The sequence below is a fragment of the Viridibacillus soli genome (assembly GCF_016612995.1).
Lineage (GTDB): Bacteria > Bacillota > Bacilli > Bacillales_A > Planococcaceae > Viridibacillus > Viridibacillus soli.
The window spans coordinates 173,015-230,120 of record NZ_JAEOAH010000006.1 but is presented as its reverse complement, the minus strand read 5'-3'; the positions used below and the strand labels follow the sequence as shown (position 1 = coordinate 230,120).

At 35.1% G+C, this 57,106-nt stretch carries 67 protein-coding genes, 1 pseudogene and 2 riboswitches (2 of these 70 cut by a window edge); of the genes and pseudogenes, 47 read left to right on the top strand and 21 right to left on the bottom strand.

Annotated elements, in window-relative coordinates:
• From JFL43_RS07695 to JFL43_RS07670, 6 genes are all read left to right on the top strand, one after another.
• Positions 1–342, top strand: partial view of an SDR family NAD(P)-dependent oxidoreductase gene (locus tag JFL43_RS07695; RefSeq protein ID WP_200748540.1) — the 3' portion only. The gene continues 4,476 nt to the left of window position 1, outside the view; the window shows 342 of its 4,818 coding nt (coding positions 4,477–4,818); its start codon lies off the left edge, out of view; its stop codon occupies positions 340–342.
• A gap of 13 nt (positions 343–355) precedes the next feature.
• The gene (locus tag JFL43_RS07690) at positions 356–2,233 is read left to right on the top strand and encodes a beta-ketoacyl synthase N-terminal-like domain-containing protein (protein ID WP_200748539.1); all 1,878 of its coding nucleotides are present in this window, start codon (positions 356–358) and stop codon (positions 2,231–2,233) included.
• Between the two features lie 123 nt (positions 2,234–2,356).
• The gene (locus JFL43_RS07685; protein WP_200748538.1) at positions 2,357–3,292 is read left to right on the top strand and encodes an ABC transporter ATP-binding protein; all 936 of its coding nucleotides are present in this window, start codon (positions 2,357–2,359) and stop codon (positions 3,290–3,292) included.
• 12 nt (positions 3,293–3,304) lie between these two features.
• Complete coding sequence (locus JFL43_RS07680; protein ID WP_200748537.1) at positions 3,305–4,429, top strand: ABC transporter permease; 1,125 nt, start codon at positions 3,305–3,307, stop codon at positions 4,427–4,429.
• A complete protein-coding gene (locus tag JFL43_RS07675; RefSeq protein ID WP_200748536.1) occupies positions 4,426–5,532 on the top strand; it encodes an ABC transporter permease in 1,107 nt (368 codons plus the stop codon). The genes JFL43_RS07680 and JFL43_RS07675 overlap by 4 nt, the downstream gene beginning before the upstream one ends.
• Before the next feature lie 71 nt (positions 5,533–5,603).
• On the top strand, positions 5,604–6,317 hold the full coding sequence (locus JFL43_RS07670; RefSeq protein ID WP_200748535.1) for a 4'-phosphopantetheinyl transferase family protein: 714 nt from the start codon (positions 5,604–5,606) through the stop codon (positions 6,315–6,317).
• A gap of 277 nt (positions 6,318–6,594) precedes the next feature.
• Here JFL43_RS07670 and JFL43_RS23430 read toward each other — a convergent pair.
• Positions 6,595–7,431: pseudogene (locus JFL43_RS23430) on the bottom strand (transposase); the annotation flags it as partial.
• Between the two features lie 125 nt (positions 7,432–7,556).
• Here JFL43_RS23430 and JFL43_RS07650 point away from each other — a divergent pair.
• The 11 genes from JFL43_RS07650 (at position 7,557) to JFL43_RS07600 (ending at position 15,709) form a co-directional block, all read left to right on the top strand.
• Entirely contained in the window at positions 7,557–8,291 is a 735-nt protein-coding gene (locus tag JFL43_RS07650; RefSeq protein WP_234447648.1) for a polysaccharide deacetylase family protein, read from the top strand.
• Between the two features lie 118 nt (positions 8,292–8,409).
• Positions 8,410–8,553, top strand: coding sequence for a hypothetical protein (locus tag JFL43_RS07645; RefSeq protein ID WP_200748534.1), 144 nt, complete (start codon positions 8,410–8,412; stop codon positions 8,551–8,553).
• A 237-nt stretch (positions 8,554–8,790) separates the two neighbouring features.
• Entirely contained in the window at positions 8,791–9,348 is a 558-nt protein-coding gene (locus tag JFL43_RS07640; RefSeq protein ID WP_200748533.1) for a cysteine hydrolase family protein, read from the top strand.
• A gap of 301 nt (positions 9,349–9,649) precedes the next feature.
• Positions 9,650–10,084, top strand: coding sequence for a DUF5391 family protein (locus JFL43_RS07635; RefSeq protein WP_200748532.1), 435 nt, complete (start codon positions 9,650–9,652; stop codon positions 10,082–10,084).
• A 63-nt stretch (positions 10,085–10,147) separates the two neighbouring features.
• Entirely contained in the window at positions 10,148–10,690 is a 543-nt protein-coding gene (locus tag JFL43_RS07630; protein ID WP_200748531.1) for a GNAT family N-acetyltransferase, read from the top strand.
• A gap of 212 nt (positions 10,691–10,902) precedes the next feature.
• Positions 10,903–11,622, top strand: a complete 720-nt coding sequence (locus JFL43_RS07625) for an MBL fold metallo-hydrolase (protein ID WP_100795504.1) — start codon at positions 10,903–10,905, stop codon at positions 11,620–11,622.
• 7 nt (positions 11,623–11,629) lie between these two features.
• Positions 11,630–12,226, top strand: coding sequence for a TetR/AcrR family transcriptional regulator (locus JFL43_RS07620; protein ID WP_200748530.1), 597 nt, complete (start codon positions 11,630–11,632; stop codon positions 12,224–12,226).
• Positions 12,227–12,228: 2 nt separating this feature from the next.
• Positions 12,229–12,579 (top strand): YrdB family protein, encoded by a 351-nt coding sequence (locus tag JFL43_RS07615; protein ID WP_234447647.1) that lies wholly within the window; start codon positions 12,229–12,231, stop codon positions 12,577–12,579.
• A gap of 148 nt (positions 12,580–12,727) precedes the next feature.
• Entirely contained in the window at positions 12,728–13,858 is a 1,131-nt protein-coding gene (gene dnaN, locus JFL43_RS07610) for a DNA polymerase III subunit beta (protein ID WP_200748529.1), read from the top strand.
• Between the two features lie 176 nt (positions 13,859–14,034).
• Positions 14,035–14,628, top strand: a complete 594-nt coding sequence (locus tag JFL43_RS07605; protein WP_200748528.1) for a TetR/AcrR family transcriptional regulator — start codon at positions 14,035–14,037, stop codon at positions 14,626–14,628.
• Entirely contained in the window at positions 14,621–15,709 is a 1,089-nt protein-coding gene (locus JFL43_RS07600; protein WP_200748527.1) for a DUF418 domain-containing protein, read from the top strand. The genes JFL43_RS07605 and JFL43_RS07600 overlap by 8 nt, the downstream gene beginning before the upstream one ends.
• A 208-nt stretch (positions 15,710–15,917) precedes the next feature.
• Here JFL43_RS07600 and JFL43_RS07595 read toward each other — a convergent pair whose 3' ends face one another.
• A complete protein-coding gene (locus JFL43_RS07595) occupies positions 15,918–17,657 on the bottom strand; it encodes a methyl-accepting chemotaxis protein (protein WP_200748526.1) in 1,740 nt (579 codons plus the stop codon).
• A 342-nt stretch (positions 17,658–17,999) separates the two neighbouring features.
• Here JFL43_RS07595 and JFL43_RS07590 point away from each other — a divergent pair, with 342 nt between their 5' ends.
• The 3 genes from JFL43_RS07590 (at position 18,000) to JFL43_RS07580 (ending at position 20,325) form a co-directional block, all read left to right on the top strand.
• A complete protein-coding gene (locus tag JFL43_RS07590) occupies positions 18,000–18,518 on the top strand; it encodes a YhcN/YlaJ family sporulation lipoprotein (protein WP_100795508.1) in 519 nt (172 codons plus the stop codon).
• A 321-nt stretch (positions 18,519–18,839) separates the two neighbouring features.
• Positions 18,840–19,274: a MarR family winged helix-turn-helix transcriptional regulator gene (locus tag JFL43_RS07585; protein WP_200748525.1), complete on the top strand. Its 435-nt coding sequence runs from the start codon at positions 18,840–18,842 to the stop codon at positions 19,272–19,274.
• A 73-nt stretch (positions 19,275–19,347) separates the two neighbouring features.
• A complete protein-coding gene (locus JFL43_RS07580) occupies positions 19,348–20,325 on the top strand; it encodes a ring-cleaving dioxygenase (RefSeq protein ID WP_200748524.1) in 978 nt (325 codons plus the stop codon).
• 47 nt (positions 20,326–20,372) lie between these two features.
• On the opposite strand, the gene yidC is transcribed toward JFL43_RS07580, so the two are convergent.
• Together yidC and JFL43_RS07570 are read right to left on the bottom strand one after the other, a co-directional pair.
• Positions 20,373–21,131 carry a membrane protein insertase YidC gene (gene yidC, locus JFL43_RS07575; protein WP_200748523.1) on the bottom strand — a complete coding sequence of 253 codons (759 nt, stop codon included), beginning with the start codon at positions 21,129–21,131 and terminating at the stop codon, positions 20,373–20,375.
• A gap of 37 nt (positions 21,132–21,168) precedes the next feature.
• Positions 21,169–21,447 (bottom strand): hypothetical protein, encoded by a 279-nt coding sequence (locus JFL43_RS07570; protein WP_200748522.1) that lies wholly within the window; start codon positions 21,445–21,447, stop codon positions 21,169–21,171.
• Between the two features lie 205 nt (positions 21,448–21,652).
• Here JFL43_RS07570 and JFL43_RS07565 point away from each other — a divergent pair, with 205 nt between their 5' ends.
• From JFL43_RS07565 to JFL43_RS07535, 7 genes are all read left to right on the top strand, one after another.
• Positions 21,653–22,816, top strand: a complete 1,164-nt coding sequence (locus tag JFL43_RS07565) for an iron-containing alcohol dehydrogenase (RefSeq protein ID WP_200748521.1) — start codon at positions 21,653–21,655, stop codon at positions 22,814–22,816.
• Positions 22,817–23,164: 348 nt separating this feature from the next.
• Positions 23,165–23,458, top strand: coding sequence for a hypothetical protein (locus JFL43_RS07560; RefSeq protein ID WP_100795512.1), 294 nt, complete (start codon positions 23,165–23,167; stop codon positions 23,456–23,458).
• A 295-nt stretch (positions 23,459–23,753) separates the two neighbouring features.
• Positions 23,754–24,179 (top strand): DMT family transporter, encoded by a 426-nt coding sequence (locus tag JFL43_RS07555; protein ID WP_100795513.1) that lies wholly within the window; start codon positions 23,754–23,756, stop codon positions 24,177–24,179.
• 49 nt (positions 24,180–24,228) lie between these two features.
• On the top strand, positions 24,229–24,927 hold the full coding sequence (locus JFL43_RS07550; protein ID WP_200748520.1) for a Crp/Fnr family transcriptional regulator: 699 nt from the start codon (positions 24,229–24,231) through the stop codon (positions 24,925–24,927).
• Between the two features lie 26 nt (positions 24,928–24,953).
• Entirely contained in the window at positions 24,954–25,415 is a 462-nt protein-coding gene (locus tag JFL43_RS07545; RefSeq protein ID WP_200748560.1) for a DMT family transporter, read from the top strand.
• On the top strand, positions 25,412–26,101 hold the full coding sequence (locus JFL43_RS07540; protein WP_200748519.1) for a YjjG family noncanonical pyrimidine nucleotidase: 690 nt from the start codon (positions 25,412–25,414) through the stop codon (positions 26,099–26,101). Before JFL43_RS07545 ends, JFL43_RS07540 begins: the two co-directional genes overlap by 4 nt.
• Positions 26,102–26,399: 298 nt before the next feature.
• Positions 26,400–26,735: a zinc ribbon domain-containing protein YjdM gene (locus tag JFL43_RS07535; protein ID WP_200748518.1), complete on the top strand. Its 336-nt coding sequence runs from the start codon at positions 26,400–26,402 to the stop codon at positions 26,733–26,735.
• 450 nt (positions 26,736–27,185) lie between these two features.
• Here JFL43_RS07535 and JFL43_RS07530 read toward each other — a convergent pair whose 3' ends face one another.
• The 5 genes from JFL43_RS07530 to JFL43_RS07510 form a co-directional block, all read right to left on the bottom strand.
• Entirely contained in the window at positions 27,186–27,509 is a 324-nt protein-coding gene (locus tag JFL43_RS07530; protein ID WP_200748517.1) for a hypothetical protein, read from the bottom strand.
• 406 nt (positions 27,510–27,915) lie between these two features.
• Positions 27,916–28,137: a helix-turn-helix domain-containing protein gene (locus tag JFL43_RS07525; protein ID WP_234447646.1), complete on the bottom strand. Its 222-nt coding sequence runs from the start codon at positions 28,135–28,137 to the stop codon at positions 27,916–27,918.
• Positions 28,138–28,215: 78 nt separating this feature from the next.
• Positions 28,216–28,812, bottom strand: coding sequence for a sigma-70 family RNA polymerase sigma factor (locus JFL43_RS07520; RefSeq protein ID WP_200748516.1), 597 nt, complete (start codon positions 28,810–28,812; stop codon positions 28,216–28,218).
• A gap of 358 nt (positions 28,813–29,170) precedes the next feature.
• Entirely contained in the window at positions 29,171–29,329 is a 159-nt protein-coding gene (locus JFL43_RS07515; RefSeq protein WP_100795520.1) for a YvrJ family protein, read from the bottom strand.
• Positions 29,330–29,339: 10 nt separating this feature from the next.
• Positions 29,340–30,257 carry a S8 family peptidase gene (locus JFL43_RS07510; RefSeq protein ID WP_200748515.1) on the bottom strand — a complete coding sequence of 306 codons (918 nt, stop codon included), beginning with the start codon at positions 30,255–30,257 and terminating at the stop codon, positions 29,340–29,342.
• A 518-nt stretch (positions 30,258–30,775) separates the two neighbouring features.
• On the opposite strand from JFL43_RS07510, the gene JFL43_RS07505 reads away from it, so the two are divergent.
• The 8 genes from JFL43_RS07505 (at position 30,776) to JFL43_RS07470 (ending at position 35,995) form a co-directional block, all read left to right on the top strand.
• Positions 30,776–31,225, top strand: coding sequence for a LytTR family DNA-binding domain-containing protein (locus JFL43_RS07505; RefSeq protein WP_100795522.1), 450 nt, complete (start codon positions 30,776–30,778; stop codon positions 31,223–31,225).
• A complete protein-coding gene (locus tag JFL43_RS07500) occupies positions 31,222–31,677 on the top strand; it encodes a DUF3021 domain-containing protein (protein WP_234447645.1) in 456 nt (151 codons plus the stop codon). Before JFL43_RS07505 ends, JFL43_RS07500 begins: the two co-directional genes overlap by 4 nt.
• 64 nt (positions 31,678–31,741) lie before the next feature.
• A complete protein-coding gene (locus JFL43_RS07495) occupies positions 31,742–32,674 on the top strand; it encodes an ABC transporter ATP-binding protein (protein WP_200748514.1) in 933 nt (310 codons plus the stop codon).
• The gene (locus JFL43_RS07490; protein ID WP_200748558.1) at positions 32,674–33,549 is read left to right on the top strand and encodes an ABC transporter permease; all 876 of its coding nucleotides are present in this window, start codon (positions 32,674–32,676) and stop codon (positions 33,547–33,549) included. The genes JFL43_RS07495 and JFL43_RS07490 overlap by 1 nt, the downstream gene beginning before the upstream one ends.
• Before the next feature lie 180 nt (positions 33,550–33,729).
• On the top strand, positions 33,730–34,347 hold the full coding sequence (locus JFL43_RS07485) for an NUDIX hydrolase (protein ID WP_200748513.1): 618 nt from the start codon (positions 33,730–33,732) through the stop codon (positions 34,345–34,347).
• Positions 34,348–34,436: 89 nt separating this feature from the next.
• Entirely contained in the window at positions 34,437–34,931 is a 495-nt protein-coding gene (locus JFL43_RS07480; RefSeq protein WP_200748512.1) for a GNAT family N-acetyltransferase, read from the top strand.
• Positions 34,932–35,053: 122 nt separating this feature from the next.
• A complete protein-coding gene (locus JFL43_RS07475) occupies positions 35,054–35,530 on the top strand; it encodes a GNAT family N-acetyltransferase (protein WP_234447643.1) in 477 nt (158 codons plus the stop codon).
• A 105-nt stretch (positions 35,531–35,635) separates the two neighbouring features.
• On the top strand, positions 35,636–35,995 hold the full coding sequence (locus JFL43_RS07470) for an MmcQ/YjbR family DNA-binding protein (RefSeq protein WP_200748511.1): 360 nt from the start codon (positions 35,636–35,638) through the stop codon (positions 35,993–35,995).
• A gap of 228 nt (positions 35,996–36,223) precedes the next feature.
• Here the strand turns inward: JFL43_RS07470 and JFL43_RS07465 are convergent, their stop codons facing one another.
• On the bottom strand, positions 36,224–36,817 hold the full coding sequence (locus JFL43_RS07465; RefSeq protein WP_200748510.1) for a hypothetical protein: 594 nt from the start codon (positions 36,815–36,817) through the stop codon (positions 36,224–36,226).
• Positions 36,818–37,038: 221 nt separating this feature from the next.
• Positions 37,039–37,183, top strand: a riboswitch (cyclic di-AMP (ydaO/yuaA leader).
• A 109-nt stretch (positions 37,184–37,292) separates the two neighbouring features.
• Here JFL43_RS07465 and JFL43_RS07460 point away from each other — a divergent pair.
• The 6 genes from JFL43_RS07460 to JFL43_RS07435 all read left to right on the top strand — a co-directional run bounded on the left by JFL43_RS07460 (position 37,293) and on the right by JFL43_RS07435 (position 42,743).
• Positions 37,293–39,119, top strand: coding sequence for an APC family permease (locus JFL43_RS07460; RefSeq protein WP_100795528.1), 1,827 nt, complete (start codon positions 37,293–37,295; stop codon positions 39,117–39,119).
• Between the two features lie 152 nt (positions 39,120–39,271).
• Positions 39,272–39,796 (top strand): AAA family ATPase, encoded by a 525-nt coding sequence (locus tag JFL43_RS07455; protein ID WP_200748509.1) that lies wholly within the window; start codon positions 39,272–39,274, stop codon positions 39,794–39,796.
• A 34-nt stretch (positions 39,797–39,830) separates the two neighbouring features.
• A complete protein-coding gene (gene fosM, locus JFL43_RS07450) occupies positions 39,831–40,250 on the top strand; it encodes a FosM family fosfomycin resistance protein (protein WP_200748508.1) in 420 nt (139 codons plus the stop codon).
• A gap of 41 nt (positions 40,251–40,291) precedes the next feature.
• Entirely contained in the window at positions 40,292–40,855 is a 564-nt protein-coding gene (locus tag JFL43_RS07445) for a histidine phosphatase family protein (RefSeq protein ID WP_200748507.1), read from the top strand.
• A 163-nt stretch (positions 40,856–41,018) separates the two neighbouring features.
• On the top strand, positions 41,019–41,747 hold the full coding sequence (locus tag JFL43_RS07440) for a hypothetical protein (protein ID WP_200748506.1): 729 nt from the start codon (positions 41,019–41,021) through the stop codon (positions 41,745–41,747).
• Between the two features lie 156 nt (positions 41,748–41,903).
• Positions 41,904–42,743 (top strand): DUF2785 domain-containing protein, encoded by an 840-nt coding sequence (locus tag JFL43_RS07435; protein WP_200748505.1) that lies wholly within the window; start codon positions 41,904–41,906, stop codon positions 42,741–42,743.
• A 285-nt stretch (positions 42,744–43,028) separates the two neighbouring features.
• On the opposite strand, the gene JFL43_RS07430 is transcribed toward JFL43_RS07435, so the two are convergent.
• Positions 43,029–43,199 carry a hypothetical protein gene (locus JFL43_RS07430; protein WP_200748504.1) on the bottom strand — a complete coding sequence of 57 codons (171 nt, stop codon included), beginning with the start codon at positions 43,197–43,199 and terminating at the stop codon, positions 43,029–43,031.
• A 396-nt stretch (positions 43,200–43,595) separates the two neighbouring features.
• Here JFL43_RS07430 and JFL43_RS07425 point away from each other — a divergent pair, with 396 nt between their 5' ends.
• The 3 genes from JFL43_RS07425 to JFL43_RS07415 are packed head-to-tail and all read left to right on the top strand — an operon-like array spanning position 43,596 to position 44,818.
• A complete protein-coding gene (locus tag JFL43_RS07425) occupies positions 43,596–44,030 on the top strand; it encodes an SRPBCC family protein (protein WP_200748503.1) in 435 nt (144 codons plus the stop codon).
• Positions 44,030–44,368, top strand: coding sequence for an ArsR/SmtB family transcription factor (locus JFL43_RS07420; RefSeq protein ID WP_200748556.1), 339 nt, complete (start codon positions 44,030–44,032; stop codon positions 44,366–44,368). The genes JFL43_RS07425 and JFL43_RS07420 overlap by 1 nt, the downstream gene beginning before the upstream one ends.
• A 57-nt stretch (positions 44,369–44,425) precedes the next feature.
• The gene (locus JFL43_RS07415) at positions 44,426–44,818 is read left to right on the top strand and encodes a VOC family protein (protein ID WP_200748502.1); all 393 of its coding nucleotides are present in this window, start codon (positions 44,426–44,428) and stop codon (positions 44,816–44,818) included.
• A gap of 105 nt (positions 44,819–44,923) precedes the next feature.
• On the opposite strand, the gene JFL43_RS07410 is transcribed toward JFL43_RS07415, so the two are convergent.
• Positions 44,924–46,609, bottom strand: coding sequence for a methyl-accepting chemotaxis protein (locus JFL43_RS07410; protein ID WP_200748501.1), 1,686 nt, complete (start codon positions 46,607–46,609; stop codon positions 44,924–44,926).
• A 319-nt stretch (positions 46,610–46,928) separates the two neighbouring features.
• Between JFL43_RS07410 and JFL43_RS07405 the strand changes: the two genes are divergently transcribed.
• A complete protein-coding gene (locus tag JFL43_RS07405) occupies positions 46,929–47,711 on the top strand; it encodes a tyrosine-protein phosphatase (protein WP_200748500.1) in 783 nt (260 codons plus the stop codon).
• 70 nt (positions 47,712–47,781) lie between these two features.
• On the opposite strand, the gene JFL43_RS07400 is transcribed toward JFL43_RS07405, so the two are convergent.
• Together JFL43_RS07400 and JFL43_RS07395 are read right to left on the bottom strand one after the other, a co-directional pair.
• The gene (locus JFL43_RS07400) at positions 47,782–49,479 is read right to left on the bottom strand and encodes a methyl-accepting chemotaxis protein (RefSeq protein WP_200748499.1); all 1,698 of its coding nucleotides are present in this window, start codon (positions 49,477–49,479) and stop codon (positions 47,782–47,784) included.
• Positions 49,463–51,106: a pyridoxal phosphate-dependent decarboxylase family protein gene (locus JFL43_RS07395; protein WP_200748498.1), complete on the bottom strand. Its 1,644-nt coding sequence runs from the start codon at positions 51,104–51,106 to the stop codon at positions 49,463–49,465. The genes JFL43_RS07400 and JFL43_RS07395 overlap by 17 nt, the downstream gene beginning before the upstream one ends.
• A gap of 242 nt (positions 51,107–51,348) precedes the next feature.
• Here JFL43_RS07395 and JFL43_RS07390 point away from each other — a divergent pair, with 242 nt between their 5' ends.
• A complete protein-coding gene (locus tag JFL43_RS07390; protein WP_200748497.1) occupies positions 51,349–52,233 on the top strand; it encodes a DMT family transporter in 885 nt (294 codons plus the stop codon).
• Positions 52,234–52,272: 39 nt separating this feature from the next.
• Here JFL43_RS07390 and JFL43_RS07385 read toward each other — a convergent pair whose 3' ends face one another.
• The 6 genes from JFL43_RS07385 to JFL43_RS07360 form a co-directional block, all read right to left on the bottom strand.
• Complete coding sequence (locus JFL43_RS07385; RefSeq protein WP_200748496.1) at positions 52,273–52,707, bottom strand: GNAT family N-acetyltransferase; 435 nt, start codon at positions 52,705–52,707, stop codon at positions 52,273–52,275.
• Between the two features lie 170 nt (positions 52,708–52,877).
• Positions 52,878–53,381 (bottom strand): GNAT family N-acetyltransferase, encoded by a 504-nt coding sequence (locus JFL43_RS07380; RefSeq protein WP_200748495.1) that lies wholly within the window; start codon positions 53,379–53,381, stop codon positions 52,878–52,880.
• 88 nt (positions 53,382–53,469) lie between these two features.
• Positions 53,470–53,784: a DMT family transporter gene (locus tag JFL43_RS07375; protein WP_200748494.1), complete on the bottom strand. Its 315-nt coding sequence runs from the start codon at positions 53,782–53,784 to the stop codon at positions 53,470–53,472.
• Positions 53,784–54,119, bottom strand: coding sequence for a DMT family transporter (locus tag JFL43_RS07370; RefSeq protein WP_200748493.1), 336 nt, complete (start codon positions 54,117–54,119; stop codon positions 53,784–53,786). Before JFL43_RS07370 ends, JFL43_RS07375 begins: the two co-directional genes overlap by 1 nt.
• Positions 54,120–54,177: 58 nt before the next feature.
• Positions 54,178–54,278, bottom strand: a riboswitch (guanidine-I (ykkC/yxkD leader).
• Between the two features lie 54 nt (positions 54,279–54,332).
• Positions 54,333–54,680: a GIY-YIG nuclease family protein gene (locus tag JFL43_RS07365; protein ID WP_100795547.1), complete on the bottom strand. Its 348-nt coding sequence runs from the start codon at positions 54,678–54,680 to the stop codon at positions 54,333–54,335.
• 19 nt (positions 54,681–54,699) lie between these two features.
• On the bottom strand, positions 54,700–55,455 hold the full coding sequence (locus JFL43_RS07360; RefSeq protein ID WP_200748492.1) for a DUF2087 domain-containing protein: 756 nt from the start codon (positions 55,453–55,455) through the stop codon (positions 54,700–54,702).
• Positions 55,456–55,602: 147 nt separating this feature from the next.
• Here JFL43_RS07360 and JFL43_RS07355 point away from each other — a divergent pair, with 147 nt between their 5' ends.
• Positions 55,603–56,037 (top strand): hypothetical protein, encoded by a 435-nt coding sequence (locus JFL43_RS07355; protein WP_200748491.1) that lies wholly within the window; start codon positions 55,603–55,605, stop codon positions 56,035–56,037.
• Positions 56,038–56,068: 31 nt separating this feature from the next.
• Here the strand turns inward: JFL43_RS07355 and asnB are convergent, their stop codons facing one another.
• Positions 56,069–57,106: the 3' portion of an asparagine synthase (glutamine-hydrolyzing) gene (gene asnB / locus JFL43_RS07350; RefSeq protein WP_200748490.1), read on the bottom strand. The gene runs 798 nt beyond the window's last position; the window shows 1,038 of its 1,836 coding nt (coding positions 799–1,836); its start codon lies beyond the right edge, outside the window; it ends in the stop codon at positions 56,069–56,071.

Genomic DNA, 57,106 nt, shown 5'->3' with positions numbered 1-57,106 from the left:
ACCAAAACCGAAACAACTTTGGCCCGAATCTATGCATACGGTTTAGATATTGAAGAAATCGATATCTATGAGAACTTTAATACACTGGGCGGGGATTCGATTTTAGCAACCGAAGTGCTCAAAGAAATTGAAAAAGAGTATGAAGGATTAGTAGATTTAACAGATATGTTCTCTTATCCGACGGTGTCTGAAATGGCTCAATTTATTGATGAAAAATCAGGTGTTGCTGAAGCAGCGTCAACAACAGAGAATGAAGAAGATCAAGAACTGCTTGATTTATTGGATAACTTAGAAAGCGGGGAAGAGGATATTTCAAGTTTAATGGCAAAAATGACGGAATAAAAGGAAGGAACTCATGAAACAGACTGAAAAACTAAATCGCTCCATTTTGGAACTTTATCAAAAAGGAGAAATCGATAAATCCACAGCGTTCGATTTATTAAAGATGCTAAATAAAGCTGATGATGACATAGCCGTCATCGGCATCGCCGTCAAGTTGCCAGGGGCTGACAATGTACAGACCTTCTGGAATCAAGCAGTCCATGGTGTCAATGTCCAAAAGTCGTTTACAGGAAACCGAAAGAAAGATGTGGATGCCCTTTTTCAAAAAAAAGGGCATCCGCCTCAACAATATTTCAATGGCGGTTTTTTAGAAAACATCGACCAGTTTGACGCAGACTATTTCGGGATCTCTGAGGAGGAAGCCCAGATTATGGACCCGTATCACCGCTTGTTTTTGGAAACGGCATATGAAGCCATTGAAGATGCTGGGTATGCGGGGGGCACTATAAATGGCACACGTACCGGTGTATATATTGGGAATGACCATACAAATAAACTCTTAGCATCTTACCTAGGGATTCTCCAAGCGAAGGATTTCAAAACGATGATCGGCTCCTGGACAAGTGTCCTGGCCAGCCGAGTCTCACATGCTTTTAATTTGACTGGACCGAGCATGGTTATTGATACCGGATGCTCATCGGCGCTGGTAGCTGTTCACACTGCTTGTAAAGCATTGAATAATAAAGACTGCTCAATGGCCGTGGCAGGAGGCATCAATGTATTTCTTATTCCTTCAAGTCCGGATGTAAAAGGAGTAGGAATGGAAGAAAATACACCCGAAATTAAAACCCGTGTATTTGACCGTAATCCCGGCGGTACATCATTCGGCGAAGGAGTCGTTTCTCTGCTGCTCAAACCGTTGAAAAAGGCATTGAAAGATCAGGATAATATTCACGCAGTCATCAAAGGTAGCGCGGTAAACAATAACGGAAGCCGAAGCCAGCTGTCCGAAATGAGTTCAAAAGCACTGGAAGAAGTAGTGACAGAAGCTTGGAAAGATGCAGACGTTGATCCTGAAACCATTGACTATATCGAAGTACACGGAATTGCAGCTAGTATCGGAGATGCAATGGAAATCAGCGGCATTCAGTCGGCTTTTCGTAAAAGAACACCCAAAAAACAATTTTGTGCTTTGGGCTCTTCTAAAGGCAATACCGGTCACTTAGTTGCCGCATCCGGGATAACTTCCCTTGTCAAAGTCATTTCGGCTTTAAAGGAACAGACCATTCCGCCAAGTATTAATTTTTCAGAACCCAATAAGATGGCAAATTTAACACAATCCGCTTTATATATCAGCGACCGGGCCAAACCTTGGAGAAAGAAAGAGACACCAAGAAGGGCAGGTGTAAACTCTTACGGATTCAGCGGAACCAACTGCCATGTAATTGTAGAAGAAGCACCAAAACAGCTAAAACAGCGTGATGGCGGGCAGTCTGCTTATGTTTTCACATTGTCAGCTAACAATCTTTACTCGTTCGCTCGTTTGATTCAGGCGTATATTAGTTTCTTGAAAATGAACGAAGAAGAGGTTGATTTAGAAGATGTTTGCTATACAGCTGCTACGGGACGAACTCACCATCAGATACGGCTGGCTTTAGAAGTCAAAACTGCAGGAGAAATTCGAGAAAAGCTGGAGAAATTCCGCTATGGACAAGAGAGCGGACCAGGGATTTACTCCAGTCTTCATGAGCAAAATATGGAGAATTATAGAAACTGGGAGACCTCTGCGGGTATGGGGGGCACTTCTTCGCTTAGTGATACAAAAAATCTCTGCTACAGCTATGTTCACGGAGAGGAGATAAACTGGCAGACCCTGTACGAAAATCATTCCTGCCGAAAAATCAGCCTGCCAGTCTACCCATTTGCCCCAACGCGCTACTGGATAGATTGACGACGCAGTGGTCAGTATAATTTTGGGAAAACTATTTACATACTGTATACAAAATAGTATAATTTGATATATCAACCTGTTTTATACACAGTATATAGAAACGATTTCAAAGGAGAGATTAGAATGGTCGTTGAAATAGAGAATTTGGTAAAAGAATTCAAAGAACGAAAAGCCGTTAATAATGTCAATATATCCATCAAAGAAGGTGAAATTTTTGGCTTTTTAGGACCGAATGGAGCAGGAAAAACCACCACCATTAATGCGCTGGTCGGCTTAACTTCCCCGAATAGCGGAAGTATACGGATATTAGGCGATAGTACAGCTAAGCATCGTAAAAAAGTCAATAAAAATATCGGCCTCGTACCCCAGGATATTGCGATATTTGAAGATTTAAAAGCTAAGGAGAACGTTGAATTTTTCGGAAGGCTTTACGGGTTGCGGGGAACCGAATTAAAAGAGCGCGTTCAAGCTGCTCTTGAATTTACCGGATTGTGGGATCGAAGAAAAGAGTATCCGAAGAAATTTTCCGGCGGCATGAAAAGAAGGCTCAACATTGCTTGTGCGATTGTTCACCAGCCAAAGCTGATCATCATGGATGAACCGACAGTGGGGGTAGATCCTCAGTCAAGAAATCATATTCTTCGGTCTATTGTAGAGTTAAATAAGCGTGGCTCGACTATTATTTACACGTCCCACTACATGGAAGAAGTAGAAGAAGTGTGTGGGAATATCGCCATTATGGATAATGGCGAAGTAATTGCCCAGGGAACTAGCGATGAATTAAAAAAATTAATTTCTTCGGAAAAACGGATGGATATCACACTTAAAAAAGTCACTCAGTATCTAATTGACGAACTGAACCAAATAGACGGGATTAAATCTTGTACAGTAGAAAATCAAATTATGACCATTCTCTATGAACAAAAAAATGATTTATTCCTGAGCCTCGTTATTGAAACCATTACCAAATACAACGCTGAGATCATTGCCATTGATGTGGAAAATCCTTCGCTCGAAGATGTATTCCTGACGTTGACCGGTAAAAAGCTACGGGATTAGGGGGAGGGCACAATGAATTTCTTTTCAGTCGCATACTGTACACTTATTCGAAATGTAAGGGATAAAAAATCCTTTATTAACAAACTGCTGATGCCGATCGTCTTAATCGTCATTTTAGGTACTGCTTTGAGCAACGTATTTGCTACCGACGAACTCGACCAGACAAAAGTAGCTTATCTCAATACAGATCAAGGAGAAGTTTCTCAAAACTTTACTGCCTTTTTGGACCAAAAAGAAGTAAAGGAACTGCTGGATGTAAAAATCGTAAAATCCTTACATAAAGGGAAAGAGCTGGTTGAAAAAGGAGATGTCACGTCGCTTATTTACATCGATCCAACCTATTCAGCAGCTATCGTTGAAAATAAAGACAAACCCATTCAGGTCTATAGCTCAAACGACGGCGATTACCATATTACGGTCGTGAATAACATCGTCGATAGTTTCATTCAAGGTGCAAATACCGTACAGGCCGTCACAGCTATGGGAGAAAAAACGGTGGGCTTAAAAAGCTTTGATTTAGTGGAAGATAAAACAATAACCGCTTCAGGAAACAGGCCGAGGGCCATTGATTACTATGCCGTAACCATGCTGATCCTTTGTGTGATGTATGGAGCTATTTACTCCAGTGAAAGCATGTCAGAATATTATCACGGTAAGCTGGGAGAACGGATTAAAATATCGCCTGTTTCTGACTGGCAGTTGATCGCCGGCCAGATGTTTGGAATTCTGATTACCAATCTGCTACAGATTACGATTGTCTTCCTCATCTCAAAGCTCGTATTTAATGCCAATTGGGGATCCAACTACTTGGCTATATTCGGCATTGTATTTTCCCTTTCATTTATGGCTACTTCCATTGGAGCACTCGTCGCTATTCTGACAAAAGACTCCATGCGCGCATCTGGGATTCTCGCTATTACTATTCCGATCATGACCTTCATTGCCGGCGGGTATGTGAAGCTCGATTTGGAAGAATTGATGTATCTGTCTCCAAACTACTTAGCACAGACAGCAATTTTCAATAATATTTACGGCGGATCTGCCTTGCAGAGCCAAGTATGTTTATCAGTGATATGGGCCATCACAGCATGTGTTATTATCAGTGCATTTTTTGCAAGTAGGAGGCGGTTTGTATGACAGTTTTTCGAAATAATATAAAACGAATTTTCCGCAAAAAAAGAAACCTAATCTTTATGTTGATTCTCCCTATTGTCTTCGCATTAATGGTAATCGGCGGCACACAGGGCGAAAGCAAGTACAAAGTTGGCTATGTAGATAAAGACAATACAGAGTTCACAAGAATTTTCAAAAAGTCAATGAAAGAAAAAGCTGAACTGATTCCAATGAAAAAAAGTGAGATTCAAGATAAGCTGATCAATTCAAAAATTGATTATGCCTTGGTCATTGACAAAGGATTTACCGATAAAATTATTCAGAATGAAGATGTGAAGATGAAAGCCTATAGCATAAAGGAGTCAAATGAATCACGGCCTTTTGAATTATACTCCAAGAGCTTTCTTAATGCCTCAAAAAATATTGCAGCCTACTCAAAAGGGGACAGCACAGCATTTTATAACGGACTGGCCCAATATCAAAAAGGAAATTTTAGTGCAGAATATAAAGGATTAGACAGCAGCCAGCAAGATAAAGAAAAGACCCTTAGCACTTTAGGATTTCTTGCTATGAGCATGGTGTTTTTAATGACTTCAGCTTCTACCCTTATCTTAGAAGATAAAAAATCCGGTGTCTTTACCAGGTACTTCTCTACTCCTTTGACCAAAAGAAGCTATATGGTCCAGAATATTGCCAGCTTTATTGTTTTATCTGCCATCCAGATCATTATCATCTTCCGGATCCTAGTCAGAGGATTTAAAGTCGATCTAGTTTCATCTTCTACGATGTTCGCAGCCTTCTTCGTTTTCTCTATTGTCTGTGTATCGTTAGGAGTCGGTATCAGTATGATCTGTCAGAATGTCAAACAAGCCAACGCGATGTCAGCATTGCTGATTGTACCGATGTGTATGCTTGGCGGTGTCTTCTGGCCGCGGAATGTCATGCCTGAATTTCTGCAGACCATCAGCAACTTCGTACCAACCACATGGTTCCTTCGGGCTGTCAAAGAAGTCCTGAACGGCGGAACGCTGGCATCTATTAATATAGATATTCTCGTCATGCTTGCCTTTGCACTGTTGTTCTTCTTGATCATTGGTTTTAAACGGGTCGACGTCGCCAAAGGATAAAATAATAAAGGAACCAGCAGTATATCAAGTTCTTTAAATGATTGGGAAATAAGAGAAAGGAGAAACCGAAAATGATCGAATTATATGCATTCCGTATTCCTGATCAAATAGATTATCATTCGTATACAGACTTATTGCAGCTGGTTTCCACAGAAAAACAGAGGAAAATTGAGCGGTTTTATAAACCGGAAGATGCCTATAGAACCTTATTTGCTGATCTTCTGGTCAGACACCTCTTAATGGATAAATATCAGGTTTCAAACGAAGATATTAAATTTTTCAATAACCCATATGGAAAGCCGTATGTTCACGGCTTTCCCAAATTTTCTTTTAATATTTCCCATGCAGGAAATTGGATTGTCTGTGCAGTCGACGAAATTCCTTTGGGAATTGATATCGAATTGATTAAGCCTATAGACTTTACGATCGCTAAAAACTTCTTTTCAGAAGAAGAAAATGAAGACTTGCGGAAAATAGATGCCTCCAGAAAGCTAGAGTATTTCTTTGAATTATGGACGATAAAAGAAAGTTACGTCAAAGCATTGGGAACAGGGCTTTCAGTCAATTTGAATGCCTTTACCGTTAAGAAAGCCGGAAAAGATCAAATCCACATAATCAGGCAAGATCATCTTTCACCCAATTTAGTGAAACAATATGATATCGATCCTCTATATAAGTGCTCCTTATGTTCGATTAATCCCAATTTCCCTGAGAAACCGGTACTCATCGAATATAAGGAATTAGAAGCGCTGCTGTGCAAAGTGGATAGTGTAATGAAGAGTTAAATTCAATCATTGAAGAATAATTAAAGCCGAATGCCGGAACCTTACATCCGTCGTTCGGTTTTTATTATTAATTCTCCAAAATCGAGAATGTTAACAGACATTGGAACAATGAATGAAAAAGGGAGAATGAATAAACCTCGCGTTAAACACAAATTTAATGAATATTTATGTAGACCATTATAAGGTGTATTTATTATTATAAGAATCAATTTTATAATTCCGTATTTTAAAGAAACACAGACCTGCAGAATTTCGATTCATTAAAAATTTTTCAAGTTTATGCAGCTTGATGTTGATTTAACATAACATTGATACGATTGGCAGCTAGTTTTGATGCATTATAAACTAAAGTAACGAGGTCAAAATGAACTTTGGCGCGTTTCCCAGTACGATAACGAACATTGTTTAATTGGAAATATTCTTTGAGATAAGCATTCGCACGTTCTACAGCTATACGGCGTTTAAATATTATTTTCCAAACTTTGGGGCCCCGAGCTGATGCTGTGTATCGTCTTGTAATTGCTTATAATAAGCGCAATGAGCCTGAACCGATAGGTTTTGATAAACAACATTTCGCCCCTACTTGTTTCCGTGAACATTCGTATCATTACGATAGCTTTGATAAAAAGTACGAAACTCTCAAATATACACGACCAAAGGAATGTAAAGATAGCCCTTTGGCGAATGAAGGTCTCTGTCAAAAGAAATACAAAGTGAAAATTACGATAGATTTAAAGATTGATTGCCCATGCGATGAATTTGCATATAAATAGGCTCGTAACCGTATACTGTATCCATTGCTTCAAGGAACAAAGTAGGCAAAGATACACGCTCTTGAATGCCCTTTAATAAAGGAATCGCCGCTGTTCCATTCTTCAAACTGCCAGAAGAAAAGACAGATTGAAGGATATATTGGCTTGTAGTGCCAACTGCTAAGTGAGCCTTATAGCCATACCAAAAAATGTTTCTTCCTTCACTATTTTTCTGCACCCCATGCCGGATCTTGTGGGATTTTAGCACGAAGTTCGGATAAAGGAACATCTAATTGCACTTCAATCTTCTTTTCAAAGATGTGAAGATTGGCTTCGTGTTCGGCTTGTTCAATTAACCATTTAATGTTTAATCAATGTAACCTGGTCAGTATATATATAATCTTTTGACAGTATAATTTATTGCATTCGGTAAATATTAAGACAACGGTGTTCTTTGTAATAATTATTAAGCTTGGTAGGTGATGTATTGACACGTAACAATATTTTATTTCTAACTGCTTGCGTTTTAATCATCTCAATATTTTACGTTGGCTTTAGTAATGCTGCTGACAAGGGAAGGCCATATTATGAAGAAACAGGGCAAATGCTTTGGGATATTAAAACTGAGGAGAAGATTATCGCCATTACATTTGACGATGGCCCGCATCCAAAATACACAGGAGAAATTTTAGATATCTTGGCTAAATATGATGCTAAAGCTACTTTCTTTGTTATAGGAGAAAATGCAGAAAAACATCCGGAGCTTGTTCTAAGGGAATATAGTGAAGGACATGAATTAGCAAATCATACTTATACACATCCATTTAAGACATCAGTAAAGAAATTGGAAAAAGAATTAAAAAAGACGAATAATATTATTTATAGTATTACAGGTTTTTATCCAGTATTATATCGGCCTGTAGGCGGCCAATATAATGACAACATGATAAATGCTGCTGCGAAAAATGGCTATAAAGTAGTAATGTGGTCTTGGCATCAAGATACGGAAGATTGGAAAAGGCCTGGTGTCAAAAGGATTGTAAATAAGGTATTAAAAAGTACGGAGCCTGGTGATGTTATCTTGTTTCACGATGGAGGAGGTAACCGGGCTCAGACTATCAAAGCGCTTGAAGAAATATTACCGGAACTTCAAAAGCAGGGCTATAAATTTGTAACCATATCGGAGCTTATTGACAGTGGAAATCAAGAAGTTAAAAATTAGAGCGACTATCAACAGCTTATAATTCATATGAAAAGAGCACCAAACTGGATGCTGTATATTTAAAATTAGGCTCGATTGTTTTGCCCCATTAGATAGGATTATCTAATGGGGTGTTTTTATGTCAAAAGAAGAACATCTAGAGTTGAAAAAAATTTTAGATGAATACGAAAGACTCCATATGATTCAAGTGGCACAGAAAATTTTATCGCCTAGCCACATAGGACTTTTTGAAACAAGTCGTTTTAGATTTAAAGCTATTTGATAATTACTGTTTTTATCCTAAAAACCAATGCTTATAAAAAATATTAGAATAATAAAGATAATTTTCCAATGAAAAGGAGGATTGTAATGATGCGATAACGAATTAGAAAGTGAAACATAATTTAAATCATATGGTGTTTTTAACCTTACAAAAGGGAGGCTGTAATTATGAATGATAACAGTAGAAGATGGCTTGAGGGAACAGATATTTAAATTAGAATGAGAAGGGGTTTTGCTATTGAATCAAGCTTTACTAGTGATTGATGCTCAACAAGAATTAATTGATGGAAACGAAAAAGAGCAAAGTGTTTTGAATAAAGAAAATCTGCTGAATAATATCAATTCAGTTATAAATAAAGCCGTAGAATCAAATGCATTAGTAGTTTTTGTGAGAGATAAAGATGTGGCTGATGGTGTAGGTAAAGGATTTCAAATTCATGAGGCAATTAAAGTGCCGCCCGCTTCAAAATTATTTGATAAAGAGGCTACGAATTCATTTTATGGAACGCCATTAATGGACTTTTTAAAGGATCATGAAATCAAACACTTAGTTATTATGGGATGTAAAACAGAACATTGTATTGATACAGCTGTTAGAACTGCAACAATAAATCATTTTGATGTAACTTTAGTGGAAGATGGGCATTCAACAACAGACTCTCCAACCTTATCTGCTGAAAAGATAATAAGTCATCATAATGAAATACTTCATGGTCACTATAATGTAGATTGTTTTTCTGTAGTTAGAAATAGTAATGAGGACTTGTTTCAGCCAACCCATAACAATTATAGATAAATACACTGGGGTTTGTTTCTTTCCATACAATAAATTATGAGAGAGTGCCTATCACCAACACTTTATAAAAAGCTAAACAAAATAATAATATTCTATAAATAAATCCATTTCGATTAATCTCGAAATGGATTTATTTTATTTACCATAGAATGCGTTAGTGTAAAGTGTTTTTAATTTAATTCTAAATAAAACTATAGCAAAATATTGGGCTTATTATTTAGAAACACGCAATATAATTAGTAATTAATGTATGTGTATAACCTTTAATTTAAGCAGTAAAAATTAAAATGGAGGTTTTTTAATGAGTAATAAAAAGAGCACTATTATAATGACCATATTTTCTGCCGTATTATTTAGCATTCTTCTAGTTACCATTTCACTATCACCACTATCGAAATTGGGTCCTAACGCGAATAAGTTTGGCTCACTTGATATGTGGATGTCGGTAGGGAAGATACTTGTCTTTTATGTCATACCTTTATTAATATATATTGCTGGTATGAAGTGGATGAAATATGTTATGGCTGTTCTCTGCGCGTTGGGCTTATTTATTTTCGTAGCAATATTAGGAAGTAGTGTTGTTATTGGCTTAGCGCAAAATAACATTCCTCAATTAATAGGAGTATTTATTGTTGGTAGCTTAGATATCATTATTAATTCAATTTGGTTTTTTGTAGCATTTCGTTCTAAAGGGCATGAATCTTCTCCTGCTGTTGACGAAAAATTAATTGCATAAAAGTAGTGACTAAAAAACATAGGAATTTCCTGTGTTTTTTGTTTTCAAAGGAGAGGAAGAAGTATGGAGAGAAAACAAGAGATATTTATTAGGCTATTAACAATTATGGAAGTGGAGGCTTTACTTAAGCTAGAAACAGAGAATAAAGAGTTTTTTCAACTCTACACACCATTAAAAGATGAAAAATTTTATATAATTGATGGGCAAGTAAAGCGTATTGAAAGAAGTATTTCACTTGCTGAGCAGGGTACTCTTTATTCTTTTGGTATTTTTCTTACTGAAGACAAGCGTTTAATTGGAAATATTACGTTATCTGAAGTTGTACAAGGTGATTTACAGAGCTGTTGGATTGGATATTATTTAGACAAAATGCAGAATGGGAAAGGATATACGACAGAAGCTGTAAAACTGGCCGTATATTACGTGTTTAATGAATTAAAGTTACATCGTATTGAAGCTGGAGTCATGCCGCGTAATGGAGCGTCTATTAAGGTGTTAGAAAAAGTAGGGTTTTATAAAGAAGGCATTGCAAAAGAAAACGCTAGAATTAACGGAAGATGGGAAGACCACCAAATATTATCCATTATTAATAATGGCATTTGTTAATGAAATTTTGAACTACACACCATCTTAAAACTGAGTCCTTTAAAATAAATAGTTCCTTTACTTCAACACCGCTCGAATTTAGAACGGTGTTATTTATATTCGTCGCCTATAAATCAGAAGTTTTTTTACATACAGTATATAGTTGTAAAAACTAATTCAATTAGTAAAAATAGTAATGTAATTAATTAACATTAAAAGGGGTTTGATAAAGGATGAGAATTACTAAGATTGGTACAGTATATCAACTGTCTTTCATGCCACGTTTATTTCCGATTAATTGTTATTTGGTGGAAGAGGAAAATGAACTTACATTAATCGATGCAGCCCTAGCTTATAGTGCAAAGGGTATAATAAAGGCTGCCAAAAATATTGGAAAACCGATTACAAGAATAATACTCACTCATGCTCACGATGATCATATTGGTGCACTAGATACCTTAAAAGAATTATTGCCAGATGCTCAAGTAAGCATTTCCTCTAGAGACGCCCTGCTATTGGCTGGAAATACTACCTTATTGCCAAATGAAGCAAACTCCCCAATCCGTGGTGGAGTTTCTAAAAGCATTAAAACCAAACCAGATTTATTACTCGAAAATGGCAATCGTATTGGTTCATTGGAAGTTATTTATACACCAGGCCATACACCAGGCTCCATAACCCTTCTAGACACTCGGAACCGTAGTTTAATTGCTGGAGATGCTTTACAAACTCGAGGTGGTATAGCGGTGGCTGGAATGATTAAACCTTTGTTTCCATTTCCAGCCTTTGGAACATGGGATAAACTCACAGCTCTTGAAAGCGCTAAGAAATTAAGTAGTTATAATCCAAGCTTACTTGCTGTAGGTCACGGAAAAATGTTGGAGCAACCAGCAGATAAAATAGATCGGGCAGTAGCAGAAGCAGAGATAAAATTTCAACAAAATAGGAAGTGAAAATGTGATGACTCGTCGTATGAAGTTAGATTTATCTATTATTTTGCAAAAGGCAACAAAACTAGTTGATGAAAAGGGATTAGATCAGCTTTCATTAGGTTCATTGGCCGAAGAATTGCAAATACGCCCCCCATCTTTATACAACCATATTAACGGTTTAAATGGATTGAAACAGAAATTAGCACTAGATGGAGTTAAAAAACTTAATGAATATATGCTTCAGGCGGCAGTCGGACGCTCGGGTGATGACGCGATACGTTCAGTAAGTGAGGCATATATTCAATTTGTAAGAATTCACCCTGGGTTGTATGACGCGACCACTCGTTTTCCTGATGCTAATGATAAAGAATTACAACAAGCGCAGGAGTCAATCGTACAACTTGTTCTCCAAGTGCTCCAAGCTTACAATTTGCAAGAAGAAATTGCGATTCACATGGTCAGAGGATTACGCAGTATTTTACATGGGTTTACTTCTATTGAACAAATGGGTGGCTTCGGAATGCCACTTGATATCAATAAAAGTTTTTCAATTCTAATCAATACTTTTATAGAGGGTATTCATACAGTTGTTAGCAATGAGGATGAATATTTACAGGGGGAATAATTTTGATAGCCTTTCTTGCAGGATTCAAACTGTTAAACTTATTGCTTCGGTTTATATTAGAACTGTGTGCACTTGCTGTGTATAGTTATTGGGGGTTTCGAATAGGAAACACAAATATTATGAAAGGTATTTTAAGCATTGTTATTCCATTGGGAATAGCTATTATTTGGGGAATATTTGGTTCTCCAAAAGCCGATATCCAACTATTGGCACCTCTCCATCTATTGCTGGAATTCTGTATCTTCTTGATGCCGATTTTATTACTCTTGAACCTTAAAAAAGTGGAATTAGCTTGGATTTATGGATCTATAGTCATATTAAATAGAATTCTTATGTTCTTTTGGGATCAATAAAAATACTATAGTGCGAATACAGTTACAGGTTATTGGAAGGATGCTCCTTTTCCATGTCAAAATAGAGTTAGTGTAGTAAAAAAGAAGAGGTATTTTCTAATATATTGTCGAATTAGTTTTACTAACGACATATATAGGATGGATTACTATGGAATTTAAAATAAATAACGAATGCTTTTACAAAGCCATAACAGAAGTCAATAAAGCAGTATCTAGAAAATCGCCTTTACCTATTTTGGAGTGCATTAAGATTGTAGCGAATAGTGAATGCTTAATTCTTGTTGGAAGCAATGCTGATTTTTTTATCGAAAAGGTTATTCCTTTATTTATTAATGGAGTAAAGGTATTGGAAGTTATTAATACAGGTTGTATTGTGATTTCTGCAAAATATTTAGGTGAAATTGTTAAAAAGTTACCTCAAGATATTTTTGTAAAAGTAAATGAGCAACAAATAGTGACTATCCGTTCTGGAGAGGTTTCAACAAATTTAAAAGGATTTAATTCTAAAGAGTATCCTAGACTTCCTCATATTGACGGGACTAAACACCTTGAAATTCCTAGTATTGAATTAAATGAAATGATTAAACAAACTATATTTGCAGTCTCAAAGAGTGGAACTAGGCCTGTCTTAACGGGAGTTAATATGTTATTTGATAAAAATCGCTTTACCTGCGTTGCAACGAATTCACATCGTTTAGCTTTAAGAGAGCTTGCTATAGAATCAAATATTAATGGTTCTTTCATTGTTCCAAGTGCAAACCTAAATGAGCTTTCCAAGCTGTTTAATAATGGATTAGGTATGATACATATTTACTTAATAGAAAGTTACATAGTATTTAAATCAAATAATATTTCACTTTTTTCAAGATTGATAGAAGGGAATTATCCTAACGTCTCGGGGTTATTTTCAGCACATTACAAAACAGGCATAATTCTTGATACAATTCAATTCTTACAAGGTATTGATAGAGCTTATTTATTTGCAAGTGAATGGAGAAATAATAATGTTCAATTAGAAATCAAAGATGGTAATAAAATTCAGATATCTTCTAACTCATTAGAAATAGGAGAAATAGTAGAAACACAAACTATCAAGAAGATTGTTGGTGAAACGGATTTGAGTATTTCACTCGATGGGAATTTTTTATTAGATGCCTTAAAGGCGGTTAAAGAAAAAGAAGTTAAATTAAGTTTTAGTGGTCCAATGAGACCGGTCTTAATAGAACCTTTAGAAAACCCTTCTTATATTCAGCTCATTTCGCCTGTGAGAACATATTGAGCTGATTAGCGTTGTGGAATAAGTTCTTATTCAAATTACTTCCTATACAAAGCCAAAATGAAGTCAGCAAATGACATCATTTTGGCCTATTCTTTTTATTGGAAATTAATACTTGAAAAGGGATTTATTCCGGTTTATAATTTACCTAACGATAGGTCGGTAAAAGGAGAATTGATATGGAAAAAAATACAGATACACGTTTAGCTATTATGAATACGACTTATCAATTGATTGCGGAGCACGGTATTCAAAAGGCAAGTTTTGCGCTCATTGCGAAGGAAGTTGGTATTTCAAAGCCATCCATCTATTATTATTTTGATTCAAAGAACGATATGATCTATCAACTATTTGAACAATTTTGTTCAGAAATTAGCTTCCAGCATTTTTTCAATGCTGAGCATTTTACACAGGAGCAATTCTCTACACAGTTAATAGAAGTTGGCTTTCAAATGATTCAAGAACAAGCAAATGATCCTTATTTCGGCAATGTGATGAAGGAATTTTTGTCATTAGCTGCGAGAGATGATTCTTATAAGGGACGCTTTATTGAATTGCAACAGGACTATTTAAAAGGCTTTGAGCAGCTATTATTAAAAGCTGCCGATTGGAGTTTAATTCCTTTATATTCTTTAACCGAAAAGGCGCATATTTTAGCTCTTGTCATCGATAATATCGGGAATTTTATGATGCTTGATGATACGGTTGATTATCGAAATATATGGAAAACAGCTGTTCAACTCGTCTTCTTGGAGGATGGATTACATGGGTAAAACGCAAGCTCGCATTACGGGTCTAGATTTGGCTCGTTCATTAGCGATGTTCGGCATGTTCATTGTGAATTTTTCTGTTATTACGGGTGCAGAGACTAATGGACCTAACTGGTTAGTACGATTGACTTTTCTTTTTGAAGGACGTGCATCAGCCCTTTTTGTATTACTTTCTGGTATTGGTATTGCGTTAATGACGCGCAGAGCTAGAGAAGGAAACAATCATCAACAGATTCAGGGTATGCGTATTGTCATTTGGAAGCGAGCGTTATTTCTATTTGTAGCAGGTTTGGGATTATATATAGTCGGGTGGACCGGTGATATCCTCCACTATTACGGCAGCTATTTATTTTTCATAGCGTTCTTAATTGGCTTCCGTAAAAGGGTACTCTTATTCATAGCGGTAGTCATTATTTTAGCCGCACAAAGCTTGCAGATAACACTCGATATGTTTGTAGGCTGGCAACCTGAAGCATTGTATATGAAGTATGTAGATTTTTGGACTATTAGTGGATTTTTGCGTAATCTATTCTTCAATGGCTATCACCCAATTTTTCCATGGTTTGCTTTTGTATTAATTGGTTTCGTTATTGGCAGCCTTGACTTAAAAAGTAACCAGACGCGCCGTAAGCTATTGTTGTTAGGGATAATAAGTCTTGCGATTGCAGAGATTTTGTCGAAAGCGCTGATAGCTCAAACTGCCTCTGCTTTAACTACAGAAGTAGCGGAATTTTTGTTTAATACAGGACCTATTTTACCAAGTATTCTTTATATTATTTCTGCGAGTGGTTCAGCCTTAATCATTTTAATAGCTACCCTATACATCACTGAGCGATATACCAAAAGTAAGCTTGTTACATCCATCATTGCCTCTGGGCAGATGACATTAACGCATTATATCGCACATATCCTCATTGGAGTTAGTTTTTTAGAATGGATTTGTCAAGCTGAGCACCCATCGCTATTCGTTATATATGGCTATTGCATTCTGTTCTATATTTTATGTATTGTATTTAGTACACTTTGGAAACAGAAATTCTCAAGAGGTCCAGTTGAATGGTTGATGAGAAACTTGACTAAATAGCTTAAACGTAAAAATTTTTGTACCGCTTCTATCAATCTGTAAACACGTGTAATTAATAAAATTTTAAGAATAAATCACATTTATATTATTTTTGTTGTTGATATAGATATATCTAATTACAGATGCCGATATAAAAAATGCAAATAAAGGCGGTTTTCGTTTTATATTTAACGAAAAGCCGCCTTTAGATTTTCTATTATGAGTAATACTACATTTTGAATTTGCTAACTAAATCTTGCAATTCAACAGCAAGCTTAGATAATGATTTTGTAGAAGAAGTGACTTCTTGCATTGCTGCTAATTGTTCTTCTGTTGTTGCAGCAACTCTTTGAGAATGCTCAGAAGCTTCTTTTGTGGCGTGTGTATTGTTTAGGACAGTAGCAGCTACTTCTTGAGCACTAGCGGACATTTCTTCTACAGTAGCGGCCATATCCGTTACTTTTTCTTTCATATCTTGCAACTCATCGACGATTTCCTTAAAGCTTGTGTCTGTTTTGCTGACAATAGCTAGTCCATCTTGTACCTCTACTTTAACGTGATTCATCGATTCTGTAGAGCGAGACATGTTTAGTTGAATATCTTTTATTAAATTTGAGATTTGCTGAGAAGATTTTTGAGATTGTTCCGCAAGTTTACGAACTTCCTCTGCAACGACAGCAAATCCTTTACCATGTTCACCTGCACGTGCGGCTTCGATGGCAGCGTTTAACGCTAGTAAATTCGTTTGATCAGCAATATCAGTAATTACTTTAGAAATCTCTCCTATTTCATTTGAGCTTGAATCAAGTAACTGCAGTACTTCACCGCTTTCATTTACTTTTTGATTGATGGAGTTAATTTGTTTTACTGTTTGTTCAACGTACATATTTCCTTGTTGCGCTTGTGTAGTAATCATTGTGCCAGCTTCAGAAATATCTGCAGAGTTTTCAGCTAAATTTTGAATTGCTAAAGTCACCTCTTCGAGAGATTGTGAACTTTCTAGTAGACTGTTTGTACTTTCTTCTGAGCCGTTTGCGATAAGCTGTATTGAATTTGTTATTTCTTCTGTAGCTTTGCTAGTTTCATCTGCGACAGCGGTTAGTTGTTCAGATGAAGATGCTACATGCTCTGATGATTGATTAATTTGAATAAGAAGCGCCTTCATATTCGATTTCATAGTATTATAATCATTTGTCAGTAGACCAATTTCATCATTTGAAGTAACTTTTACATCGGCCCCTGAAAAATCACCAGAAGCTGTTCGATTTAGTTCGCGACTAATTTGGATAACTGGTTTCGTTAATCTACTAGAAAAGATATACGCGATAATGATGCCAATAATAATAGCTACGACCCCAATAATACTAGTCATGATAGCAACTTTTGAGGCACCGCTGTTAAATTCTTTTTCAAATGATTTGGTAGTAACAGTCCATCCCCAATTAGGCTCTTTCTGGGCATATGCTATATTTCCTTCAATTTTATTTGTTTTGGCATTCATCCATTTGTAAGTAATGTAACCGCCTTTTTCTCCAGCCTTTAAAAGCTCTTTTCCAATTAATATGCCGTCTTCTGTTTCTTTATTCATGAGTTCCGCACCTTCGTTTCGTGGGTCCATCACGTTAACAGCATTTTCATCAATTGCATAAGCAAAACCGCTTTCTCTGATTGTATATTCATCATTTATAGGTCTTTTATTGTCAGCGTCTTTTTTTCCGAATAATTGAACTCTTAATTTTTCTTGCGCCTCTTCTAAGGTAAGATTTCCAGCTTCAACTTCTTGATTTAATACAGAAATCATAGCGATGACCATGTTTGTATTTTGCTGAAGCTCCTCTTTTCCAGCTTCAGTTAGTTCATTTTTTGAAGTAGTGTATGTACTGATTCCAATGATAATTGTAGGAATTATTAATAGAAGAGTACATAAGATAATTACTTTTTGTTTAAGTGACATGTACATTTTGTTCATAGTTAGTCTCCTCGTATATGGTTTTACATCTATTTATATATTGTTCGTTCATTATAAATAAAAGTAGTTTTATTTTGTGTGACTTTTCTCACAGTCTTTTGTTATTATCGACATTTTTCTCCAGTTATTAATGAAGCTTTCTTAGTGATTTTAAAATTTAGTAAGCGATGCAAAATTCTAATGTATTTTCTATTTTTTGTAGTTTAAAACAAATCATACGGTGCGAAATAGTTAAAAGTTGTGTATTTATATTAAATTTTTTAAATATCTGTTCGAACAAAGAATAATCATTAAAAAATAGTGCACTCTATCCTTACTTAAATATTTAAAGGAGGATTTTAATTGAGTAAATTATTACAAATATCTTTAGCAGCGCTTCTCATAAGTTCTTTAGCTGGATGTGGGGCGAATAAAAAAGTCGATGAGACTGTCAAAAATGATACGGAGACCAATGTAACAGAGAACAGAGCAAATGAATCGACCAACAATACAGAAACACCTACAGAAAAAACACCGACTACTAATCATGAAAATAAAATAGAATTGGCGGATGATGTAGCGGATAAAATTACAGAAATGGAAGAAGTGGAAAGTGCAAATGTTCTTGTAACGAATAAGAATGCGTACGTGGCGATTAGGCTAAAAGAAGGCGTTAATGGAAATAAACAGATTGAGGATAAGATTGCAGATCAAGCAAGAGCTACGAATGCTAATTTTAAAAATGTGTATGTGTCATTGAACCCTGATTTTGTGAAACAAATGAATGAATATGGGGAAAAAGTTAGGGCTAACGAGCCAGTTGAAGGGTTTTTCAATGAATTTTCCAATACGGTAAAAAGAGTGTTTCCTAATGCACATTAGACAGAGCGGAATAGAGGAGAAAAGTTTTATTTACCGATCAATTTAAGTATATAATTGATAAAAGTGATCGATTGAAGCATATTTATATAATTTTAAAGCTTGTTTTGAATAATCCTTTTCAAAACAAGCTTTTTTTATTGAATGAATGTAGAAGGTTTTAATATCGTTGGTAAATGGTACCTATTTTATAATAGTGATTATTTGTCCAATGCACCAACAATAAAACACTATTGTTGACAGTATTAATTATCTCTGATAAATTTATCTTTAATTCAAGATATTTTAATTTGAGATAACTGTATCCTTCGAAAGGAATTAAATATGATACAAGTAAATAATAAACTTAAAGCACTGACAGTATTGCTTCGAGCATCTCAAACTGTTCAAGAAGTCTTAAGGAAAGACATACTTCAATATGGTTTACACCAAACTGAATTTGCTGTTTTGGAATTGCTTTATCATAAAGGTGAGCAACCTATACAATATATTGGTAAAAAAATATTAATCACGAGTAGTAGTATTACCTACGTAGTAGATAAATTAGAAAAAAAAGAGTTAGTGCGTCGCAAAGCATGTCCTGATGATCGTCGAGTAACTTATGCGGTCATTACAGAATCGGGAAAAGCTTTTATAGATAAGGCGTTTCCAGAACATGAAAAGAAAGTGGAAGCTATCTTTGATGAATTATCTGAGGATGAAGTAGAAGTTATCATTAATCTGCTAAAAAAAGTTGGTCATCACGCAAAGAAAATGTAATTTTTTTATCATATACATTGAAATCGAGATATATAGAATTAGAGTATTAACTATTATTTTGGAGGAATGGAAAATGAACCACTTAAAAGGAATTCACCACGTAACAGCTATTACGAGTAGTGCAGAAAAGAATTATGAATTTTTCACTTATGTTTTAGGTATGCGCTTAGTAAAGAAAACAGTTAACCAAGATGATATCCAAACGTATCATTTATTTTTTGCGGATGACGCAGGTAATGCAGGGACAGATATGACTTTCTTCGATTTTCCTGGTATTCCTAAAGGTGTACATGGTACAAATGAGATATCAAAAACATCTTTCCGTGTACCAAGCGACATGGCATTAGATTACTGGGTAAAACGTTTTGACCGATTAGAAGTAACACATACTGGAGTTAGCGAGCAATTTGGTAAAAAGACGCTATCATTTGTTGATTTTGATGATCAACAATATCAATTGATTTCTGATGAAATTAATAAGGGTGTTGCTTCTGGTACACCGTGGCAAAGTGGGCCTGTCCCTCTAGAATATGCAATTACAGGCTTAGGGCCGATTTTTATTCGTATCGCTAATTTTGAATATTTTAAAGAAATGATGGAGAAAGTTCTACTGTTTAAAGAAATAGCTAAAGAAGAATCATTTCATTTGTTTGAAGTTGGTGAAGGAGGAAATGGTGCACAAGTAATTGTCGAACATAATACGATTCTTCCTCAAGGACAACAAGGTTTTGGTACAGTACATCATACTGCATTCCGTGTTGAAGACCGTTCTGTTTTGGAAGAATGGATTAAACGGATAGAAGGTTTTGGATTTAATACGTCTGGCTATGTTAATCGTCACTTTTTCGAGTCATTATACGTAAGAGTTGCGCCTGGAATTTTATTTGAATTTGCAACAGATGGCCCTGGATTTATGGGAGATGAGCCTTATGAAACGCTTGGAGAGAAATTATCTTTACCTCCATTCTTAGAACCAAAACGTGAAAAAATTGAAAAATTAGTGCGTCCAATTGATACAGTAAGAAGCACAATAGAATTTAGTAAGGAATAAAAAGGATGGATTAGTTCCATCCTTTTAATAATTTTTCTATTATTTAATTATTTATCGGGAATTTTAATATAATTATGCGAAATAAATTGCTGCAAAATCAGCACTAATGCACCAACTGCCCAGTATAAGGGAAGAACGGATGGACTGCTAAAACTAAATATCATAATCATTATGGGAGATAGTAAACCCATTATACGCATTTGCTTTTGTTGTTCTCCATTCATGCCTTTTAGGGAAGATTGGGATTGCAGAAAGTAAAGTGCTCCAGCCAACAAAGTCATAATAAGATCTGGTGTTCCAAGATTAAACCAAAGGAAATTCTGCGTTGCAATTAATTGATCTCCTCGTATTGCGAGATAAAGTGCCATTAAGATGGGCATTTGAATGAGTAATGGAAGACAACCCAAATTCATAATTGAAATATCGCTTTTCTTATAGAGAGAAAATATCTCTTGTTGATATTTCATTTGTTCTTCTTGGTTAGTTGATGCATTTGCTTTTTTCTGCAAAGCATCCATTTCAGGTTTTACTTTTGCCATTTTAAGTTGCATCATCTTCTGACCCTTATAGTTTTTTAACATCAGTGGTAACAGAAGTAAACGGATAATTAGCGTAATAGCAACAATAGCTAAGCCATAGCTTCCATTTAAATGATGAGCCAAAAAGTGTATGCCATCCATAAAAGGGATTACAAAATGTTCATGGAAGAAGCCTAAGTCTTTAGCACCTTTTTCATTTGAAGCACAACCTGTCAAGACGAACAATGCAATTAATAAATATGTTGACCAACCAAAATACTTTTTCAATTTATTTCCTCCTTTTGATTTATAAATAACTTATCAATCAAAAGGGAATATTTTCTTCGTTATCTTGCCCTGTATAAATACACTTAACTCTCCATCTCAAGAGTGGCGGTAGCCAAGCAAATACAACTTCCAAGATTGTTGATTTTACATTTTCCTGCATATACCATTTATGTCGATAATGAAATTGATAGCACCATCTATGAAAATAAAACACAAAAGAGAAAAGGAGTAAGGGCACAGTTAAATATGCCTGCTCTGCTAAATGAGCAAAGTAAAGCCAATCACTTAATAGCCCAAATAATAATTCCAAAAGCATTTACACCCCTCCATCTTTTAAATAGTTCTGTGAATTTATAGTAACATAGATTATTTCTACATTCTTTAATAAAAAGCATAATTTAAATTACTTCTCGTATTGAGCATTTTATTCTTCAAATTACTAATAAGCTGGTATTGTTATTTATACCAAAAAAATCTATAATAGGAATGAAAAGGGATAATGATGGAGGAGGATATATAAAATGCAAAATTTTACTTTTTGGAATCCTACAAAACTAATTTTTGGGCAAGGACAGTTAGAGCAGATAAAAACCGAGGTGCCGAAATATGGTAAAAAGGTATTAGTTGTTTATGGTGGCGGAAGTATTAAACGAAATGGTCTATACGACACTGTAATGACTACGTTAGTTGAAATTGGCGCAGAAGTTTTTGAGCTACCTGGAGTAGAACCTAATCCTCGACTTACAACAGCTAGAAAAGGGATTGATATTTGTAAAACTGAAAATATCGATTTCATTTTAGCAGTTGGTGGCGGTAGTGTAATAGATTGTACGAAGCTTATTGCAGCAGGTGCAAAATATGATGGAGATGCATGGGATTTAGTCGTTAAAGAAGCATTTGCAACAGAAGCTCTTCCATTTGGGACGGTATTAACACTAGCTGCAACAGGCTCTGAAATGAATGCTCTTTCTGTTATCACGAATTGGGAAACTCGAGAGAAAGATGGTTGGGGAAGTACTGTGACATTCCCACAATTTTCAATTTTAGATCCAGTTAATACTTTCTCGGTTCCTAAAGATCAAACGATTTATGGCATGGTAGATATGATGTCGCATGTATTAGAACACTATTTCCATCTTGAAGAAAACACTCTTTTCCAAGATCGTATGTGCGAATCATTATTGTTAACGGTCATGGAGACTGCACCAAAGTTGTTAAATGATCTTGAAAATTATGAGTATCGTTCTACAATTTTATATAACGGGACTATGGCGTTAAATGGAATCTTAAATATGGGCTATAGTGGAGACTGGGCTTCTCATTATATTGAGCATGCTGTTTCTGCAGTTTATGATATTCCTCATGGGGGTGGACTTGCGATTATATTCCCTCATTGGATGGAACACAATTTAAAAGTGAAACCAGCACGATTTAAACAATTAGCTGTACGAGTATTTGGTGTTGATTCTGAAGGGAAAACTGATGAAGAAGCAGGATTAGAAGGTATTCAAAAACTTCGCGAATTCTGGAACAGCATCGGTGCCCCATCACGTCTAGCTGATTATGATATTGATGATAGCAAACTAGAGATTATGGCAGACAAAGCAATGATTTATGGTGAATTCGGTAATTTTGCGAAACTGAACAAAGAAGATGTAATGGATATCTATCGCGCATCATTGTAATGTTGGAAAATTAGATTATATATATTTGAGCCATTGAGAGAATGATCTCTTAATGGCTCTTTTTTATGTATTTAATGGTATTATTTCATAACAGGCGTGTTGATCAACTAATTTTAACCATTATCATTAAAATGATAGGTTGATTTCCGCTACGGGACGCTTGCTTTCCGCGGGCAAGTATCCTCCGCTACAATCAATTAAAAAATGTAGTAACATAGGTTAGCATTGAACATAAAAAATCCACTTTAACGGTAAATAACAACCTAATATTCCCCTAATCAACACACCTGATTTCATAAGATACTATCGTTTGATATGAATATAAATTAAAAAGGGGATAAATGTAATATGTATGAGCAAAAAGATAAAGAGAAAGATTTACCTTGGTATTTGAGAAGTAATCCTTCTATTGCTATATCATTTTTAGCTCCACCAATAGGATATTTAATAATTCTTCTAAATTTAAAAAAGATGGATAAAGAAACGAAAATAGATCGCTTTACATTTGCTTCTATTATGGCTGCAATTTGGTCTTTAAAATTTTTACCGAGGAATGCTTTTGGGATTACAATTGTAGTTCTAACATTTTTATTCTTTACATTTTTATTAATTTGGAAGGCATATAGTTCTTTGAAAAAATGATTTTGGTAGTGATGAAATGCTGTGTTGGGATAATGGAGCTTTTAGCAAATAGTAAGGAGAAGTTCCCACGATAAATCGGAACGAAATGGTTCAGCTTGCTAATCGCGTGTAGAGCATAAGCATCTATAAAGCAAGTTGTAAATTAATATAGCAAGAATAGCCTCAAATTGCGGATACTCAATAATCCCTTTTGGGGTTTTTATATGTAGTGAAATGCAGTAGGGACATATGTCCTTTTCAAAATAAGTGTATGTGTTTTTTAATAGAGAGAACAGTTTGAATGGGGGAGAGGAACATGCGAGGAATTATTTTTGCGTTTTTAGGGGGGGCCTTTATTACGCTACAAGGGGTAGCTAATGCGCGGATTAGTCAAGATATTGGTACTTGGCAAACTGCGACAATAACGCAATTCACGGGATTTGTAATGGCTTTACTAATCTTCCTTTTTGTCAGAGATGGCAGCTTGCAAATGTTCAAAAAAGTAAAACCATATTATTTGGTTGGTGGGGCATTTGCCGCCATAATTATTTTTAGCAATATTTCGGCAATTCATCGGATTGGTGTTACGCTAACTATATCAGCAGTTCTCATTGCCCAGCTCGGTTTAACTTTTTTCGTTGATATTAAAGGTTGGTTTGGTGTGGCAAAACAACAGATGAAGTTACCACAGTTTATCGGTATTGGAATGATGGTAGCGGGAGTTATTGTTTTAGGTTTATAAGAAACGTTTAGAACGACTAAGATGAAAGTATAGGAGGCGGAGATGGTTCATGAAGAAAATAGAGAATCGTGAGCAACTCAATCACTATTTAAAAGCTTATCAATTAGAATCCATTTTCAATGAATCTTTAATAGAGCATTTATCACTGTACAGCTTCGATCAAGGTGAAGATATTTGTTCGCAGGGAGATTCTTCGCATTATCTTTATATACTTGTGAAGGGGAAAATCAAAGTTTTTACTACCTCCTTGGAAGGTAGAAAGTTAATACTCTCTTTTAAGAATCCACTTTATCTAATTGGAGATATTGAATACGTTCAAGATATAGATATCATAAATACAGTTGAAGCTGTTTCGCCTGTTATTATGATAGGTATTCAATATCAATGGCTAAAAAAGTATGGGAGCGATTATACGCCATTATTGCAATTCTTACTCGAAACCGTTTCAAGAAAATTTCATATAAAATCAAACTTTTTTAGCTTTAATTTGCTATATCCAGTAGAAGTACGATTAGCTAGTTATCTGTTGTCCATTTCTTTTGATGAATCCGATGCACAATATGATGGAGGACTAAGTACAAATAGTTTAAGAGATGTAGCGGATTTAATTGGAACGAGTTACAGACATCTCAATCGAGTTATCCAGCAATTATGCAAAGAAGGGTTAATTGAACGTACGAAAGATTCAATCCACGTAACAGATCGTGAGGCATTGAGCACGCTTGCCAATCACAATATTTATGAATGAAATAAACGTAGAGAGGAGTAGCGATGATGATTGTAGGGTTAATATTAGCGCTTGTAGCAGGTTCATTAGTTGGTTTGCAAAATATTTTTAATAGCAAAGTAAATGAACATACAGGTTCTTGGGCTTCAACAACATTGGTGTTAGGAATGGGGTTTTTAGCATCACTGATGGTGGGGTTAATTGTTGAGGGTGGAAACTTATTTAATTTACAGAATATGCAACCATGGTATTGGTTCAGCGGGTTAATCGGTGTTGGCGTCGTTACCTGTATTTTGAATGGTATTAAATTGCTTGGTCCGACATATGCCATTTCAATTTTACTGTCATCACAACTTTGTTTCGCATTATTATGGGACTCACTAGGCTGGTTTGGTCTAGAGCAAGTGCCCTTTACGCCCCAAAAGTTACTAGGTGTATTGATCATAGCTAGTGGCATAATCGTTTTTAAATTTGGTGATAGAACAGTAGAAGCGGGGGAGCAATTTTGAAAAAATATCAAACTTTATTATTTGATGTAGACGATACAATATTAGATTTTGGCGCAGCAGAAAAGGAAGCTTTGCATTCCCTTTTTAAGGATCAAGAAATTCTCTTAACGGCCGAAATTGAAGCGCATTATAAAGAAATCAACCAAGGTCTATGGAGAGCCTTTGAAGAAGGGGAAATTGACCGTAATGAGGTTGTAAACACCCGCTTTGCTCTTTTATTCAATAAGTACGGTAAAGAAGTTGATGGTGCCGCATTGGAAAGGAATTATCGAATCCATCTAGAAGAAGGACATCAGCTTATCGAAGGTGCCATGGAATTAATCACAAGCCTTCAAAATAAATATGATTTATATGTAGTGACAAATGGTGTTTCCAAAACACAGGATAAACGTTTACGAGCTTCAGGATTACATTCCCTATTTAAGAATATTTTCGTTTCAGAGGATACGGGCTATCAAAAGCCTATGAAGGAATACTTTGACTACGTCTTTGCGAGAATTCCTCATTTTTCAGCTGAAAACACATTAATTATCGGAGATTCCTTAAGTTCGGATATTAAAGGTGGACAGCTAGCTGGTATAGATACATGTTGGCTCAGCCCTCAAATGAAGCTGAATAATACCGAAATTATTCCGACCTATCAAATTCAAAAGCTTGATGAGCTGTATCGAATTCTATACAGATAAAGGTATTGCAACAGAAGAATTTTCATATAGGAGCGCCCGAAATTACAACTAAAATAGCTGTGATTTCAGGCGCTTTTTATGGGTGAAAATAGAGAGAGGATAGGAGTAATTAAAGAGTATTTTGTTTTTTTGAAAAAGGGGAAGTGAAGGAAGGCTTGTCAATATGAGAAGACTATGACAGTATATAAGCATATATGGAACAACCTATATACTTTTTGTAAATGTCCAGCTCGTAATAGCTATTTTGACGAAGCTGTAAAAAGGAAATAGAACGATAACGAATGGAGGAAATGCAATTATGTTAGATTTACCAAATTGCCCAAAATGTAATTCAGAATACACTTATGAGGATGGAAGTCTTTTTGTCTGCCCAGAATGTGCGCATGAATGGACTTTAGAAACTGAAGATATTGAAGATACAAATGTGATTAAAGATGCAAATGGAAATGTTTTAAATGATGGTGATAATGTCACGGTGATCAAAGATCTTAAAGTAAAAGGCAGTTCATCAGTACTGAAAATAGGCACAAAAGTGAAGAGTATCCGCTTAGTTGATGGAGATCATAATATTGACTGCAAAATTGACGGCTTTGGAGCTATGAAACTAAAATCTGAATTTGTTAAAAAAATATAACTTAGGATTGCGGATAAGAGAACTCATTTTGCTTCTTGTTTTTTCAAAATGGGTTCTTTTTTCTATTTTATTCTTATTCGTTAAATTAGTATTTTGTGAACAAGGGCTATAAATTAATTATCTTTCTCCTACTTATCTTTTAACACAGGCTGCCACCTAGTTATTTTTATACTTTTTATCGATAACTCTCGCCACTAAAATAGCCCATAAAACCATTAATAGAGTTACACCAAAATATAAAGAAATACTTTCAAATATAAATGCGACAATATAGACTAAACCAATGAGTACTGGGCCAAATAGTAATATTTTTTTTATATTAGAATTCCTCCTATTTGTACTATGAAAATGGATTGGTGATGCAAACAGCGCCACTGGAAAATCCGGCTAACCCCGACATAAACAGTCTAAAACAACCACAGTAAATACGTATTGATCATCCACCTTATATTACTTGGATTTCAAAATTTCCAATGCAAGTGGTTTACAAAGTTTTTGTTCAATAAAAATTGGTAGTATCTCTGTTGAATTTACATTTGGACCTACTACTGTATTCATTATTAAATCAAAATCATTATAAGTTAAATCATTGGCAGATAGTTCAAATGAGTATTCAGGAAAGTCCTGTTTTAATTTATCAATCATGCCTTCATATTTTTCTCCACCGTATTTAACAGTTGAAAAAAACGTCATAAACGTAGTTATAAACTCTTGTTGTCGATCCGTTAAATCATTGGATTCTGACCAACTGCTAAATGTAACTTCACTTTTCATTGAAAAACCTCCCTCTATCAATTATACATATATAGGAAGAAGAATATAATGAGCAAAAAACACTATGTATTTTTATTTTGCAAAAGACAGGGAATATGAAAGGGCATTAAAGTTCGCACGAACATAAAAAAGACAACAAATTCGGGAATGGAAATAGTAAGTGCCTGCTTTACGTAGGAAATGCACTTATATAACTCGCCCTCTATTTGTTGCCTTGTTATAGAGATTATCCGTTTTTAATTCAAATATGTGGAGACTTATCCTCAATATAAATACATTCCCTCTTTTTTATAAATTTGGGGTTTACCATAATGACCTTCCGGCTTCCTTATTAGAACCAAATCATTAGCATATCGTAAAGAGGGACGCTTATGATTAAGAAACTATAAAATCGGTTTATAGTATATTAATCAATACTATATTCAATAAATTCAAAGAAATCAGGTGTTTTTATATCTTGTAGGTAATTTAGTTTTTCAAGAATTTTCATACTAATTTCTTGTTCTAAATCCTCTCGTTCCTGCATACGAGTATGATGCAAACTTTTTTTAATAGCAGGTCTGAAAATTTCTAGTAAACGTTCTAGATCTTTGTTTTCTACTTGATGCAAAATTTCATTTTCCATCATGCTCCCCCATTTCTTTATTAATTTAAATAATAATAGGTGTCAGAACAAAATTGTATTGTTTGCGACTAAAAGTAATTATCATATTTTGCTTTTAATACAGGCCTTTCTTAACTTCTCTAAAGCTGCATGGTGGTTATATGAAATGGTTTGTTCGGATTCATTCAATACTTTGGCGATTTGCTTATTATTAATATTATGAATATAGATTAATTCGAGAATGTACAATTGTTTATTTGATAGAGATTTCATACTGGAGATTAGCTCTGGATTACCGATATAATCACTTATGTTATGTTGGCTATTTTGAAAGTTATTGAATGTTGTATCTTCGATGGAGGACATTAAAACGTCCATTGAAAAATGTTCTTCTTGATTGTTAGATTCTTCAGCAACTCCTGGAATAGGGAGGTTTTTTTTATAATAATTTCGTAATCTTTTATCAAAATCAATGGCAGAGAAATGTATGGTTTTTGAGATATATGAAATTAAAATGACGTTTTTATAATATTGGCGAAATGCAGAGTTCAGCTGAGTAATACTATCTTTATCCATGCTATTTATTGCTCTACTAAAAATGTTTTGATTTTCATTACTTTTTAAGAATCCTTTCATAATAGGTTGCTTCATTATGTTAGCATATTTTCTGAAAAATTCTTTTTCTCTAATAGTCTTCATCAACACCCCTCCTTTCATATAAGAGAGAAATATATTAGCAAATTTTTCGAAAAATATTGTTGTGAATTATTAAGGATGTAAAAAGTGTTTTTTGATAAATGATAATTATAATTAGTTTTGTGTAGTTACTATTAATACTTATGTTGCTTTTAACGATAACATGCGTGTTTTTGAAGGAAAAAGATAAATTTTTATATTTTTTTTATAAAAAGAACATATCTTTGTTAAAGTGAAATATCAATTTTTAATAAAGGGACTTCTCACTTTGTATATAAAAAGTAGATGATAGTCTAATTTTACTATATAATGATATGTCCAGGTACAACAATTTCTCTTGGAAATGAATTTATTCTGTAAATTAACTCCTATCTTTTTGAACAATTATCCCTCGGAGAGAATCCAATTCATTGGCTAGTCTTTCTAATTTTTTTTCAAATCTTAGTAAAAGATATACTGAAATTACAATAGGAAATCCAAAATTTGAGATTAAATATACCCAATCCGCTTCGGCCCCCATATTATCCCTCCTATTTTAATTGGATGAAACCATTACCCACTTGGCTGATAGGGTAATTTATTTTTTTCGAATGGCTATTAAAATATCTTTCAATTTGCGATGGAAGCAGTATTTGTTCATATTTGTTTATCAGATTTAATGCTAATGCAACTGCGCCAGAAGCATGTGGAGCTGCCATTGAAGTACCGGTTAACTTAACATATCTCCCATCTAAATGAGTTGATAAAACATCTTCTCCTGGTGCCATAAATTTAAGGTTAAGATTCGTCTGCGAAAAGACGGAAGGAATTAAATCATTATTTACAGAACCGATTGAAAGAGTTTCCTCGTAGTATGCAGGATAAGAAATTTCGTATGTTTCAGAGTCACCGTCACCGTCATTTCCAGCTGCAGCAACGATAATAATTCCGGAATTGTATACATTCTTTACTGTTTCATACAATGCATTTGTATGTGTAGGACCTCCTAATGACATATTAATCACACTTACTTTTTCACCATTAGGACCTGTCCATGCCATCGCATAATTCAAAGCTTCAATTAACTGTTCATAAGAACCTGCTCCGTTTTTGTTTAAAACTTTCAGTATTAATAAATGACTTTTAGGAGCAATGCCTACTACTCCCACGCCATTCTTTCTAGCTGCTATGATTCCTGCGACGTGTGTACCGTGGCCATTATAATCTTCAAAAATAGTCGGATTACCATTGTCATCATCTGTGAAATTATATCCATCTATAATAGAGTCTGCCAAATCTAGGTGAGTTGTTGCGATTCCCGTATCTAAAACAGCTACGACTACTCCACTACCTTCAGAAGCTTCAGTCCAAACCTCTCTTGCTTTGATTAGATCTACACCAGGGGGAATTATTTCTAAATCATCGTGAAATGATACAATTTTGTATTTACCTAACTCGATTTTTGGCATATTATCCATCCTTTACTTATTATTTTTTTGCTAGCTACAAATAGAACTCACACGACGTTTTTTCAATTCTCACATAAGCTTACTTAGACAGTGACTAATTTGTCTCTTTACAACACCTCTTTCTATTTGGTTATATTCTTTAAAGAGAAATTTAAAATAAAATATCAAAAGATTTTGAAAAATTAAGTCTTTTTAACTAATTATGGTAACTTGAAAAAATTGGTAAATTATTTCTTCTCGAAAGAAGGAATGCTATGGATTAAAACCACCTTTCAAAATGATAGGTGGTTTTGTTACTTCTTTATGAAGTATGGAACTTTTAAGTGTTGGATATTTAGGGGATGGATTGTAAAGTTGTTAAAGGAGAAAGTAGGATACTTACCAATTATCTTGTTAAGAGGTCCATTTTTCATGTCCTATTTATGGTAACTTGTTGTAAGTTTTTTACCACATATAGTGGAATTTTAAATACCTAGAACTTTCCATGGTATATTTTGTTTAAGAAGTGGAGGATGCTTATGCAAATTAAGCTAATAATCGATGAGAAATATGCTGAGACGGAAATACATATTCACGCAAATGCTTATAGTGAGCAATTAGAGCAACTTATGAAGTATTTGAAGGCTACAAGTACGGATGTTATTGACGGGTATTTACAGCAAGACATATACATGCTGAAAATCACGGATATTTACTCTGTGTATTCAGAAGGTGCAAAGATTTATTTCCAAACAGATGAGCATGAATATGAGTCAAAGCGCAAGTTATATGAGCTTGAGGAGTTATTAGAAAAAGATTTTGTTCGTGTGAATAAATCGACACTCGTTAATATATCTAAAATCGTGTCTATGAAGATGGAAAGAACCGGTATGATGCAGCTCGTGATGGATAATGATACGACTGCTCATGCTAGTCGTATGTATTTAAAAGGATTAAAGAAAAGATTAGGAATCGGGAGGGATGTATGATGAAGAAAATTACCCAAGTCGCAATTTTAGGAGCGCTTATTGGCTTAAGTACTTCATATATGATTATTACAATCGATTTATTAGTCAATCCAACTTACACACTCAATGGGCAGGAACTATTTTTGGAATTTAAATTGGCTATATTTCTTGGAATTGGCTGCGGTATCACTTCACTTATTTTCTACATGGAGCGATGGTCGATTGCGGTGAAGTTAATCATACACTATGTTGTTATTTTATCACTTGTACTTGTATGTGGAGCAATTGGTGAATGGTATGAAAATCCAGTGGAGCAGCCAGGAGAGTTTATTATGTTCTTTGCCATTCAATTGACGGTTTATCTTGCAGTATTCGTAATTATTTATGGAGTGAGTTATCAAGAAGTAAAGAATATTAATGAAAAATTAAAAAGACGATCGGAAGGCACCCATCATCGCTCAATGAAGCTCTAAACAGGAAAAAGGGATAGCGAGTTTATCAAGTTAGTTAAAAAATTATTATATTGAGGTGAAGTGAATGTCAGAGCAACAAGGCATTATTCAAGTTACGAATTTGATGAAAAGTTATGGTGAATTTGAAGCAGTGAAAGGGATATCGTTCTCCGTAAAAAAGGGAGAGTTGTTTGCTTTTCTAGGAACAAATGGGGCAGGTAAATCGACAACAATCGATATTCTATGTACGCTGCTCAAAAAAAGTGCAGGTGAGGTCATAATCGATGGTTATAAAATTGGTGAGGGAGTAGGGAATAATCATATTCGAAAGAAAATCGGGGTTGTATTCCAAGAGAGTGTATTAGACGAAAGGTTAACCGTTTTTGAAAATATTCTTAATCGTGGTCAATTCTATAATTTAAGTAAACATCAAATTCAAGAAAACTATCAATTTGTATCAGATTATTTGAAATTAGATGATATTCAAAACAAAAAATATGGTACTTTATCTGGTGGACAAAGAAGGCGAGCAGACATCGCTCGGGCTATTATACATAAACCTACTATTTTATTTTTAGATGAACCAACAACAGGGCTGGATCCCCAAACAAGGCTATTTGTTTGGGATGCGATTAAGAGATTACAAGAAGAAACGAATATGACTATTTTTTTAACGACTCATTATATGGAAGAAGCGTCCGTTGCTAACCAAGTTGTGGTCATTAAAGAAGGACGTTTGGTTGCAGAAGGAACACCTAATCAGTTAAAAGAAAAATATGCTTTTGATAGCGTACATTTAGAGTTTAAGCATACATTTGACCCGGAGCCATGGTTAAAAGAAAAACAATTATCCTACGCATTGAAAAACTCGATTTATACCGTCCGCGTCGCGTCTACTCTAGAAGCATATGACATCTTAAAAAAACTAGAAGGTCAAATACAGTCTTTTGAGGTTGTAAAAGGAAGTATGGATGATGTCTTTATTAATATTATTGCAGAAAAAGGGAGCGTCGTATGATGAAATCTCTATTCCATTTGGTTAGCAGGAATAATAAAATATACCGCCGCGATCGAACGTTAGTATTTCTTTCACTATTATCAGTGTTCATCGTAATTATATTGTATGCAGTGTTTTTACAACAAACCCAAGTTGATGCCATTCAAGAGATGATTGGCAAATCAAAGGCAGTTAAAAATATGGTGAACGAGTGGATGATTGCAGGGTTATTATCGATAACTGCTGTAACCACAACACTAGGTGCGTTTGGAATTATGATTCAAGATAAGGAAAGCAAAAAAACGCATGATTTCTTAACGACTCCATTATCGAGAGCTACGATACAGTTAAGTTACGTTATTAATGCATTTGTCATTGGTCTATTTTTCTCTTTGCTTGCTTTTGTTGGTTGTGAACTATTTCTTGTTTTATCAGGTAGCGAAATCTTGAGTGGTATAGTGATTTTAAAAGTTATAGGCATCATTATTCTTTCGGTTGCATTATCCAGTTCGATTAACTTATTCTTAGCTCTTTTTATAAAAACGCAAAGTGCTGCCTCAACACTAAATACAATTGTTGGGACTGTTATCGGTTTCTTATGTGGAGTCTATGTTCCTATCGGTAGTGTTCCAAATTTTGTTCAAAATATTATTATGTACTTTCCCATCAGCCATACTGCAGTTCTCTTGAGAGATGCATTCATGACAGATTCAATTCAAACTGTATTCAAAAATGCAACGCCGGAACAAATACTAGAATATAAAAAACAGTTTGGCATAGTGTATGAAATGAATGACAAGCTTGTTAGTACAACAAATCATTTATGGATCATTATTATTACGACAATCGTATTTACCGTAGTATCTATCATGATATTCAAAAAGCAAAACAAATAGCTATAATGATAATTTAACTTCATATTTACTTATTTTATATATTTTTTCAATAAAAACCCAAAATAGAGAATCCACTTTGATTAATTATTTTCAAAATGGATTCTTTTTTTACATAATATACAAGTTGTCAGATGTTTTATATAATTACATTACATAAGTTAGGACGGATGGTGATGATCAATGGAACCTAAATGGCTTGAATGGGCAAAACAACTTCAATCCATTGCACAGGCGGGATTAACTTATTCAAAAGATGTCTACGACTTGGAAAGATTTGAACTAATACGAACAATCAGCGTAGAAATGCTGTCATATCAAACAGAAATAGATGCGACAAAAATAAAGGATTTATTTGCCAATGAAACCGGTTACGCAACTCCGAAAGTAGATATTAGGGCAGTCGTTTTTCAAAATAATAAAGTGTTAATGGTTAGAGAAAATACTGATGGTGACTGGGCGTTACCAGGTGGTTGGGCTGACATTGGATTAACGCCAAGTGAAGTCGCGGTGAAAGAAGTGAAAGAAGAATCAGGGTTTGATGTAAAAGTAGTTAAGTTGTTGGGTGTACTAGATAAGAAGTGCCATCCACATCCTCCTTCTCTTTATCATGTTTATAAAATATTTATTCAATGTGAGATAACTGGTGGGCAAGCAATGGAAGGCATCGAAACAAATGCCGTGGCGTTTTTCTCTGAAAATGAATTACCAACATTATCAATAGCTCGGAATACAAAATCACAAGTTGACTGGGTGTTTAAGATTATAAATAATCCACAAGACCCTGTTTATTTTGATTAATGCAGGTATTACGTTTTATCGTAAAGCTTTGAAACGTTTCCTTTTTGCAACTCAAAATTGTGGATATTTTTTATAGAGGAGGCTTTAGTTTGATCATTCGTGAAGTGCAGGTTGCAGATGCAGAGAGATTTTTAACTTTACTAAAAGAGATTGATGATTCTAATCGTATGCTATTTAATCCTGGAGAACGTCAAACATCGGTTGAACAGCAACAAAAAGTATTAGAACAATTTGCAATTGATGAGCGTTCAGTCTTTTTAGTGGCTGAAAAAGCTGGCGAATTCCTTGGCTATTTAGGCTTAATTTCAGATGATCTTGAACGGAGAAATCATATCGGCCGGATTGTGGTGGGCGTATCAGAAAAATCACGTGGTCAAGGTATTGGAACAAAACTATTTGAATCTATATTCAAATGGATGGAAGGAAAATCATTTAAGCGGATTGAGTTAACAGTGATTAAAGATAACGAATCGGCCTACCGCCTATATCGGAAAATGGGATTTGAATTCGAAGGCGAAAAGGTTGCAGCGCTATTAATTGATGGTGAATTTGTGAATGAGTTGTATATGCATAAATTATTTTGATGTATTAGGGGAGTTCGAATCTACTTTATAGGAGGGACTATATGCACCTACATATTTATAAAGTAGATTTATAAATAGCTAGTGAATATTATTCTTTAATAGCATAAGGAAGGGGCGATTCAATGCAGCAATTATTTGTTGAAAATATGAGTATAGATCTTGCAAAAGAAATATTAAGTTGGAGATATGAGGCTCCTTATGACTTTTATAACAACGATTTAGATACGGATACATTACGTGAGTTACTTGAAAATCCATATTATTCGGTAATAGATAATAGTGGAGAATTGGTAGGCTTTTTTTGTATTGGACAATCCGCACAAGTACCAAGTGGTTCAAAGTTTGGTACCTATTCAGAAGAAATGATTGATATTGGTATAGGGATGAAACCAGGATTAACAGGTAAAGGGTATGGTTCGACCTTCTTTTCATTTGTACTTAATCATATTCAAGATGAAAATTGCATACCTATCCGCCTAACTGTTGCTAAATTTAATCAGAGAGCTATTCATCTGTATGAAAAATTTGGTTTTGTTAGGATTATGGAGTTTCGTAACGATTCAACTGAATTTATTGTAATGATTAAGAAAGATCTATAACGGTTTTTCAACTAATAGTGGTGAGGGTCGAAAAAGAAATTAGTAATGATCAACTTTATCTCAGCTCTATACAGGAATGACTATTTCATGAAGGGAGTACTTTTAATGGATGAAAAAAAATTACAATCGTTTTGTGAGGGTTTACCGGGTATAACTCATGATTACCAAGTAGATTGGCAAGCAGATCGTTATCATGTAGGTGGGAAGACGTTTGCGATGTTAGGAGGAGATTCTGAAAGAAAGCCTATTATAACTTTAAAATGTGAACCTAATCGTGCTGTAGAGTTACGTGAGACTTATGAGAGCATTATCCCAGGGTATTATATGAATAAAACACATTGGAATTCATTATATCTGGAATCAGATTTACCTACTGATTTATTTGAGAATCTAATTTTACATTCATATAATTTAGTTTTTGAAAAATTAACTAAGAAGGCTCAAAAAGAAATTGTAGTAGAATAATTTTTAAAATAAATCTCCTAAGGACATGGAGTAGTGATAGATAAAGAAAATAGTTCTTTGAGTAAACTGGCCAAAATAGGCCAGTTTTTTATTTTAAGAAAAATCGCTGTACTTTTTCAATTTAATAATACCTATTACAGGGTATTTTGACATCCATACATATAGGCCGGCGATGAACGAGTATGGCCAAGTTATAGAGTGATGTAAAATATAACACCTTAAAATTTATTACGCCTTATTAAAATGTGGTTTCCAATCGAGTTGTTTATCAACTTCTTGTTTCTCCATCCAATTAAGAAAACTTTTTATATTTTTTATGTTGTATTCTAACACGGACTGATAGATGTATATAGATGGGTATTCGTGATCTTGTTTTAACAAGTCTTCCTTAATACTTAATATAGCTATTCTTTGTTCTTCGGTTAAAGTGTTTGCCATTTCTTGAACTAAATCTCTGGACAATGCTCCTTGCCTTTCAAGCGGAAACAGCCACATATCTATATTCCATATTTCTGCAGATTCATGTCTATAGAGTAGTTTGAAATAAAATCCATTGTACTGTGAATCCAAATAATTATGATACTTGATTTCAATTACTTTAGGGTTGTTAGATAAAGAACTTAAGAATTTTAGAGCCTGATTTGGTCGAGGATTAGCACTAAATGTTTCTATATCAATATCAGGTTCGACAATTAAATTATATGCGGTGGCACCCACTATATAAGGGTCACCGATTTCACGCCAACTGTCCATTAAGTTTAGCTCAGTCAATATTTCTACAGCTATTTGTTTTCTTTTGGTAGCACGTTCTAATATATCCATAATATATAATACCTCCTTTTTTCTTCTTTTCCATAAATTACATTATAATACTCTGTTTTTCGGGAAAAATCAATCCTTTATTTAATACGTCTAATCATCTAAAATCCATACTTGAATAATTTAAAGTAGGCCATCTTTCATCAAGAAAGTGGGCCTTTTCGACTCAAAAATATTTTTATTTACTTTTCCAAAACTTGAGAGTAATATTACATCAGTTTCAAATTTCTAAATCGCTGAAGTGAAATACACGGGGGAACCATTTTGAGGATTGCATTGTAATCCTAGGGGTGAATCTTTTTAAGAAGGAAGGGCTACTCAAGGCCCGAATCCGACAGCTAACCTCGTAAGCGTTATATGAGAAGGAAAGTGGAGCTTGTTAGACAGAAATTCTAATGTCTACAGGTCTATTTGTTGATGACCTGTAGACTTTTTTTATTCTCTAAAAGATAAAAATCCTCTAGGACGGGTGAGATATATGAAATCTTCATTGAAAAGATTGTTAATTGGTAGACCTTTAAAATCGACTGAATTAGGAGAGCAACGATTAAATAAAAAGAAAGCGTTAGCGATTCTTTCCTCGGATGCTTTATCATCTGTGGCATATGGACCTGAGCAAATTTTAATTGTTTTAGTGACAGTAGGAGCAGCTGCACTATGGTATTCGATTCCGATTGCTGTAGGTGTCATTATTCTTTTAACAGCACTTATATTGTCTTACCGTCAAATTATTTATGCATATCCTCATGGTGGAGGCGCTTATGTCGTTTCACGAGAAAATCTTGGGGTCAATCCAGGGCTTGTTGCTGGTGGTTCTTTATTGGTCGATTATATTTTAACGGTGGCTGTTAGTGTATCTGCGGGTACGGATGCCATTACGTCTGCGATGCCAAGTTTACATGGTTATAATGTTGAGATTGCAATTGTATTTGTTATCTTATTGACGATTTTGAATTTAAGAGGTGTGACAGAATCAGCTTCTGTTTTAGCGTATCCTGTGTATTTGTTTGTGTTAGCGTTATTTATTTTAATTGGTGTAGGGATATTTAATATTGTGACAGGTAATGTTTCGCCAAGCTTGCATACATCGATTGGCACGCCAGTTGCAGGGCTTAGTTTATTTATATTATTAAAAGCTTTTGCATCAGGGAGTTCGGCTTTAACTGGTGTAGAAGCGATTTCCAATGCCATTCCAAATTTTAAAGAACCAGCACCTGTAAATGCTGCGAAAACGTTAATGGCGATGGGTGGCTTATTAGCAATTTTATTCTCAGGTATTGTCTTTTTAGCTTATTATTACGGCATTGTACCGAGTGCAACAGCAACGGTCGTTTCTCAAATTGCAGAGGAGAGTTTTGGTCGCAATTTGATGTATTACTTCATACAAGGGACAACAGCTTTAATATTAGTGCTGGCTGCAAATACAGGTTATTCGGCGTTTCCATTACTTGCTGTGAATCTTTCAAAAGATAAATTTATTCCTAGAATGTTTCAATTAAGGGGGGATCGTTTAGGGTACTCCAATGGGATTATTCTACTTGGTTTGGCAGCAATTCTTTTAATTATCGTTTTTCACGGGACAACTGAGAATTTAATTCCGCTATATGCTGTTGGGGTGTTTATTCCCTTTACATTGTCTCAAACGGGTATGATCGTGAAATGGGTGAAGGAAAAACCTCAGGGATGGGTGCCAAAGTTAATGATAAATTCGGTTGGTGCGATGATTTCATTTACTGTAACGATAGTGTTTTTTGTGACCAAATTGAATGAAGTATGGCCAGTATTTGTTTTTTTACCGATTATTATTTACTCGTTCCATCGTATTAAAAAGCATTATGATTCGGTTGGACCACAGCTAAAATTAATAGCAGATGAGAAAATTATACAGATTGAGGGAAATGTCATTATAGTCCCTGTGGCTGGCATTACGAAGGTTGTAAGGAATTCATTAAACTATGCTAAATCACTGTCAGCAGACCAGATTATTGCGGTTTATATTGCATTTGAAAGAGAAGATATAGCCAAATTTGAGGAGCAGTGGAAGAAGTGGCAGCCTGATGTGAAACTCGTGACACTGTATTCTCCTTATCGTAGTATTGTTCAACCACTGACGAAGTTTATTGATAAAGTTGAACGTAAAGCGAGTAAAGCCAATTATCAAGTTTCGGTGATCATTCCACAATTTTTGCCGAAGAAAGGTTGGCAAAATATACTTCACAACCAATCAAGTTTAATGATTCGCACATCTTTACTGCATCGAAGAGATGTAGTGCTCATTACGGTCCCATATCATTTACAAAAATAAAAGGAGGATATTTACAAAAAATACTGAATATATATTGAGAGAGTATTTTTTTATGTAAGCAATTTTGAAGTAAAGTTTGATAAATAAAATCCTGTATAGACTATGCAGGATTTTATTTATGTCGATGAATCATTTTAGACGAAGGAGAATCTATGATTATTTTAATTAATGGTGCCTTTGGTGTTGGGAAAACGAGCGTTTCTGAACGATTGCATAAAAATTTAGAGAATAGCATTGTTTTTGACCCAGAAGAAGTAGGATTTATGCTCAGAAATATTTTGCCGAATGCTATCAAAGAATTAGAAGCACCTAGTGGAGATTTTCAAGATTTTATCTTATGGAGAAAATTATTTGTAGAAACAGCACGATGTTTTAAAGAACAATACGGAAAGACATTGATTGTTCCAATGACTATTAGGAATTTTGAATACTTCAGAGAAATTACAGAAGGGTTAAATAAAATAGACAAGGAAGTTTATCATTTCTGTTTAACAGCATCAAAAGATACAATTCATAAACGATTAGTAGAACGCGGAGAAGTTGAAGGTAATTGGTGTTTTCAGCAGACGGATCAATGTTTGGCTGCATACGAAAACAATGATTTCTCATATTATATTAATACTGAGGACAAAAACTTAACTGAAATCACTGAAGAAATTGTTGAAAAGATAAAATAGTGTCTATTTATATGTATAGTAAAGGGCGGATTTCTTGAATATACAAGGTTTAAACCATTTCTTATTTTCCGTTTCAGATTTAGATAAGTCCATTGAATTCTATCAAAATGTATTTGATGCAAAGCTACTAGTAAAGGGCCGTACAACAGCTTATTTTGATGTATGTGGAATATGGCTAGCATTAAATGCTGAAGAGGATATTCCGCGTAATGAAATACACCAGTCCTATACACATATAGCTTTTACAATAAAGGAATCGGATTTTGATACCATGTATGAAAAACTTAGAGATTTGAATGTAAATATACTACCAGGTCGTCCAAGAGATCAGCGAGATAAGAAATCTATTTATTTTACAGATTTAGATGGACATAAGTTTGAATTTCATACAGGTACACTAGAAGAAAGAATGGATTATTATATGCAGGATAAACAACATATTGAGTTCTTCTGATAACACCAAACAATGAAAAAATAGTTTAGGGAGATGCTGAAATGACAACAAATGTTTATCTTGTCAGGCACGCGCATTCCGTTTATACACCAGACGAATTAACTCGGCCATTATCTGAAAAAGGGCTGCGAGACGCTGAGAGTATTTTGACTACACTTAAAAGTGAAAAGATTGATGATTTTATTTCTAGTCCATATAGAAGAGCAATTCAAACAATTGAGCCCTTAGCAAAATATTATCAAACCGAAATTAAACTAAATAAGGCCTTTCAAGAACGTACATTGGCACAAGGCAAAGTAAAAGATTTTAATGCAGCAATCACTAAGGTTTGGCAAGAACCTGATTTTGCATTTGACGGTGGAGAATCGAATCTCAATGCTCAAGCAAGAGGAATAAAAGGTTTTATGTCCATTTTACAAACATATGAAGATCGCAATATCGTGATTGGTACACATGGGAATATTATGGTGCTCATCATGAATTATTTTAATGCAGAATATGGCTTTGAGTTTTGGCGAAAACTTCAAATGCCAGATATTTATAAGATGTCATTTAGTGGTAAAGAGCTAATGGGGATAGAACAAGTCTTATTAAAACAATCTTAATTTCTAAGAGTTTTTGGATCATAGTCAATATTCATTAAGTGAGGGAGATTAGTAAATGAGAATATTCGATACGACTAACTACTTTTAAAAAAATTATAAGCCAACGATTAGCTTTTTAAGAAGTTACTATGACAAGTATCCTGAGATATTTCAAGAGTATTTTATGTATCACTGTAAGGATACAGAGGAGCGTCATTCTCAATCGATTAGTAAATATGAACATGATTTCGATAATATTAGACTAGTCAGGAGTAATATAGTTTCAATTATTGAGAGAGTAGAATTAAGCTATAAAGAAAGATATGATGTGGATTTTCCGATAGAAGTGGATTTATTGATTGGTGGCTATGGTTCTAATGCGTATACATATAGAGAAATCATTCCTAATATTAGCTTTGCGTTAGAAAAACTGTCGCCAGAAATGAATCATTTGGAATATATAGTGGCACACGAGTTTGGTCATGCCACACATCATATTATTTCAGACAAGAAGAAAATAGATTGGACAAAAGTAGATTGGAATAGTCCTCTCACATGGTTAAATCAAGAGGGTGCGGCTACTTATTTGTCTCGACAAGCTGCGCCGAATCTACTTCCACATCAGTATTTTTCTTACGATGAAGAGGCAGAGTGGCTATTATTTGCCGAGGAAAATTATGAAGAGATTAAAGATGCATTTCGTGAAGATTATCAACAATTAAACATAAATGAATTGTTTTTCGAGTGGTTTTCTATTAATGGTGGGGAAAGATTTAAACATACACGCCTAGCATATTTTTTAGGAGCTGATTTTTTTCAAAAGCAGGTTGATTCACTAGGTGAAATAGAAGCGGTTATTGCATGGGGAAGAGATGATTTTAAACAAATGGTTGAAGAATGGTTAAACGAATAGTAAAGAACCATCATACAAATAAAATAGTGAATTATAAGCCATCTATCGTCCTTTAAAATATAGGTGGTTTTCGTTTTGTATGTTCTGATACAGCAATTTGGTTGTTCATGGCATAATTGACACAGTGACAAATGAAGGTAATTAATGGAGGATTTTATGGATTTAAAACAGATTTTAATAGATTGGACTTCGATGTCTACTTTAGAACGTAAAACTTTGATAGCTGAGAAGGGAGACCAACTAGTTTCGAACATGTTACAGGAAATTGGCTCTGTAGATGCGGAGCTACGTGACCAGTTGATTTATCGGACATTTATGGAGATGATTGGCGATCAGTTATTATCCCTTGAGCAAATGCAGTTATTATTTGAAGAGACTGTGACAGAGAAGTATTTATTTTTCCATACTGGTGATGAACAGACTGATACGGTATTTACGCGTTCTTTTTCAGCGCTTTTATTAACAGGTATTTTAACAGTGGATGCAGAATTGAGGTTCTTGCCAGAAAAGATGTTGGTTACATATTTGGAGAGAAGTGATCAATTTTTACAAAAAGAACGCGATGTTCGGGGTTTTGTAGACGGTAAGGGATGGGCACATAGTGTTGCACATGGTGCAGATTTAGCCGCAGCGACAGTTCGTCATCCAGCTTTTGAGCTGCGTATGGCACCACCAATACTACAAGCAATTAAAGCTTGCTTGTGGAAAGATGTTGTTTATGTAGATGATGAGGAAGAACGTTTAATCGAAGTGATTGAAGCAATGATGAAAAAAGGTGTTTCAGACGATGTACTCATTGAATGGGTAGAGCAAGTTTTCGATAAGTTAGATCATTATTTGAATAGTAGAGGGTATGATCCATCGTATTTTAAAGCAAGAACGTGTACATTACATTTTATGAAAACATTATATTTTGCGCTGAAAATTAAAAAGAGTATGCCCAAATTAGAAGGTGTTGTGTATATGCAAGTCGCCAAACATTTTAAATTAGGCTAAGTAAGAAAGGGTTTCAGCTATGCAAGAATTGTTTGAGGTTATAGTAGAGGTATGTCTAAGTATTTTGGAGGGCATTGTTAATTTATTTTCCAACTCTAAATTAAATCGTAAGAAAATTAATCGCCATATGTTAAAAGGCTATGGATGGTTTAAGAAAATCTTTGAAGATTAAAAGTAAAAGAGAGCAAAGGAACTTTATCACTCTTTTAAATAAGCAAAAGTAAATTTATAAAAAGTGCTGAATCATAATTAATTGGAAAAGGCGACACAGATATGTCGCCTTTTTTACGTTGCTCTTAATGCCAATTGACCATTTTTCATTTCATAGATTTTATCGCAATACGGTAAAATACTTTCATCATGTGCCTTATATACATGGCAACCAGTATCTTCTAAATGCAGCTCTACCAAATTTAGAATATTAACATTATCATTTACAATTAGAATATTTGCCATCTATTTTATCCATTAAGTTAATATCATCCTCTTTGAATAATAATCATATCAGGCGTGTTGATTAACCGATTTTAACCATACTGATAAAGTGGTAGGTTGATTTCCGCTAGGGGATGCTGCTTTCCGCGGGCAAACACCAAGCTGCTCCCTTCGCTACAATCAACTGAAAAATGTAGTAACATACGTTAGTATTGAACATAAAAAAGCCATATAAACGGTAAATAACAACCTAATATTCCCCTAATCAACACACCTGTAAGCATATAGTACTTTGCAAAATAATTGGAATCACAAGGCCGGGAAGAAGTTTATATTTGACATAGAACCATCTGGTTTCATATAATCAAAACACGAAACTAAATGGTTCTGTATTAAAGGCTGAAAAGGAGAATAAGAATGACAAATAATAATCAAGAAAATTTACCAGATATTAAACAAACAGTACTAGTGAATGCACCTATCCAAAAAGTATGGAATTACGTATCAACTGCGGAGGGCATTGAAGCTTGGTTTATGCCAAATGATTTCCAATTAGAAGAAGGGTATGAATTTCATGTACAATCACCATTTGGCCCATCACCTTGTAAAGTAATCGAAATTGATGAACCAAATCGCTTATCATTTGAATGGGATACAGATGGCTGGGTTGTGACATTTATGTTAAAAGAAATGGGCGAGCAAACTGAATTTATGCTTATTCATGGTGGCTGGAAAAACGCGGATGCAATCGTACAAAAAGCGCAGCAACCAAGTTCGGTTATTCGTGCCACAATGGAACAGGGCTGGGTTGGTATCGTTCAGCATAAATTCAAACAAGTGGTTGAGGGCTAATTATGTCCGCCGCAGAAAAATACGATGTGTTCCAAGCAATTGCTGATCCAACACGTAGAGAGGTGCTTCACTTATTAGCGGCAAAGGAGCGATCCATTGCAGAAATTACTTCTCACTTTAATATGAGCCGGACGGCGATTGCTAAGCATCTCCATGTTCTTGCAGATGCAGAACTTGTTAGTGGTACAAAGGTCGGTAGAGAAAAGATTTATAGCCTACAACCAGAGCCATTAACGGAACTGAAGCAATGGCTATCCTTCTATGAGCAGTTTTGGAATAATAAATTAACGAAACTAAAGTATGTTGTTGAAAATCAGTTTGAAAAGGATAAGGAATAATCGGTATCAATATGTAATATTCAGCCAATAATGACTGATATGAAAGGGTGAAAGCATATGACAAAGGTGACGCCATTTTTAATGTTCCAAGGGCAAGCTGAGGAAGCGATGAATTATTATGTTTCATTAATTCCGGACTCGGAAATTTTACGTATTAAACGTTATGGAGCAAATGAAGCAGGGGCAGAAGGTAGTGTAATGCAGGCTGCTTTTTCATTGAAGGGGCAAGAAATTTTATGTATTGATAGTAATGTACAGCATGCATTTACATTTACGCCGTCATTTTCGCTCTATATTACATGTGATACAGAAGAGGAAATCGATTATTTATATGAAAAGTTATTGAATGGTGGTAGTGAATTAATGCCAATAGATAACTATGGCTTCAGTAAAAGGTTTGGTTGGCTTGTCGATCAGTTTGGCGTATCTTGGCAACTAACGCTTGAGTAAAAGAAGAAGTATATTTTGTATTAGAGAAAAGGTTTGCCAGATATGGGCAAACCTTTTCTTGTTGTTAAGCATGTATGAGTGCTTAGTCTTTTATAACAGCATTTTTTATACTTTAAATTCTTGAATCATTGCTTGTAAATTTTGAGCGTTTGCATTTAAATCTTCTGCGACTGAATTTACTTGATTCATCGTAGAAGATTGTTCCTCAATAGCAGAGGCAGCCAATTCTGTATTTGTAGATGCATCTGATGCACCGTTTGCAATTTCTGTAACAGAGGCAGAAACTTCTTCTGCACTAGCTGAAATTTCCTCTGAAGTAGCGGATATTTCTTCTACTTGAACGGTGATCGATTTAACAGCAGAAGTAATTGTTGTAAAGGCTGAGCCTGCTTCTCCAATGACTTGAACACCATCTTGAACAGAAGAAAGACCTTCGTGTACTGCAGATTCAACGTTTTTAGTATCGGTTTGTATTTCTTTGGTTAGTGTAACGATTTGTATTGCAGATTGTTTTGATTGCTCAGCAAGTTTACGAACTTCGTCTGCTACAACAGCGAAACCTTTGCCTTGTTCGCCTGCACGAGCCGCTTCAATTGCTGCATTCAGTGCAAGTAAATTTGTTTGGTCTGTAATATCTGTAATGACATGTGTAATAGCGCCAATTTCTTGTGATTGTTTGCTAAGTTTTTCTGTTAGTTCAGCAATTAAGTTAGTTGAGTTAGAGATGACTTGCATTTGCTGTTGTGCCACGCCAATTGTTTTCATACCATCCTCTGCTGTCGTGCTCATATCGACGGTGTTTTGATGTAAAGATTGTGTAGCTTCAGCTATGCGTTGAATACCAGCAGCCGTTTCATCCATTGCGACAGCACTTTCTTTAGCAGCAGTAGCAGATATAGATGAGATGTCTGCTGTTTGATGAATACGCATAGACATTTCATTTGCAGATGCAGTGATCTCCTCTGTACTAGCAGATAATTCCTCTGATGAAGCAGAGAGATGCTCGCTGTTTGTTTGAATATTACGGACGATCTCTTGTAAATTCCCCTTCATTTTGTTGAAGACATTTGCTAAAGTCCCAATTTCATCTTTAGAAGTGAAGGCGATATCAGGTTTAGATAAATCACCAGTAGCAATAATTTCAGCTGCTTGGGCTACTTCACCCAATGGTTTTGTGATAGATTTTCTAACGAATCTGATGAAAAATACACCAAGAGGAATACATAGTATTAAAGCGATAATGTCACCAAGTAGCGATTGGCTAGCGAGAACTTTTATGGAATTTCCAGTTGTCTGAAGTTGCATGTCTTGATATTTAATAATGTTGCTAGCTGATTCTAAAATACCATCGCTTGCGTTAGAAGCAGAAGTATCTATAATCTCAATTGCTGCCTCTTTATTGCTGTTATCAAATTCTTTCAGTGCACTTGTAACTGCTGTATTAAAATCGTCGTTAAATTTTTTTGCATCCTTTATATATGCTTGCATTTTTTCGGCGCGGGATAGTTCTGCAAGTTCTGTAATTTTGTTGTCAACGAAGTCTTGATAATTCTGTAAAACTTCACGTCTTGATTCTGTGTCCTTTATGAAATAAGAACGTAATAGAGAGTCTTGCATTGCTAAGCCAAATTGAATATCATTTGCCAATTGCAACTGAACAACGCGATAATCGACTGCTTCCTCTACTTGTGATTCAATTTTCGAAAATTGATAATAAGTCGTGACTATTATTATTACTAATAAGCTAATAAGACTAAGAAATCCTATATTTAATTTTTTTCCGACGGACATTGTTTGGAGCCTTCTTTCCTTTTAAAATTTACATATAATAATTATTTTGATGGAAAAACAACAAATAGTCAATAAGTATTGGTTATAAAGACATAAAAAACTAATTATAAAGGGTATTACTAATTAGTTCGAAGTTACTTATTTCTAACGTTGTATAAGAGCTCTCGACCTTTATAGTGACAATAACGAAGTGATTACAATAAAAAATCGTATAGAAGAGATAGCTGGATTGAAAATAGCCTAATAATTTCTTATTCCTTAAAATAATGCTAATCTATTATATAAGAAATACTCAAATATTTATAAAAGGGGATGTAATATGTCTAACGTAAATGAAAATCGTGTGCTGCCGCTTGAGCAAGTTGTGAACTTTAGAGATATGGGGGGATATCCTACAGCAGATGGACGAAAGGTGAAATACGGGGTGTTTTATCGCTCGGGTGGGCTCAATAAAATGACGGTAGCAGACCATGAACTTTTTAAAACATTAGGGATTAAGACTATTTTTGATTATCGAGATGATGGAGAAGCGGAAACTAAGCCGGATCCGATATTTGAAAATGTACATAACGAGCGTATTCCTGCAAAGGGCGATGTAGGTTTTCAAATGCCGACATCTTCTTTGAAGGAAATGGATAATCGAGCATTTCTACAAACTGTGAATGCGGACGTATTTACGAAGCTCTATGCACATTTACCATTGGATAATCCTTCGTATAAGCGTTTGATGGACATTATTCAAGACCCTGAAAATCTTGGGTTATTACATCATTGTGCGGTAGGGAAGGATCGCACGGGTGTGGGTGGTGCACTTATTTTACTTGCGTTAGGTGTAGATGAGGAAAACGTTATGAAGGATTATTTAGTAACAAATGATTACATGCAGCCGGTACGAGATGCAATGATTCCTATGTTGTCGGAGCATTTAAATGAGGAACAATTACAGCATTTTGGTGATATCATGAGTGCTAAAGAGCAGTATTTACAAGCAACTTTTGATGCTATTAATGAACGCTATGGAAATTACGATACATTTTTTGAAAAGGAATTTGGATTGACAGAAGAAAAGAGAAAAACATTGCAAGCGAATTGTTTAGAATAACTTTATGAGCCCAAATAAAGTAAACTCCCCATTACCATAAATGACAAGGTAATGGGGAGTTTTGGTGTTTTTAGATTTTAAATTTATGAACAGCGTTGTGAAGAATTTCAGCCATATTAGCAAGGTTGTTTGAAGAAATAGAGATTTCTTCGACACTTGCAGATTGTTCTTCCGAAGCTGCAGCTACGTTTTGAATACTACTAGATGTTTCAACAGAGATAATGCTTACTTGATCCATTGACTCGGCGATGTTTTCAACATCCTTGTTCATATTATCAATAGCTCTATTCACTTCATTCATTTGAGTATTTACTTGGTTTACCGATGTTAAAATGTCCTCAAATGCGTCACCGGCATTTTCAAATGTCGTTGCGCTGTCTTTTAAGTTACTATAGCTAATGGCCATTGAGTCAACAGCATCTGTTGAGTCGGTTTGAATTGTTTCAATACGTGTTCTAATTTCGTTTGCTGCTTCGCGAGATTGTTCAGCTAGTTTGCGAACTTCCTGTGCAACTACTGCAAAGCCTTTACCGTGCTCACCTGCACGTGCTGCTTCAATAGAAGCATTCAATGCAAGTAGATTTGTTTGATCTGTAATTTCTGTGATGAGAGTAACAATCTTGCCGATTTCTCTCGTATTATCGCTAAGACGATTCACTACTTTAGATGTTGTCTGTATTGTATCATAGGTTGTATTCATCTTCTCTACTGCGTTGTGGATAATCGTGTTACCATTTGCAGCTATTTGAGAAGTATTTTGTGCTTTAACCGATACGTCTTCAGCGCTTGAAGCAATTTGCTGCATTTTTCCAGAGATATTTGTAACGGTAGTATTCATCTCTTCTACAGCGCTTGTTTGTGTTTCAGCGCCGGCCGCAACCTCTTGCATAGATTCGGTAATTTGCTTAATTGATTCATTTGTTTGTTCAGAGCTTGCGGTAAGTTCTTCAGAAGTTGCCGCAACTTGCTCTGCATTTTCTGCAATTGAAGTAATTAAAGACCGTAAATCGGTTGACATTCTTTGAACGCCTTCTGACAATTGTGCAACCTCATCTTGTCCTTGCGTCTTAAAACCTGACATTGTTAGATTGCCTTTTGCAATTTCTTCTACATACTCAACAACTGATACGATTGGATTCGTAATACGTTTACTAATGAAGAAGGCAATAAGCGCTCCAAGCAATATGAATACTAGAGTCATGCCAATAGAGATCATCACTACTTTTGATTGTAGTGCTGGGATAAAGGAAGCATCCATATCTATCCCGAAAATGATATCAGTTCCTTCGAAAGGAACAAATATAGACTTATGCACTCCAAATTCATCTTTATAAATGTCGCTTTTTTGAGAAGTTTGTTCAGTAATCGCTTTATCCATATTCGCGTCAAATGTATAGCTATCATTACGATTATCAGTATTACTTAAAGCAACGATATGTTCCTGACCATTAGAATTAGAGAGAACGTAAATGTTTTCAACATCGAACTTCTTTTGTGCCTTGTTCAAAAGAGAGAGTAATTCTTCATATTTCTCATTATTTCCTTTATCTGCACTAGAAACAATGTCGCTATCTATGTCAGACTTAACATCAGTAGATATTAAATTAAGGCTTTTTTCGAATTCAACAATAACGTAGTCGTTAATGATATGTGTTGATAGAGAATACATTGTAAAGCTAAAAATGATGGAAAAAATTGTGATGGGTATTACAAAACTAAAAATATATTTATACAATATCGAACTTTTGTACTTAGTAAATAGATTCAACGTTAGACTCCTCCAAATTATGAATGGCCTGTGAAATAGAATCTATCATTTCATCTAAATATTGTACTTCTGTATAAGGTGAAATAGCGAAAAGCTTCGCTGCTGCTACAGGAATCATTTCTTCCGAATTTCTAACAGGTATAGTACAAACCTTCGTTGTATCACCAAAGAATACATTTTCACGGTTGTGGCCAAGTATTTCGAATAAAGATTGGTTCAGTGTATTAGTTACTTGAACTTGTTCAAGAGTTAAAGTACCAGTTTTTTCTTTTGACCAGTCTAATCCATCTGGATACAGACGGAATGCAGTAACAGGACCGATATTGGCATCGTTAACAACGGATACATTTGGAAGTTTTTCTTTGATCTTGTCTCTGAAAGCTAAGTTTACACGGACGTAGTTAGCCAATATTTTCTGATAGCCTTCGACGCCAAAAGCAGATAGAGCAGCGTAGATGGCAATTGAACTACCCATACGAGAGCATTCTAAAGTGTAGCCTGTATGATAGCTACCATATCCTCTATTACCAACATAAGGCGTATCAAAATCTTCTAAGTCTAGTAAGCCTAAGTGTTTTCCTTCTTTCACTAAAAATAAGCTTGTTAAATAAGGTGTTTGGCCAAGCTTTTGGAAATCGAAACATAAGCTATCTGCTAAAGAAATATGTTGCATACGTTCGTTGATACTTTGTAAGCTTGCAAGTACATTTTCTTCGAATTGAAGCGGGTTTGATTTAAAATCATAAGATTTGAAGAAAGAATAGAATCCGCCTAACGCTGAGTCAGCATGAATATGAATAGGTTGTAAATCGTATTTTGATTCAATTTTTGTAGCAATGTCTTTGATAGCTTTGACATCATCGATTGCAAAGCTATCTGTTGCCCCAGTCGTAGCAACGATATAGATAGGAATGCCACCTTTACGAATGACTTCTTCTAATTTATTTGCTAAGTCTTTAAGATCCATTGAATGATCACTAGTTGCTTTAACTCGAATAAGATTATTACTACCAATTCCGACAGCTTCAGCAGATTTTAATAAGCTATAGTGAGCATTTTCGGAAGCGAAGCAATATAAATTACGTGGAACGCCTTCTTCTTTTGCATGTGGAAATTGTTTTGCAATTGCAAGACGTAAGCCGCTAAATACAGCCCCTTGTCCTCCCCAAGTTGTATAACCCCAACTCTGTGTGAAATCATAACCAACTAGCTTCGACATCATACCAATGACTTTTACTTCACTTTCAGCTGCAGCTGGTCCGTAGACATCCCATAAATTATTACCGTTTAATAATGTCGTTGTTAATAATCCGATGATGCCAGGGATACTAGCCATCGGAAGGACATTCGTAACAAATTTTCTAGTATGGTATGGATGACCCTTCATTAAGTCGACTAAATCATTTACTACATTGTCCATTCCAATCGCTTTTATAGGAACTTCATAGTTTTCTATCAGCTCTTTATAAAAATTAGCGGATCTCTCTTGCACAGGACCTAATGTGCTTTTTTGTGGATCTTTTAGTTGATCAAGTGATGTGAAGATTTTTTCGATATAATTTAAAATCTCTTTGCGTTGTTCTAGATTCCCGTCTTCACTTGGGAAAAGTCGTTGAATTTCCTTCATATAGTTAAACACCTCTTAGTTAATTAATAATAGATAATAGTCAATAATGCTGATTATATCACAGAGTTTTTAGTTCTTAGTGCATAAAATTGAAGAAATAGTGAATAGGGATAAATAATCACTAAATAGAAATAGATAATATTTATTTGTTATAATATTTATTATTTTCTGATTTTTAAAAGTTATAAATGATATGTAATAATTTAGATAAGAATTGGTTATGTAAGGAAGGTAGTGTCAATATGAATATAGCAGCAATGATTAAGATGACAGTAGCAATGGCGATTTTCGGTTCCATTGGCTTTTTTACAGTGAATACAGGAATACCAGCAGAGGAGCTTGTGTTTGTTCGCTGTATTTGCGCGACGTTATTCTTAGGAGGAATGTGGTTTTTTACAGGTGGCTATAAAACGGAGAAGTGGTCACGCCAAGAAGTTACTCAGACGCTCATTTGTGGTGTGTTTTTAGTCTTCAATTGGGTGTTTTTATTCAAGGCATTTGAAGAGATGTCGATATCCGTAGCTATTTCAATTTATAATTTAGCACCCATTTTTGTATTGATTTTAGGAAGTTTAATTTTAAAAGAAAAGATGACAGTACAAGCTGTTATGGCAGTTATTGTTTGTTTTCTTGGAAGTGTTTTTATTATCGGATTGGATCAATTTACATCTATTGAGGCATTGTTCAATTCAGGATTTGTCTGGGCGATGCTGTCTGCAGTTTGCTATGCACTTGCAATGTTCGTAGGGAAGGGCATTACGCATTTAAGTACTTATGCTTTGACTTTTGTACAGACAATGGTTGGAATTGTTATTTTACCGCCATTTCTGGACTTCGGGGTGTTTGAGGGACTGACGACTTCAAATTGGTTGTACATTTTAGGAACAGGCTTAATACATACTGGTTTTGTTTATTACTTGTTTTTTGATAGCTTGCGTAAGTTGCCGACTATTGTTGTGTCCGCGTTAGTTTTTGTGGATCCAGTGGTGGCGATTTTATTGGATATTGTGATTTTAGATTTCCGACCTACTTTGTTGCAAACTGCTGGCATAGTACTTATTTTCGCAGGTATTATTTATACGTTAATTAAGCCGAGTAAACAGATTGTTGAATTACCACAAGTATAAAGAGCTGTCCCAAATAATAGGGGACAGCTCTTTTAAGTTTTAAACTTCTTTTATCATTAATACATGTTCAATGCCTGCATCTAGAAAAATATCAGATGCCACGTGATAGCCTAATTTTTCATAGAAGCCTTGAGCTTGAACTTGACCATCCAATTTTACTTTTGCAGCACCTAATTCTTTTGCTATATCTTCTAAAGCTTGAATAATAATACGACCTAGGCCATGTTTACGATATTCTTCTAAAATAGCGACACGTTGTATTTTACCAACGCCCTCAACTAAACGAACGCGACCAGTTCCAACTGCTTGACCATCATGATTCGTAATAAGAACATGCTGACATTCCCCGTCAAGATGATCGAATTGATCCAATTCTTCTTCAGCAGGTACTTTTTGTTCCTCTACAAATACTTTTACGCGAATATCAAATGCTTTCTGTAAATCTTCTTGTGTTGTGATTTTGTGCGCTTTCATATAATTCAGCTCCTATGTTTTTAATTCTTCTGAAAATTCATTGGTCTTATAAGTTATTTTAACAGGTGCTGTATGAAGAATCTCTAATAATTGTTCAGCCATGAAATGAGTGTTTTTCCTGGCTCCGTTTATGTTGTCCATTGAGAATACAAGGGCTATCCCATTGCTTGTTAGTCATGCCCTATAATCGTACTTCTTCTATCAAGTAGGGTAACGTCACGCCAAACACCATTTAACCTACCAAAGCGTTCGCGTACGCCAACCACTCTGAAGCCGAACTTCCGATGTAGATGTATACTTGCGTCATTGTCAGAGAAAATTTGTGACTGGATTGTCCAAATGCCATACTTTTCACTTTCTTCGATGCATTTTTTTAATAGCTTAGTACCAACACCCATTCCTTGAGCTCGACTACTAATATATATGCTATCTTCAGTCACACCCTTGTGAAATGCATTACTGGAAAATGGGCTAAGTGCAATCCATCCAACGATTTCTCCATCCACACGTGCGACAAAACGGCATTCTTCTAAATGCCCAGCGTCCCACTGTTCAAAACTAGGAGGGATTGCATGGAATGTTGCATTCCCTCCCTCAATACCTTCGATAAAAATAGCTCTAACTTGGTCCCAATCAGCGGGAGTCATTGTATCGATGATAACTTGTTCTGCCATATATGCAACCTCTTTTATAATAGATTTCAATGCTTTGAAATATTATATCGAATTTAGCATAAGAATAGTGTAGTTATCTGAAAATAATTTAAGAGACAAGTTTTAGTCCAACAGCTGCACTTAGCACCATTGTAATAAAAACAATACGTTTCCAATCTTTTGATTCACCGAAAAAGAAAATGCCAATGAGTGCTCCACCAGATGCACCAATACCAGTCCAAATAGCATAGGCTGTACCCATGGGAATTGTATTCATAGCATAAGAGAGACAAGAAAAGCTAATTGCAAAGCCAGCGATTAGGCTTACCATAATAGATGCTTTCTTTTCATATTGCCATTTGTTCATCATGGCTACACCAAAAACTTCGCAAAATCCTGCTACAATTAACGCAATCCAAGCCATTATTCTGCACCTTCTTTCTTATCATCAGTCACAATTTTTAAACCCATAACTCCGACAAGTAATAGAATAATGAGTAAAATTTTCGAGATTTTAAATGGTTCATCGAAAAATAAAATACCTGTAATAACAGTGCCTGCTGTACCAAGACCTACAAAGACCGCATACACCGTTCCAACAGGGAGGTAGCGCCCTGCAACGAGCAATAAATAAAAAGTGAAGACTATAGCGAACGTGGTGCCTCCCCAAGTCCAAACGTTATATGAGTGCTTTAAACCGACAACCCAAAACACTTCAAAAATAGAGGCTACAATAACAATTAACCAATGCTTATTCATCTCATCCATCCTTTCTAATTGGTGATAAAAAAGCCTGAAAGACACTGATTGCTCAGCAGTCTCCCAGGCTTTTATCCTTCCGTGGCATAGCGAAATCGCTATGAGATTTCTCTCGGACCAGACTAGCAAGTATGCCACGGAACCCTAGAAATCATTATCGTATCAAGTTGAGATAATTGTAATGAAAATGGACAAGAATTTCAAGTGAGAAGGTTATTTTTCGATATAGCCATTTTCACCGAACGGTTCTAATTTAGCAATCCATTTCTCTTCAAGCTTTGCTAATTCTCTTTTCGCATCGAAGTAACCTTCTTCTTTTTTCTTTAGCATTTCGAGAATTTCAATTTCAAATGAAGCTGCACCAAATTTGTTCCAATCTGCTTGAAGTGTTTTATTCGTATGGCTATTCATTTTCAGCATAAATTGTACACCGTTTAATCTTTTTAGATTGTTTGTACTGCCAATATAGACTTTATTGTTAGTTGTGTTGGTAATTTTATAAACACCTGATTGGATAGGGGTTTCTTTATAAATTTGTTTGAGTTCTTTTTGACGGTCCACTATGAAGTCCCTACTTTCTTTATTTTTTTATCCAATATGCACTACCATCTGCTTTACGATCTAAAAAGCCGTATTGGATTAAATAGCGACGAATCATTGCATAATCATCGTGAATTGGCTTGAGGATAACATTCAATTCTTTTTCTGTATAAGTTAATTCGCTATCAAAGTGATTTGTAATTTCGCGTAGGATAATCAGTTTTTGTTTTTCCTTTTTCGGAAAGCGTAGAAGAGGACCATTTGTACCTTCAGGGAAAAGTTTTTGCAAAATCTCCTCCTGCTCTTTGTCGGTAGTATTATAACGGTCATCAACCATCGTTGCTGTTTTATGAACAGGCACGAAAGTTGGTGCATTCATATCCTTTTCCTTTAATAGCTCCATCATAACTAAAAACGTTTTCGCTTGACGTTCCTTTTCTTTTAAGGCAAAACGATGATGGCGGATTGTAGAGGCGCTACCGATTTCTAATTCCTGCTGCACTTCAGCATCTGTTTTGCCGTCATAAAATAGGCGGAGCAGATTGCTTTGATGCTCAGTTAGACCTGTCATCTTTTTATTTAGCCCAATTAGATAAGTAAAAACAGATTGATGTGTTTCTGTAATATGCAGTTGCATATATTTCTCTGCTTCATAAAGTACGTCATTTTGAGGATATATATAGCCTTTTTCTATTTGTTCTCCGCAAAGTAGGCAAGTGTAACAATGTGCGTTTTCTGAGTAGCCTTTTTTAAGTTGATCGATTGATGCATTCCAAAATAGTTCGGAGTTCTCCATTTATAAACACCTTCAGTTTCTGTTTATTTATTTTCAAACTTTAATTGTTTTTGTTTGTCTTTATATAAACATGATAAATCTTTGTTTGTTGTTTGTCAATGATTAACATTCCGCTTATAATGAATAGAATAGATAGGGGTGTTTGTGGTGCAACATTTCAAAATGCAAATGGAGAAGATATGGGAAGATGAAACGTTCTTTCAGCTTCGCTGGCAGTTGGCGAATGAAGTGTGTGCTTTTACAGTGGATGTATATACGGATTATGAAGCGCTAGGGGAATTAAGAAAGGGTGTTTCTGAGTTTGCACATTTTAAACGTAATGAGTTCAAAATTGTATTTGGTAAAGATAGCGAAACTTCAGCTGACTATTTATCGATGCGCTTTTTCAATTTAGATAGTTTGGGTCATATTGGTATTGAAATTGAAGCAGACAATAAAAAGGAAATTCCAGATGCGGCAAGGGTTCATTTGTACATTAAAGCTGTGTTGCATGATTTGGATGTTATCGTAGATCAATTGAGTAAATTTATTCGTGAGGAAACTGAAGAGATTCGGTGTATAGCTTTTGATACAGAAACATAAAAAAAGCACGCAGACATCTGCGTGCTCTTTACTATTCAACAATCTGAATTTGATAATCTTCAAACCAAGTATGAATCTGTGCGAGATAGGCGAGAAGTTGAGGGCCGGCCATTAATTGCCCAAACCAAGGGACTTTAAATGAAGTGCCACCGGAATCTATGAGGCTTTCTAGACGTTTACGTTCAAAGAATTCGTGTAGGATTGAGTTTTTGTCTTGGAGAATTTCTTTAAGCCATTGCTGAACACCAGCTGTATAAGCAGGGTGATAAGTTTTAGGATAGGGGTTCTTTTGTCGATAGAGCACCTCTTTTGGCAAAAGATCTTCCATTGCCTTTCGTAAAAGACCTTTTTCCATATTACCTGTAGATTTCATTTCCCAGGGAATATTCCACATGTATTCTACGAGGCGATGGTCTGCAAAAGGGACTCTTACCTCTAATCCCGCACCCATACTCATGCGGTCTTTGCGCTCTAATAGTGTCGACATAAACCAGTTCATGTTGAGATAGAACAATTCACGTCGTTTTGCGTCTTCTGGTGCTTCTCCGTCAAGTCGTGGCGTTTCGGCAATCGATTCTTCGTAAGCATTTTGCATATAGTCTTGAATATTAAGCTTTTGTTGCCATTCTGTGCGTAAGAAAGATTCACGTTCACCAATGGACCTAATCCAAGGGAAGTTGGATGATGCATGTTTGAACCAAGGGTAGCCACCAAATATTTCATCTGCACATTCACCTGATAGGCCAACTGTGAAATCCCTTTTCACTACTTTTGCAAACCATAATAGGGACGAATCTACATCTGCCATACCAGGCACATCCCGGACGTGCACGGCTTCTTTCAAATGATCAATTAACTGTTGTTGTGTAATGATTTCCGAGTGGTGTACCGTTTTAAATGTGTCGGTCATCTTCTGAATCCAGAAAGCATCTGTGGAAAGTTGAAAATCATTTGATTCAAAAAACTTAGCATTATCTTCATAATCGATGGAATAGGTGTGAAGTACCTCATTACCACCTTTTTTATATTTATTTGCAGCTATTGCTGTAATAATACTAGAGTCTAATCC

Coding starts and splice junctions, on each gene's coding strand:
- JFL43_RS07620 (WP_200748530.1), top strand. CDS start 11,630: ATGACTCGTCGTATGAAGTTAGATTTATCTATTATTTTGCAAAAGGCA.
- JFL43_RS07535 (WP_200748518.1), top strand. CDS start 26,400: ATGTTAGATTTACCAAATTGCCCAAAATGTAATTCAGAATACACTTAT.
- dnaN (WP_200748529.1), top strand. CDS start 12,728: ATGGAATTTAAAATAAATAACGAATGCTTTTACAAAGCCATAACAGAA.
- JFL43_RS07435 (WP_200748505.1), top strand. CDS start 41,904: ATGGATTTAAAACAGATTTTAATAGATTGGACTTCGATGTCTACTTTA.
- JFL43_RS07410 (WP_200748501.1), bottom strand. CDS start 46,609: ATGTCCGTCGGAAAAAAATTAAATATAGGATTTCTTAGTCTTATTAGC.
- JFL43_RS07495 (WP_200748514.1), top strand. CDS start 31,742: ATGTCAGAGCAACAAGGCATTATTCAAGTTACGAATTTGATGAAAAGT.
- JFL43_RS07525 (WP_234447646.1), bottom strand. CDS start 28,137: ATGATGGAAAATGAAATTTTGCATCAAGTAGAAAACAAAGATCTAGAA.
- JFL43_RS07395 (WP_200748498.1), bottom strand. CDS start 51,106: ATGAAGGAAATTCAACGACTTTTCCCAAGTGAAGACGGGAATCTAGAA.
- JFL43_RS07585 (WP_200748525.1), top strand. CDS start 18,840: ATGATACAAGTAAATAATAAACTTAAAGCACTGACAGTATTGCTTCGA.
- JFL43_RS07645 (WP_200748534.1), top strand. CDS start 8,410: ATGTCAAAAGAAGAACATCTAGAGTTGAAAAAAATTTTAGATGAATAC.
- JFL43_RS07545 (WP_200748560.1), top strand. CDS start 24,954: ATGATTGTAGGGTTAATATTAGCGCTTGTAGCAGGTTCATTAGTTGGT.
- JFL43_RS07595 (WP_200748526.1), bottom strand. CDS start 17,657: ATGAACAAAATGTACATGTCACTTAAACAAAAAGTAATTATCTTATGT.
- JFL43_RS07635 (WP_200748532.1), top strand. CDS start 9,650: ATGAGTAATAAAAAGAGCACTATTATAATGACCATATTTTCTGCCGTA.
- JFL43_RS07670 (WP_200748535.1), top strand. CDS start 5,604: ATGATCGAATTATATGCATTCCGTATTCCTGATCAAATAGATTATCAT.
- JFL43_RS07530 (WP_200748517.1), bottom strand. CDS start 27,509: ATGAAAAGTGAAGTTACATTTAGCAGTTGGTCAGAATCCAATGATTTA.
- JFL43_RS07680 (WP_200748537.1), top strand. CDS start 3,305: ATGAATTTCTTTTCAGTCGCATACTGTACACTTATTCGAAATGTAAGG.
- JFL43_RS07415 (WP_200748502.1), top strand. CDS start 44,426: ATGACAAAGGTGACGCCATTTTTAATGTTCCAAGGGCAAGCTGAGGAA.
- JFL43_RS07440 (WP_200748506.1), top strand. CDS start 41,019: ATGTATCACTGTAAGGATACAGAGGAGCGTCATTCTCAATCGATTAGT.
- JFL43_RS07560 (WP_100795512.1), top strand. CDS start 23,165: ATGTATGAGCAAAAAGATAAAGAGAAAGATTTACCTTGGTATTTGAGA.
- JFL43_RS07380 (WP_200748495.1), bottom strand. CDS start 53,381: ATGGCAGAACAAGTTATCATCGATACAATGACTCCCGCTGATTGGGAC.
- JFL43_RS07370 (WP_200748493.1), bottom strand. CDS start 54,119: ATGAATAAGCATTGGTTAATTGTTATTGTAGCCTCTATTTTTGAAGTG.
- JFL43_RS07455 (WP_200748509.1), top strand. CDS start 39,272: ATGATTATTTTAATTAATGGTGCCTTTGGTGTTGGGAAAACGAGCGTT.
- JFL43_RS07685 (WP_200748538.1), top strand. CDS start 2,357: ATGGTCGTTGAAATAGAGAATTTGGTAAAAGAATTCAAAGAACGAAAA.
- JFL43_RS07505 (WP_100795522.1), top strand. CDS start 30,776: ATGCAAATTAAGCTAATAATCGATGAGAAATATGCTGAGACGGAAATA.
- JFL43_RS07465 (WP_200748510.1), bottom strand. CDS start 36,817: ATGGATATATTAGAACGTGCTACCAAAAGAAAACAAATAGCTGTAGAA.
- JFL43_RS07425 (WP_200748503.1), top strand. CDS start 43,596: ATGACAAATAATAATCAAGAAAATTTACCAGATATTAAACAAACAGTA.
- JFL43_RS07470 (WP_200748511.1), top strand. CDS start 35,636: ATGGATGAAAAAAAATTACAATCGTTTTGTGAGGGTTTACCGGGTATA.
- JFL43_RS07675 (WP_200748536.1), top strand. CDS start 4,426: ATGACAGTTTTTCGAAATAATATAAAACGAATTTTCCGCAAAAAAAGA.
- JFL43_RS07570 (WP_200748522.1), bottom strand. CDS start 21,447: ATGCTTTTGGAATTATTATTTGGGCTATTAAGTGATTGGCTTTACTTT.
- JFL43_RS07625 (WP_100795504.1), top strand. CDS start 10,903: ATGAGAATTACTAAGATTGGTACAGTATATCAACTGTCTTTCATGCCA.
- JFL43_RS07490 (WP_200748558.1), top strand. CDS start 32,674: ATGAAATCTCTATTCCATTTGGTTAGCAGGAATAATAAAATATACCGC.
- JFL43_RS07520 (WP_200748516.1), bottom strand. CDS start 28,812: ATGAAGACTATTAGAGAAAAAGAATTTTTCAGAAAATATGCTAACATA.
- JFL43_RS07485 (WP_200748513.1), top strand. CDS start 33,730: ATGGAACCTAAATGGCTTGAATGGGCAAAACAACTTCAATCCATTGCA.
- JFL43_RS07565 (WP_200748521.1), top strand. CDS start 21,653: ATGCAAAATTTTACTTTTTGGAATCCTACAAAACTAATTTTTGGGCAA.
- JFL43_RS07430 (WP_200748504.1), bottom strand. CDS start 43,199: ATGGCAAATATTCTAATTGTAAATGATAATGTTAATATTCTAAATTTG.
- JFL43_RS07515 (WP_100795520.1), bottom strand. CDS start 29,329: ATGGGGGCCGAAGCGGATTGGGTATATTTAATCTCAAATTTTGGATTT.
- JFL43_RS07460 (WP_100795528.1), top strand. CDS start 37,293: ATGAAATCTTCATTGAAAAGATTGTTAATTGGTAGACCTTTAAAATCG.
- JFL43_RS07360 (WP_200748492.1), bottom strand. CDS start 55,455: ATGGAGAACTCCGAACTATTTTGGAATGCATCAATCGATCAACTTAAA.
- JFL43_RS07605 (WP_200748528.1), top strand. CDS start 14,035: ATGGAAAAAAATACAGATACACGTTTAGCTATTATGAATACGACTTAT.
- JFL43_RS07390 (WP_200748497.1), top strand. CDS start 51,349: ATGAATATAGCAGCAATGATTAAGATGACAGTAGCAATGGCGATTTTC.
- JFL43_RS07375 (WP_200748494.1), bottom strand. CDS start 53,784: ATGGCTTGGATTGCGTTAATTGTAGCAGGATTTTGCGAAGTTTTTGGT.
- JFL43_RS07580 (WP_200748524.1), top strand. CDS start 19,348: ATGAACCACTTAAAAGGAATTCACCACGTAACAGCTATTACGAGTAGT.
- JFL43_RS07475 (WP_234447643.1), top strand. CDS start 35,054: ATGCAGCAATTATTTGTTGAAAATATGAGTATAGATCTTGCAAAAGAA.
- JFL43_RS07405 (WP_200748500.1), top strand. CDS start 46,929: ATGTCTAACGTAAATGAAAATCGTGTGCTGCCGCTTGAGCAAGTTGTG.
- JFL43_RS07555 (WP_100795513.1), top strand. CDS start 23,754: ATGCGAGGAATTATTTTTGCGTTTTTAGGGGGGGCCTTTATTACGCTA.
- JFL43_RS07510 (WP_200748515.1), bottom strand. CDS start 30,257: ATGCCAAAAATCGAGTTAGGTAAATACAAAATTGTATCATTTCACGAT.
- JFL43_RS07690 (WP_200748539.1), top strand. CDS start 356: ATGAAACAGACTGAAAAACTAAATCGCTCCATTTTGGAACTTTATCAA.
- JFL43_RS07550 (WP_200748520.1), top strand. CDS start 24,229: ATGAAGAAAATAGAGAATCGTGAGCAACTCAATCACTATTTAAAAGCT.
- JFL43_RS07630 (WP_200748531.1), top strand. CDS start 10,148: ATGGAGAGAAAACAAGAGATATTTATTAGGCTATTAACAATTATGGAA.
- JFL43_RS07445 (WP_200748507.1), top strand. CDS start 40,292: ATGACAACAAATGTTTATCTTGTCAGGCACGCGCATTCCGTTTATACA.
- JFL43_RS07500 (WP_234447645.1), top strand. CDS start 31,222: ATGATGAAGAAAATTACCCAAGTCGCAATTTTAGGAGCGCTTATTGGC.
- JFL43_RS07600 (WP_200748527.1), top strand. CDS start 14,621: ATGGGTAAAACGCAAGCTCGCATTACGGGTCTAGATTTGGCTCGTTCA.
- JFL43_RS07385 (WP_200748496.1), bottom strand. CDS start 52,707: ATGAAAGCGCACAAAATCACAACACAAGAAGATTTACAGAAAGCATTT.